Here is a 55050-nt window from a genome sequence, read left to right on the forward strand (position 1 = left end):
CACATCTGGGTCACCCTGCTGCCGGCGGCCTGGCTGCTGATCTGCACCACCACCGCGGGCCTGATCAAGCTGTTCGACGCCAACCCGGCGATCGGCTTCCTGGCCCTGGCCAAGAAATACAGCGATGCCCTGGCCGCCGGCCAGGTACTGGCCCCGGCCAAGAGCATCGAGCAGATGCAGCACGTGATCTTCAACGCCTACACCAACGCCACGTTGACCGCGCTGTTCCTGCTGGTGGTGTTCAGCATCCTGTTCTACGCGCTCAAGGTCGGCATCGCCGCCTGGGGCAACAAGGAACGCACGGATAAAGAAGCGCCATTCCATGCCCTGCCGGATGCGTAAGCGAGGATTGCAACCATGTTCAATGACCTGAGTCGCCTCGGTAAATACCTCGGTCAGGCCGCGCGCCTGATGGTCGGCATGCCCGACTACGACACTTACGTCGAGCATATGCAGGCCAAGCACCCGGACCAGCCGGTGATGAGCTACGAGGCGTTCTTTCGGGAGCGCCAGGAGGCTCGGTACGGCGGCAAGGCGGGACCGAAGTGTTGTTGAGCGAATGAAAAAAACCGGCTGGGAGGCCGGTTTTTTTATGGGGGCAGGGGGCGGTTACCAGCTGCCGTAGGGGATGCCGTATTGCTGGATGTAGCGTTTGGCGTTTTCGGACAGGGGGTAATAGTGGCCGTTGGATTTGCCCAGGTGTGGGCCTAGCGGCTCTATCTCAGCTTGGGCGCGGGCGACTTTGATTGTGTTACGGCATTCATCTCGAACCCAAATTTGCACAATGCCGCCTGGAGCCAGTCCCATATAAACTGATGCCATATAGCGGGCATTCTGATTTGGAGTTTCCGGGCAGCGTCGGTTAGTAGAGGTGGTCATGATTTTCCGGGCTTCTTCCGGGATATCCACCCATGCCCAATAAGTTTTTGGTTCCACGACCGATTGCCAGCGCACGTAGATGCGCTTAGGAAGATCTGCCCCAATCACTGACCATCCACCGCCTCCAACGCCATTCCAGCCCCTGGCCCATTCCTTCTTTAAACCGGGGTCACCATCGGCAGCGGAGCCGCGGCCGGTATGTTTGAAGAGTTGGCCGTTGATGTCTTCAACAGCAGTGTCCTCGACCCAGACTTTCATGTAGTACGGCTGGGTGAAGCCAAGCTGCCACCAAGGTGCCTTTGGATCATTTTTTCCAGAAAGCGGATCAGCGTGACAGCCACTTAACAGCAGTGCGCCCAGCAGGGCGATGAATACTCTCATTACCAAAGCGTCCAGTCAGGTACGTGAGGATGTTGCACACGCACGGCATCCACCGTGGGGGCGTTGATATAGACGACTTTAAGACTGCCGCCGTCCCGTTTACCCAGCGGGTGATTCCAGTGAGCCGAGAGATGGATATAGCGCAACTTGAGCAGGGTCTCCTCGGCTGGCGTCGTACTGTAGTCACCGGCGACAAACCTGTCACACAGGGTTTGAAGCTCTTGCGCAAGGGCGTAGTCCGGATCCTCTTCGTCAATTGCGTTGAAGCGCACACCGTTCTGCTTCGCCAGTTCATACATGACGCGCAGAGATACTCCCGCCAGCTTGTTGCTCATTGGCCTTTTGAGTTGCAGGCCGGCATACACCCGTTTTCTTCGGGGGGCAAGGCGGTCCTGTGGATCCTGGGGTAGCAACAGCGGCTCCGGTGTGACGATTTCCAGCCATTGTGCGGGCCAACCCTGCGCCAACCAGCGGGTTCTTGCCTGGGCCGCATCCCGGTAAATCGAGGTGTGGGTCACGTCAGTATTGATCGAGACTTCCAGCGCTTGCATCGGGCTGACCAGCACACACTCCTGTACCTTATCCAGATAACCGCCGCCGATATCCGAATGCGCGCCGGGTAGGGTGATTTCGCGATGGTCAGGCTTGACCCGACTCAGGGCAAAGTTGGCACGGTACTCGTTGCGGGCGACCAGTTGCACCACCGAGCGAAAGTAGCGGCGGCCGACAAGCAGTTCTATTTCAGTGTGCATGCCGTGCGCAATGCCGGGGAGGACACGGGGCGGGTGGACACTGTCCGGGTGCTGAGCCGGGCCACCGGCGAGGTGGTGTAGGAGGTTGGGGGCAGTGGTGCCTGTCGCCGACCGGAACCCGTACCCTGACCTTCGAGCATTTCGATGCCGATTCCACCCTCGATTTCCAGGTGCAGAGTTATAGCTTGAACGGCCCGTACGGCAGTGTGCTGCGCGCGCCGACCCAGTATTACCTGTACCACCCACAGACTCAGGCGTATCTGCGCCATCCGCAGCTGGAGCAGTTCGCCGTGGACGGCACTCTACGTTTTTCGCCCAGTGGGCAGATGGAGTTCAGCTAGCAGGAATAAGCGGCCCCAGCGTTGGGATTATTACCGTGTGATCAGCCCTGACCGGCTGGAATTCATTCAGTCTCTCGAGGGGAGTTTCTGATGCGGCTGATCGATCTTTTTCGCGGGCTGGCGGCGTTGTTGCTGGTGTCGCTGGTACTGTCGGCGCAAGGTAAGCGGCTGGCCAAGTCAGCTACCTGAACAGCACGCTACAAGCGATCTGGCGTTATTGGCCGCCACCCCATACCTCATCTTGCACCAACTCGAGCAGGGCCGTTCGGATCAGCATCACGCTCGGCGAAGCCGTCATGTCCTCACGGGTGATAAACACAGCACGGCCCGCTGGGAATGAAAGATCGTGACGAACCGAGCGCACCATTCCTAGCCCCTCGTAGTGCCGCACTGCGCTTTTCGGGGCCGCCGTGAGCAGTCGACTTTTGGCGACCATGCAAAGATTGGTATGGAACGAAAAGGATTCGATGCTGGGAAGGGGCGGCACAATGCCGGCTGCCAGGAACGGCTCCTCAAAAGCCTGGCGAATGTAGGCGCCGCGAGGCGCGACTATCCATTCCAGTTCGCGAAGTTCGGCCAGCCCGACCGTACGCCGTTGCCCCACCGGATGATCCAGTGCGCAGGCAATGGTAAGGCGCTCTTCCCACAGCGGCGTCACCAGCACGTTGCTTGTTGCGGTCGCTTCCTGCCTGGATCCTATACGGCCGATCACACAGTCAAGTTCTCCAGTGCCAAGCATCGCGAACAGTCCATCCACCGTGGATTCCTGAACGATCAGCCTCGGGCAGTCAGACCTCGCCGTAATAGCCGCAAGTAGCCTCGGTAGGGCAGCCACGCCAACGAGCGGCAGCACACCGAGTCTTACCACCGGCACCAGCGGCGCTTCTTCTATCGCCACTGCCGCCGCGCCAAGTGCGTTGAGGGCGATACGTAGCCTCTCCAGTGCCACCAGCCCCGTCGGTGTAAGCACCGCGCCTCGCGTGGTGCGAGTGACCAGTTCAACCCTGAAGGCGCCTTCCAGTTCATGCAGCATCTGTGTCGCTGCCGGCTGACTGAGCGCCAATTGTTGTGCCGCCGCCGAGAGGGAACCGTGCTCTGCAATCAGTTCCAGGAGGCGCAGGTGCCTGATGCGTAGTCGGTCAAGCCAGGGTGCACGCACAGCATTCAGATGTGTCGACTTGCCACTCGAAGGGAGACTCTTGGTCATAACAAAACCTGATGGCCTGATCATGAACCCATAATTTACAGAAAAATATCGGCCCACCACAATGCCGCCACGAGGGTCCATTCCGACCTATCAGAATTAAGGAGATTCCATGAAGAGAATTGCTGCTGTCTTTGGTTGCTATGCCTTGATGCTGCTCTGCATCGGTTCGGCGCGAGCTGAGGATGTGGGGCCGGCCAAATATTTTGACATGCAGGAGATTCGGGATGAGACCACCCTCAACCCGGTCGTCAGCAGCGACCGGGTCGTAGCGAGTACTGCGCGGCCGGGCAAGCGCGTGCGCATCATCGAGCTGAACTTCACCAGCCAGAACTGGAAAGATCTGGTTTGGAAGCATCCCGCACGAATCTATGTGCCTGCCGACTACCAGGGCGGCGGCAACGCGGGGATCATCGGAACCGAGCGGCAGTTCTTCGACCTTCCGGACTGGAAGCGTCGCACGATTCCTGTCACGAACCAGAACACCGAAGCGGAATATGCCGAAGGGACAGCGATCGACCTGGGCATGCCCATCATGCTCTTCGCCAACCCGGCGCAAGACTATTGGGGAATGAGCGAATCCGATTTCGTGGGCTACGCCTTCAAAAAGACATTGGAGACTCGTGATCTCACCTGGAATGGCTATTACCCCATCACGAAGTCCTATCTGCGTGCGATAACGTTGCTGCATTCCCTTCCTGGAATTGGCACTGAGCGTGCCGTGCTTATGGGCTGCTCCAAGCGGGGCTATGGGGTAACCATTGCGACCGGAGTCGACCCCGACCGCGTAGCGGGCATCATGTCTACCTGCTTTTACGGCGGCAATACACTCTACTTTGTCGCCAAGAAATTCGCCGAGTTCGGCCCCGGGGTAGGGGGGCCAGCCGAAGCTCGCGAGGGGCCGGGCTACCAGCCCGCTGAGGATGTCTTGCGGGCGATCAACAACCCTGTCGGTCTCCAGATGCTGACACATTTCGACCCCTACTTCTGGCGTAACAAGATCCGCTCCAACTACCTGGTTACGCTCGGGACCAACGATGAATTCTTCGCGCTCGGTTCACCCAACAGCATGCTGCGGGACATGAGTGGGGACAAGGCCTTCCTGGCAGTGGACAACACCACGCACACCTGGGTTTCTGCCAAGCACCTGGCTGCCTGGCGGATGTGGTTGGCCCACACATTCCTCGGACGCGAGCTTCCCAGTATCCAGGCTCATGGGGTTGTCGAGGGGGGCAAGCTGATGGTGACGGCCAGAGTGAAGTCCCCAGCGTCGCCTCTTGGGGTCAGGCTGTTCTACTCGTACAACCCGACGTCCGTCGACTGGCGTGGTGCCAAATGGGACTCCATCGTGCTGACCAAGGAACAGGACGCATACACCGCACGCCTGCCGCTGAAGGAGGGTCACAAGTTGGCCTACTACGTCGAAGTCGAAGATGAGGGCAAGGGCGGCCCAGGGTATGTCAGCTCGTTGATCGAGAGCGTGAACTAGCGCGATGGCGTTGAACCTTCATTGAGGAAAATAAGAATAATGAATCAGAAAAAACTCATGGCAGCCCGCCAGCTTGCTGGCGTACTGATGCTGCTTTCCGGCGGGACGCACCTCTCGCAACTCTGGGTGTATGGCATGGCCTTGAACGTTATCGGGGCTGCGAGCTTCGGGGCTATCTATGTGGTCGTCGGCTGGCTACTGCTGCGCCCGGGAACTCTGGGCCTGTGGCTGGGCGCGTACCTCCCCACGGTAGGAGGAATCTGCGGTGCTGCGCGCTTCATGCTCGTTCATCCCAACCCGTTCAGCCTGTTCCATATTGGTATCGACCTGATCGTGGTGCCCATCTGCCTCTACTCGCTGGTGTTGGAATATCGCCGCCTCAAGCGATTGGCAGAACCTCAGGCCTTCTGACGCCAGTGCTTGATTGCCTTTGATCAGGAGGGCAACCAGCACAAATCTCGCAATCCCCTGGCACTCCTCCTTCGGAGCCTTACGCAAACAGGCTGCCGAAGGATGGCGGCTGGGCAATGAGCCGCGCCTATAACAATTAGAGAAAAGACTCATGGTTCATAAACAAACAAGACGGTACCTGCACCGCGCCTGGTTCACCAAGACGCTGGTTGCCCTTTCACCTTTGGCCTGGGCCGTGTCCCTGCAAGCAACCGCCGGGGAATTCCAATGGGGCGAAATCAGCGGACGGACCAATGGCAGCCTCAGCCTTGGCGGCATCTGGAACGCCGCGAAGCCGGACAGCAATCTGATTTTCCAGGGCAACGCCAACAGTGTCGGCTACGGTTCGCCCGGCCAGTTCAACCCCAATGGCGCCCGTAACGCTGACGATGGCCGTCTGAATTTCCGCAAGCGCAATCTGGTGTCTTCGCCAGTCACCCTGCTTGGCGAACTCGAAGTGAACTGGCGCAATTACGGCGCCTTCCTTCGCGGCAAAGCCTGGTACGATTACACCCTGAACAACCGCGAAGTGGACTTTGGCCACTCGGCCAACGGCTACAAACCCGACAGCAAGCTCAATGACAGCCATTTCGACGACCTGGCCAAGTTCCAGGGCGTGGACCTGCTCGACGCCTATGTGTTCGGTGATTTCGAACTGGCAGAACACTCCCTGAACCTGAGGGCCGGCAACCAGGTAGTCAACTGGGGGGAGGGGCTCTACCTGCAAAACGGCATCAACGCGGTGAACCCTGTGGACCTCGCGGCCCTGCGGCGCCCCGGTTCGCAGCTCAAGGAGGCATTGCTGCCGGTGCCCATGCTGTATGGCAACCTTGGCCTGACCGACAGCCTGAGTCTGGAAGCGTTCTATCAGTTGCAGTGGCGCCAATCCGTGCTCGAAGGCTGCGGGACCTACTTTGCCAGCAACGATTTCCTGCCTGAAGGTTGCTTCGGGATTCCGCGGTTGGGGGCGGTTGCTAACCCGAACGACCAGTTCGCCTACGCGAACGACCTCATAATCCATCGGGCCGAGGACCGCGAGCCGAGCAATGCCGGCCAGTTCGGTATCGCTCTGCGCTACTTCGCCGACGCCATCAGTACCGAATTCGGCGCTTATGCAATGAACATCCATTCGCGTACGCCCTACACCAGCATCATCACGACCAAAAGGCCGGCAGGAGGTACGGGATGGCTGCCCGGGCAGCAAAATACCAACGCCCGGTATTTCGCCGACTTTCCCGAGGACATCCGCGTCTTCGGCCTGAGTTTCTCAACCAGCCTGGGAGGAACCTCGGTTTTCGGCGAGTACAGCTATCGACCCAATCAGCCGGTGCAACTGGCCAGTGGCGACTTGATCCCAGCGTTCGCCGGCAACGCTGCGGTGACGGGCGCGGCGATCGGACAGCCAATTACCCTTGGTGAAGACGCGCTCAACGCACCCCCCGGTTCCGTCTACAACGGCTATGACCGCCGCGAGATATCGCAGCTCTCGCTCGGTGTCGCCAATTCCATCTCGCAGGTGCTGGGAGCCGATAGTCTCAACCTGGTCGGTGAGGTGGGCATGAAGTACATGCATGACCTGCCGAGCCTCGCAGACCGCCGTTACAGCAAAGGGGACCAGTTGGGTTCCGATCTGGCCCAAGGCAGTGCCGCCGGTTGTGTGCTGGGCGCTCCAGTGGAGAAGTACAAGAAGCTGGCGTGTTCCGCAGACGGCTACGCCACGAAGTTTTCCTGGGGCTACCGGATGCGCGCGCAGCTGACTTACTCGGGGCTGTTGGCCGGCGTCAACGTCTCGCCTTACATCGCTTTCGGTCAAGACGTTAAGGGCTGGTCTTACGACGGCAACTTTGTTGAAGACCGCCTGCTGGGCACTGTCGGTGTGAAGGCCGACTACCTGCAGAACTACTCCGCCGACCTGTCCTGGTCCGGTAGCGGCAATACCCCATTAGCGGCCACCGACCGAGACTTCATCGCCCTCAGCCTGCGCATGGGCTTCTGACCCCGAGGTAACTTCCATGAATAAAAACAAGATCCCGGCCGTCGTACTCAGTGGGCTCATCGGCCTCGCCAGCAATGTTGCCCTAGCCCAGATCGACGCTACAGAAACCGCTCTCCTGGGTCAGTCTCTGACCCCGATCGGCGCGCAAAAGGTCGGCAATGCCAGTGGCAGCATTCCGGCTTGGACCGGTGGCCTGACGAAGCCACCGCCGGGGTTCGATGCCAGCAAGGGCTACCTCGATCCGTTCGCAGGCGAACAACCGACGTACACCATCACGGCCGCCAATATGGCGCAGTATGCCGAACTGCTCAGCCCCGGCTACAAAGCCATGCTGCAGAAGTACCCCAGCTACAAGATGAATATCTATCCGAGCCATCGCACCGCTGCATTGCCCCAGACCGAGTATGCCCACATCGCTCAGGAAGCGATCGGCATCACCCTGGCCAACAATGGCAATGGAATGGTCGGGTATCAGAGCACCAGTGTCCCTTTCCCGATTCCTCATTCGGCCTTGGAGGTCCTCTACAACCATTTGGTGCGCTACCGCGCCGGTGGCTACCAGTACTACCCCACGGAAATGGTTGTCCAGGCCAATGGCAGCTTCTCGCCTGTGCGCCGAGAGGTAAAACTGGTGATGGCCTCGGCCATGGGCAACCCGGAGCCGAATCGGCTGTACTACTACCTGGGTAAGGTCACTTCGCCGGAAAGTGTCGCGGGCGGCCAGACCCTGGTCCACGAACCCATCGACCAGACGCAGGAAACTCGCCTGGCCTGGGTCTACAACCCGGGGCAACGCCGCGTCCTGCGCGCCCCGGAGATTTCTTACGATTCTCCGGTGAGCACTTCCGATGGCCTGCGTACCAACGACATGATCGACATGTTCAGCGGCGCACCGGACAAGTACGACTGGAAGCTGGTGGGCAAACGGGAAATGCTGGTGCCGTACAACACCTACAAGCTGGCCGACCGCTCGCTCAAATACGGGCAGATCATTCAGCCCAATCACCTCAACCAGGACCTGATCCGTTACGAACCTCACCGCGTCTGGGTGGTGGAGGCCACGCTTAAGCCCGGCCAACGGCACATCTATGCCAAACGGGTCTTCTACATCGACGAAGACAGCTGGGGGATCCTCGCCTCCGATCTATACGACGGTCGCGGCGAATTGTGGCGGGTTCAGGAAGCTCACAGTCTGCAGCGCTACGACGTGCTTTCGGCGATTCATGTCAGCGAAGTCGCCTACGACCTGCAGGCCCGTCGCTACGTAGTCTACGGCCTGGAGAACGAGGAGAAGATCACCCAGTTCGGCGTCCAGGCTGCGCTCAAGGACTTCAGCGCAGCGGCGTTGCGCCGTTCCGGTCGCTGAAGTCCATTTTTCCGCGCGGGGTGGTTGCGCAGCAGCCGCCCCCTTCCACAGAGAGAAGCCATGAAGACTTCCATTCGCCCTGGTCTTGGCCTGGCACTCGGCCTGAGCACGAGTGTCATCGCTGGCTCGGCCTTTGCTGCACCGCTTGCCGACCGTCTCGAGCGGCCCGCGCAAACCTCCCCTCTGACAGGGCAGACGCTGCTGACGGACGTACATCGCCTGGGCGAGCGCCTGGTCCTGGTCGGTGAGGGTGGCCGAATCCTGATTCGCGATGCCGACGGGCATCTGCAACAGAGCAGCGTACCGGTGGACCTATTGCTGACCGCCGTGCATTTCGTCGACGACCATAACGGCTGGGCGGTTGGCCATGACGGCGTGATTCTGCACAGCGTTGATGGTGGTCGGACCTGGCTCAAGCAAAGCGATGGCCGCACAATCAGCAACCTGATGCTGCAATGGACCGAGGCTGAAGTCGCCCGGCTGGAAGCCACCAAGGCCGCAGCGCCAGACGACAAGACACTCGATGGTGTTCTCGAAGATGCCTATTTCGCACTCGACGATGTCAAGGCCGGGATCGAGTCAGGGCCCTCGCGTCCCTTGCTCGGCGTGTGGTTCCGCAATCCCAGTGAAGGTTGGGTGGTGGGCGCCTACGGCATGATTCTGCAAACGCAGGATGGCGGCAAACACTGGCGCTTTCTTTCTGGCCTGCACAACCCCGAACGCCTGCACCTCAACAGCGTACTCGGGCTGCCGGATGGCGGCCTGCTGGTGGCGGGAGAGGGTGGCCGTCTGTATCGGCTCGCAGAGGGAAAATGGCAGGCGCCGCAGCAACTGACCAAGGCGTCGTTGTACAAGCTCCTGTCACTGCGCGACGGGACCCTGTTGGCCATGGGCTTTGGCGGAACATTACTGCGCAGCGCGGATTTGGGGCGCAGTTGGCAGGCCATCGAGCTGCCCGGCAAGTTCAGCCTGTACGGCGGCGAGCAACTGGCTGATGGCAGCCTGGTGCTCACCGGCCAGGCCGGCGTCATTCTGCATAGCCAGGATCTGAAGCATTTCAAGACCTGGCGCTCCCCCGGGCAGACCGCGTGGCTTAGCGCCAGTGTCCTGCCCACCGATGAGATCGCCCTCGTTGGCGGGCAGGGTCTGCGCACGCTGCCCCTCTCGCAATTGACCGCGCAGGAACAGCCATGAACGCCTCCCTCCCTCTCGACATGCCTGCCAAACCGTTAAAAGCAATGCCTGCTCTAGTGGCGAGAGCCGAACGTGTCCTGTTTCATCACCGTGTGATGGTATTGGTGTTCTTCGCGATCATGTCGCTGCTGCTGGGTTACAAAGCCCTGCAGTGGCGCCCGGACGTCAGCTTCAACCGCATGATCCCGACCGGTCATCCATTCATCCAGAACTACCTGAAGTTCGAGGATGTGCTGCGCCCGCAAAGCAACGTGCTGCGCGTCATTGTGGAGAGCGACAAGGACAGCATCCTGACGCGCGAATACTTGGAAACGCTGCGCGAGGTCAACGACAGGCTCTTTTATGTTCCCGGTGTCGACCGCGGCAACTTGAAGTCGCTGTGGACCCCAAATGCGACCTGGAGCGAGGTCACTACCGAAGGAGTTCGTTCGGGCAGGATCATTCCCGATGGCTATGATGGCAGCCAGGCGTCGCTCGCCCAAGTGCGCCAAAACATCCTTCGCGCGAATATGGTGGGCAGCTTTGTCGCCAACGACCTGCGCTCGACGCTCATCCGCGTGCCGTTGCTAGAGAACGACCCGGAAACCGGCCAGCCGCTGGACTATGGCGCCTTCAGCCAGCGACTGGAGGAGGTGCGCGAGCATTACGCCGCCCAGGGCGTACATATCCGCGTGATCGGTTTCGCCCAGATCATTGGCGACCTGCTGGCCGCCGTTAGCGATATCGCGTTGTTTTTCGCCATTACCGTCGTGTTGATCAGCATTCTGCTGTACGGCTATTGCCGCTGCTGGCGAAGCACTGCGGTCACCGTGCTGACGTGCCTGCTCACGGTCATCGGTCAGATCGGCCTGCTCAGCCTGCTGGGCTACGGCATGGATCCATACTCGGTGCTTGTGCCGTTCCTGGTCTTCGCCATCGGCATTAGCCACGCCGTGCAAAATATCAACCTGATGATGAGCGAAATGGGGAGTGGCGCCACGCCAATCGAAGCCTCTCGGCGGACCTTTCGCGCACTGTTCATTCCCGGCACGACCGCCTTGCTTGCTGACGGGATCGGTTTCATTACCCTGCTGGTTATCGACATCGGTGTGATCAGGCAGCTGGCGATAACGGCGAGCATCGGCGTATTCGTCGCCATATTCACCAAGATGTTCCTATTGCCCGTTCTGATGTCCTACGTCGGCGTCAGCCCTCGCGGTATCAGGCAACAACACAAGCGTGCCGAATCCTCCTGGCCAGTGTTCCGCCGTCTTAGCGCGGTGGTAGAACCTCGTATTGCCTTGCTGCTCGTCCTGGTTGGCCTGGTCCTTCTCGGCCTAGGCTATCAGGCACGCCAGGACCTGAAGATTGGCGACCTGGAAGCCGGGGCGCCTGAATTTCGCCCTAATGCTCGCTACAACCAAGATAATGCCTACCTACTCGAGCACTACACCACTAGCACCGACGTCTATGTCGTGATGTTCAAAACACCACGCGAGCAATGTGCGCGCTTTGCCGCCGCCGACCTGGCCAACCAGCTGGAGCGACATTTGCTGCAAGTCGAAGGTGTCGAGTCGATAAGCTCGCTGTACCGCACCATGCGCTTTGGCCTGCTGGCGCGCAATGAGGGCAATCCAAAGTGGGCGGAATTTTCCCGCGATCAGTTCGTGATGAACAGTGCCCGAGCCGGTGCCCCGGCGGAGCTGGTCGATCGCGACTGCAGTGTGGCGCCGATCAGCCTCTTCCTCAGCGACCACAAAGCCGAAACCCTCGCTCGCGTAGCCAGTGCCGTTGAGACATTCACCAGGAAATACGACGCTGGCGAATTCGAGATCCTCCAAGCGGCAGGTAACGCCGGTATTGAGGCGGCTACCAACATGGTCATCAAGACGTCCGAGAAACGGATGCTGGTGCTGGTGTTCGTGATCATCTCGCTGGTGGTGTTCTGGGAGTTCCGTTCCCTCAAGGTGACCTTCGCCTTGATGGCGCCGCTGTACCTTTCCACCGTGCTCTGCGAGGCGGTGATGGCACAAATGGACCTAGGGGTGAAAATCGCCACCCTGCCGGTGATCGCTTTAGGTGTTGGCATCGGTGTCGACTACGGGATTTATCTCTATAGCCGCATAGAGGGCTTTCTGCTCCAGGGCATGAATTATCGCCAGGCCTACTTTGAAGCGCTGAAGACCACAGGCACCTCGGTAGCCTTCACCGGCATCACTTTGGCCTTGGGCGTGGCCACCTGGGTGTTTTCCAGCCTGAAATTCCAGGCCGACATGGGGCTGCTGCTAATGCTGTTGTTCACCTGGAACATGATTGGAGCGCTGATCCTGATGCCAGCCATTGCGTCTCGGTTACTCGCCACGCGCTACTAGATCAGACGCTACGATTTAGGATCAGGCTGTGAAAACGACGCCGGGCAAGCGAAACTGTTGGCGCTGATGCGATTTTGACCCAAGCCGCTCATTTTAGCCGCCACATGTGCAGTCTCTAAAATGACGCGCAAGGCCATCGATTAAATGAGTAACGGCGGCGGCCAGGGCGCTTCATGTCGGCGAAGCGCTCAGCGTCTCCGGCGACGCCATCGACGATGAAAACGCGGGCTGATCTACAGCAGCCGCGTTCGCCTGAAGTCCGATCACCTGATGGCCAATGGGCAGAGCGTGGTCCTGTCGCCGGGGATGTCGGTCACCGCAGAACTGAAGAGCGGCCAGCGCCGGGTGATCGACTATTTCCTCAGCCCTTTGCAACAGCATGATCATCCGAGGGAAAGTGCCCCCGAGTCTTAATGATCTTTCGCAGTTGAGCGTTGATGCTCTCGATGGCGTTCGTTGTGTAAACCACCTTGCGAATGCCTGCCGGGAAAACAAAAAACGGAATGATCCTATCCCAGGCCCGGCGCCAAGCAGCAACGACGGTTGGATACTGCTTTCCCCATGATCCTGTTTCGAAGGCGTTCAGGGCTTGTTCGGCAGTCTCGGCATTGACCGCCTGGTAAATGGGTTTGAGAACGCTCGACGTTTATCCCAACCTGCGTAGTCCAGGCTGTTACGGATCAGATGCACGATACAGGTTTGCGGCGTCGTGTCAGGGAAAACCGCTGCCAAGGCTTCGGGTATCCCTTTCAAACCGTGCCCACCGCGACCTGGAGATTCCGAGTCGTCCGCGGCTCAAGTTCGACGATCTCCCTGACGTTGCCGATACCTCGGACTTCTCCTATGCGTCGATGCGTGACAGATTCAGATCGCGCCAGAGACCCACCGCCGTGGATCCGGAGACCACACCGTCGCGCGACCCCGCGCCTGCGGTCAGCGATCCCGACATTCCCATAACTACTCTCCGGATCCTTCATATACGGCTTGCAGTTGCCATCGAGGTCCTGGGGCTCGATAGGGTGTTGAGCCCCACACAGTTGCCCCATGGCCGAGTTGCTGGCGTTATTGCCGGTGCCGTCGAAAAACACCCCGATGCGCAGCGCCACCTGAACCTTTTCGGGCGGTGGTGTGGGCTCTTTGGCGTACTTCTCATACTGCGCCCAGAGCTGTTCGCCATAGCTGGGCTGCTCGGTTTCGGCGCTGCGTTCAGCGGGGGTGTTCGTTGGGGGGGCGGGCCGTAGAGGGTTGGGCATCGGCCCGGGTCCGTTGTTGGCCATGGGTGGTCCTGGTGCGGTTGAAGAGGAGGCAGACAACCGTACCGGGAAGGGTGGGGAGAGGGTTTAGGAGGAATCTGTAAGAGGCAGAGCCGGGGCTGATTTGGTTGTAGGAACGGTCTATTGCCGGGAGGTTTTTGTCGTCTGGTCGGGCGTTGTCGCGAGCAAGCTTCGCTCCTACGAAGGCACTAGGAGCGGACTCGGGTTCAGTGCCAGGCGCCTAGCGCGCCGAGGCTGAGCATGACGGCTGCCAGCATCCCCACCAGCGCAAACAATTGCTGCAAGCGCGGCCCCGCCAGGTAGCGGGCGACTTGCCGGCCGGCGATCAGCCCCAGCACCGCGCCCAGGGCGAAGGGCGCGCCCACGGCCCAGTGCATCACGCCGCTCAGGCTCGCCGTCACCACGCTCCCCGCGGACACCAGGGCGATCACCGCCAGGGAGGTGGCGACGATGCTTTTGCTGTCCAGGTTGGTGTAGCGGGTCAGCGCTGGGATGATCACGAAGCCACCGCCGACGCCCAGCAGCCCGGACAGCAGGCCCGAGAGCATGCCGGTGAGGGTCAGGGCGCGGGCGCAGGGCAGGGTCCAGCGCAGCCTTCCCTGCAACGGGTTGAGCACGCAGGGCTGGAACGCCACCCGGGGCGCCGGCTGGCCGTGGCGCAGTTCGCGGGTGGCCTTGAGCAGGATGCGCCCGCAGGCGTACAGCAGCACCGCGGAGAACAGCAGGGCCAGGGGCAGGTTCGGCAAGCGATGGGCCAGCCACAGGCCGACCGGCGCCATCAGGATGCCGATGGCGGCGACAAAGCCGGCGGCGCGGTAACGCACGATGCCTTCGCGCAAGCCCAGCACCGCGCCGACGCTGGCCGCCAGGCCCACCGCGAGCAGGCCGATGGGCGCCGCCTCGACCATGCTCAGGCCCAGGCCGAACACCAGCAGCGGCACCGCGAGAATCCCACCGCCGGCCCCGGTCAGGGCCAGGATCAGGCCGATCAGGGCACCGAGTCCGGCGCCCAGCAGGTTGTACTCAGTCATGGTTTCGGCAGGTCCGCCACCAGCTCCGGCTTGGCCAGCCATTCATGGCCCTTGAGCATGCCGCGCCAGTACAGCGGCGGCAGGATGCGTTCCTTCAACCACCAGGCGCGGCGGGTCGGCTGGCGACCGTCGAGCAGCCACGCGGGGAAGCTCGGCGCGACCTTGCCGCCGTAGGTGAATTCGGCGAGGACGATCTTGCCCCGTTCCACGGTCAGTGGGCAGGAGCCGTAGCCGTCGTACTGCGCCCGCGTCGCCAGGCGCTTGAGGTTCACCAGTACGTTGGTGGCCACCACCGGCGCCTGCTTGCGCGCCGCCGCGGCGGTTTTCGCGTTGCTGGTATTGGTGCCGTCGCCGAGGCCGTGGATATTGCTGTAGCGCTTGTGCTGCAGGCTGTTGGGGTCGACATCGATCCAGCCGGCGGCGTCGGCCAGGGGGCTGTTGCGAATGAAGTCCGGGGCGGTCTGCGGCGGCACCACGTGCAGCATGTCGAAGGGCAACTCGATGCGTTCCTGTTGGCCGTCGACTTTGTTGCGGATGAAGGTCGCGCGTTTATTCGGGCCATCCACCGCCACCAGGTTGTGGCCGAAGTCCAGGGCGATCTTGTATTTCTTCACGTATTCCATCAGCGCCGGTACATAGTCCGGCACGCCGAACAGCACGCCGCCGGCATTCAGGAAGCGGGTGTCGATCTGCCCCAGCCGGCCGTTGCGCAGCCAGTGATCGCAGGACAGGTACATGGCCTTCTGCGGCGCGCCGGCGCATTTGATCGGCATCGGCGGCTGGCTGAACAGCGCCTGGCCCTGCTTGAGGTTCTGCGCCAGTTGCCAGGTGTAGGGCGCCAGGTCGTAGCGGTAGTTGGAGGTCACGCCGTTTTTGCCCAGGGTTTCGCTCAGGCCCTCGATGGCATTCCAGTCGAGCTTGAGGCCCGGGCAGACGATCAACTGGTCGTAACCCAGCACGCGGCCGTCGTTGAGCAGCAGGGCGTTGTGTTCCGGCTCGAAGCTGTTCACCGCGGCCTGGATCCAGGTCACGCCCTTGGGGATCAGCGAGGCCATGGAGCGAGCGGTGTCTTCGGCACGGAACACCCCGGCGCCGACCAGGGTCCAGCCGGGCTGGTAATAGTGGGTGTCGGCCGGGTCGATGATGGCGACATCCAGCTGCGGATCGCGGCTGAGCAGGCTGGACGCGGTGGCAATGCCGGCGGCACCGCCGCCGACGATCAGGACCTGGTGGCTGCCGTTGACGGCACGAGGGTTGGGAGTAATGGGGCGCATGGCATCGTCTCCTGGTGGAGTGGCGTTATAGTTTTTTACAGGGCGTTCAGCGGGATCTTCAGGTAGCTCACGCCGTTGTCGTCAGGTTCGGGGAACTGGCCGCTGCGCATGTTGATCTGCACCGAGGGCAGGATCAGCATCGGCATTTCCAGGGTCGCATCGCGGGCTTCGCGCATCGCCACGAAACTGTCTTCGTCGATGCCTTCGTGAATATGGATGTTGTGCGCGCGCTGCTCGGCGACTGTGGTCATGTATTGCAGCTCGCGGCCGTTGGGCAGGTAGTCGTGGCACATGAACAGCCGGGTCTGCGGCGCCAAGGCGAGGATCTTGCCGATGGAGCGGTACAGGGTGCGCGCGTCGGCGCCGGGAAAGTCGCAGCGGGCGGTGCCATAGTCGGGCATGAACAGGGTGTCGCCGACGAAGGCCACGGTCTCCTCGCCGACCTGTACCAGGTAGGTCATGCACGCCGGGGTATGGCCGGGGGTGTGCAGGGCGCGGGCCTGGAGGTTGCCGATGGCGAAGGGGCTGTCGTCGTCCAGCAGCACGTCGAACTGGCTGCCGTCGCGGGCGAAGCGCGCATCTTCGTTGAACAGCTGGCCGAACACCTGCTGCACCACGGTGATCTTGTGCCCGATCGCCACCCGGGCGCCGAGCTGCGCCTTGAGGTAGGCCGCGGCGGACAGGTGGTCGGCGTGCACATGGGTTTCGAGGATCCAGTCCACCTGGGCGTCGAGTTCGCGGACCCGGGCGATCAACTGGTCGGCGGACGCGGTGCAGGTGCGGCCGGACTTGGGGTCGTAGTCCAGCACGCTGTCGATCAATGCGCAGCGCCGGGTTTCCAGGTCCATCACCAGATAACTGATGGTCCACGTCTGGTGGTCGAAAAAGGCTTCTACGCACAGCGATGTGCCGATGATCATTGGGCTCTCCGAACAATGGGGTGACGCGAGCAGTCGTCACTTGGACTGTCAATAAACGTGCCAACCCTGGCACGCCCTCGTTAACGCCAATTCATTGAATTCAAAGGCCTGGAGTCGGCGTTCTGGCGATCGCTGCCATTTTTTCGTGGCAGTCATCTGGCAGTTCGTGGCAGGAAATGGCAGAAGCCGCACCCTTGGTTTAAGCTGCCGCGCAATGCCTTGGAGTTGCCATGTCCCAGCCCACGAATGCCCTTGCCAGTCCTGAAATGTTAGCCCTGGTTTCCTATCTGGAGCATGACGCCCAGCCGACGATTCTGTTAGACACCGACTACAACATCCTCGCCGCCAATACCGCCTACCAGCGCCAGTTCGGCGTCGAGGGCAAGCCCCATATCGGCGCCAAGTGCTACCGGGTCTCCCACCAGTTCGCCGTGCCCTGCGACCAGGCCGGCGAACATTGCCCGATGCGCAAGGCCTTCGAGACCCGCCTGCCGGAGCGCCTGCTGCATGTCCACCACACCCCGCGCGGGCCGGAGCATGTGGATGTGGAGTTGCGGCCGATCCTCGGCGACGCGGGGCAGGTGGTGGCCTATGTCGAGCGCTTGAGTTCGGTGGCGGTGGCCTCGGTGCAGCCGCAGCAGAAGGGCCTGGTGGGGCGTTCGCCGGCGTTCAATCAAGCCCTGAGCGCCCTGCAGCGGGCGGCGCCGTCGCCGATTCCGGTGCTGTTGCAGGGCGAGTCCGGGACCGGCAAGGAGCTGTTCGCCCGCGCCCTGCACGACGGCAGCCCGCGGGCCAATGGGCCGCTGGTGGTGGTGGATTGCACCGGTCTCACCGAAACCCTGCTGGAGAGCGAGCTGTTCGGTTATGAGAAGGGCGCTTTTACCGGCGCCCTGCAACGCAAGATCGGCCTGGCCGAGGCGGCCCATGGCGGCACCTTGTTTCTTGACGAGATCGGCGAGGTGCCGCTGGCGATGCAGGTCAAGCTGCTGCGGCTGATCGAGTCCGGCAGCTTCCGCCCGGTGGGCAGCCTGCGCACCGTGCATTCGGATTTCCGCCTGGTCTCGGCGACCCACAAGCCGCTCAAGGAAATGGTCGCCGCCGGCACCTTCCGCCAGGACCTGTACTACCGCATCAGCGCCTTCCCGATCCGCCTGCCGGCCCTGCGCGAGCGTAGCGACGACCTGCCGCTGCTGATCGACAGCCTGCTGCAACGCCTGGCGCCCGGCGCCGTGCCGCGGGTCGCGCCCGAGGCCCTGGCGCGCCTGGGCCTGTATGCCTACCCGGGCAATATCCGCGAGCTGCGCAATATCCTCGAACGGGCGCGGCTGTTCAGCGACGACGGGGTGATCCGGGTCCAGGACCTGCCCGAGGAACTGCGCGCGGACCAGGCCACCGTAGCGCCGCCGGCTCGCCGACGCAGCGGCAAGGACCTGGAACAACTGGCCCACGCCCTGGAGGTGTTCGACGGCTCGCGCAGCGAACTGGCCAAGGCCCTGGGCCTGAGCGAACGCACCCTGTACCGACGGCTGAAGGCCCTGGGTATTTCCAGCCACTGAGCTGCGTCGTGCCCTTGAGAGAGCTGCGCCCTTGAGCACGCCGCGCCCGTTCCGGGCGATCGCAGCCTCGCTGCGCTCGGCAGCGGCTACAGGATGCGGCGACACTCTTGGATCTGCTCCCGTCATGCTTTGTGTAGCCGCTGCCGCAGGCTGCGATCGAGCGGCACGCTCGCGGGGATCTTGCGGGCGCTGGAGATGCTGCGGGTTGGTTGAAGTTGCGGGGGCGCTGTTCGTAGGAGCATGCGTCACCCTGTAGCGACAAGAGCCGCTCAGGTCTTGGCGATCAGGCTCGGCCGGCAGTCGAGGCTCAGGCGGGCGCCGCCGCTGGGGCTGCTGCCGACGTCGAGCTTGAAGCCGTGCAGGCTGACGATGGCGGCGACTATGGACAGGCCGAGGCCGAAGCCGCCGTGGGAGTTGCTGTCGTCGACCCGGTAGAAGCGCTGGAAGACCGCCTGGCGTTCGGCCTCGGGAATGCCGGGACCGGAGTCCAGGACTTCCAGGCGCGTGCTGCCGCCATCCTCGACCCCGCGCAAAATCACCTCGCCACCGGTCGGGGTGAACTTGATCGAGTTGCTCAACAGATTGGCCAGGGCCTCGAACAGCAGGGCGCGGTCGCCGGTCAGGCTCGGCAGCGTCGCGGGCATTTCCAGGGTCAGAGTCAGTTGGCCTTCCTCGGCCAGGGGCAGGTAAAAGTCATGCAGCTCCTGCAGCAAGGGCAGTGGATCGAGTTCGACGAAGCCCGAGCGCCGCTGGTGATCCTCGATTTCGGAAATCCGCAACAGGCCGCGAAAGCGCGCCATCAGCCGGTCGGCCTCGCCCAGCACCTGGTCCAATTGCAGCGCCTCGGGGGTGCCTTCGGCGGCTTGCTGCTGCATGCGATACAGCTGGGCGCGCAGGCGGGTCAGCGGGGTGCGCAGGTCATGGGCGATGTTGTCGCACACGCCCTTGACCTCGTTCATCAGCCGCTCGATACGGTCGAGCATGGCGTTGACGATGGCCGCCAGCATGTCCAGTTCGTCGCGGCGGTTGGACAGCGGCAGGCGGTGGGTCAGGTCGCCGGCGACTATGGCCTCGGCGCTGGCCTGGATCTTGCGGATCCGCCGCAGCGGCCGGCGCCGCAGCAGGTGCCAGCCGGCGGCCCCGGGAATGATGGTCAGCGACACCCCCCACAGCAGCGCATGGAGAATGATCCGCGTCACCGCGAACAGCGAGCCGTTGTCGCGCACCAGGATCAGCCAGCGGCCGTCGCGGGTGTAGGTGGCCACCGCATCGCAGCTGTCGCGGGGCAGGTCGGGGTCGTCGGAGTCGATGCAGCCCTGGAGCTCGTGGATCTGCCCGTCCAGGGGCAGGTCGTCGGGGATCTCGCGGATCGGTCCGCTGAGGTAGCGCAGCCGCTCGTCGAACAGGCCGTAGGCGTCGATGGCGCGCATGTCGAAGGTCATGCTGGTGGTCAGGGCTTCTTCCAGTTGTTCGCCCTGGAAGCGCGCAAACAGGTGTTGGCGTTGCATCAGCGAGTGCTTGGCCAGGCTCTCCAGATAGCTGGACACCTCGTAGTACATGACGCCCATGAGGATGCCGCTCCAGGCCACGAACAGCGAACTGTAGAGCGCCAGCAGACGGCTGCTGGAGGAGCGCCAGCCCTTAGAGGGGTTCAGCAATGACATAACCCGAGCCTCGCACGGTGCGGATCAGCGGGGTCATGCCGGGCGGGTCGATCTTCTTGCGCAGGCGGCCGATATGCACGTCGATCAGGTTGGTGCCCGGGTCGAAGTGATAACCCCAGACCTCCTCGAAAATCATCATCCGCGAGAGGATCTGCCCGGTGTTGCGCATCAGGAATTCCAGCAGCTTGTACTCGGTGGGCAACAGGCTCAGCAACTGCTCGGCGCGGGTCGCCTCGCGGCTGATCAGGTTCAGTTCCAGGTCGGCCACCCGCAGGCTGGTCTCGAGTTCCTGCACCGTGCTTTTGCGCCGTAGCAGCACCTCGACCCGGGCCGCCATCTCGTCGGAGGCGAAAGGCTTGGTCAGGTAGTCGTCGCCGCCGGCGCGCAGGCCGCGCACCCGTTCGTCGACGTCGGACAGGGCGCTGATCATCAGGATCGGCGTCGACACGCCGATGGTGCGCAGGGTGGTGACGATCGCCAGGCCGTCCAGCTCCGGCAGCATGCGGTCCAGGGTGATCAGGTCGTAGTCGCCGCTGACGGCGCGCACCAGGCCTTCGCGACCGTTGTCGACCCAGTCCACGTCCAGCCCGTGGCTGCTCAGTTCGGCCACGATTTCGCGGGCGGTTACGGCATCGTCTTCGATGGTCAGAATGCGGGTCATAAGGGCTTACCTGATTGGGATTGCATGACACAGGCCCATATTTTGCCAAGAAAACGCCGCGGGCTTTCTAAATTATCTTTCATCTTGGGCATGGTGGGCGAAAGGTAGCAGGCGGGGCGCGCAATCGCTGATATCATCCGGCCACACTCCCGGCATGGATGCTGCGCGATGCACCTGACTCGATCCCTCGGCTGGAAAACCCTCGGCACCTGCTGGCTGGCGCTGACGTTTTCCCTGGCTTTGTCCCCGGCGTTCGCCGCCAACCAACCCTGTTCCGGCAAGAAGGGCGGGATCGCCGGCTGCGATGGCGAACTGTTCCTGTGCAACGACGGCTCCATCAGCGGCTCGAAAAAAAGCTGCAGCGCCCACTTTGGCAGCTCGAGCCAGACCGCTCGTCCACAAACGCTGATCCGCAGCGACGAAGGCTGCTCCTGCGGCAGCGGCAGCTTCTGCACCGGGCCCCGGGGCGGGGTCTATTGCCTGACGCCCAGCGGCAACAAGAGCTACAAGCGCAAGTAGGCGCTAGGCAGATTCCAGGGCTTGGCGCTTTGCTTGGCCCAGGTCAATGTTCTTGTCCGACAAAACCACTAGATTGGTCCGCAGTTCAGCCCCGAGGAGCTGGCGCCGCGCAACCGTTGGCCGGGTCCACAGACCCGAGGCCCGCGGCGATGCACAGCAGGACGCTGGCATTCCTCTTCACTCTGTTCAAGGACGAATTTCCTGATGCGCCATACCCAACGATCCTTCGATATCCAGCCGCTGCAACAGGCGGATATGACCATCAGCCTCAATGGCCAGCCGGTGACGGCGGCGATTGGCGAAACCGTGCTCAGCGTCATCCAGTCCCTGGGGCTGCGCCAGGTGGCACGCAACGACCATGGCCAACTGGCCGGTGCCTATTGCGGCATGGGCGTGTGCCACTGCTGCCTGGTGCAGATCGACGGCCGGCACAAGCGCCGGGCCTGCCAGACCCAGGTGCGGCCGGGCATGCAGGTGCAGACCGAAGCCAACCGCATTACTGAGGTGGAGGAGGTGCAATGAGCCTGAACCCACTGATCGTCGGCGGCGGTCCCGCCGGCATGGCGGCCGCCATCGAGCTGGCCGAGCACGGCGTGCGCAGCACCCTGGTCGACGAGGCCTCGCGCCTGGGCGGGGTGGTCTATCGCGGACCGCTGCGCGACGGCGTGCAACTGGACTACCTGGGGCCGCGTTATTGCGAAGCCCTGGCGAAACTGCACGGCGCCTTCTCCGACTGCGAACAGATGATCGATGTGCGCCTCAACCACCGGGTGGTGGGGGCAGAAGGCAAGGACAGCCTGGTTCTGCTGGACGCCGACGAGCGCCTGGCGGAAGTGCAATACCCGCAATTGCTGCTGGCCGCCGGCTGCCACGAGCGCAGCGTGCCGTTCCCCGGCTGGACCCTGCCCGGGGTGATGCTGCTGGGCGGTTTGCAGTTGCAGATCAAGAGCGGCGTGGTCAAGCCGCGCGGGCCGGTGGTGATCGCCGGCACCGGGCCGCTGCTGCCCCTGGTGGCCTGCCAGCTACACGCCAGCGGCGCCAACGTGGCGGCGGTCTACGAGGCCTGCGGCTTCGGCCGGATCGCCAAGGAAAGCCTGGCGCTGCTGAACAAGCCGCAGCTGTTCCTCGACGGCCTGAGCATGCTCGCCTACCTCAAGCTGCACCGCATTCCCATGCATTACGGCTGGGGCGTGGTCGAGGCCCAGGGCACGGACGGCGTGGAAAGCGTCAGCGTGGCGCCGTACTCGGCGCGCTGGGAGCCGGACCTCTCGCGTCGGCAGCAGATCGCCGCGCAGACCCTGGCGGTGGGCTACGGCTTTATCCCGCGCACCCAGCTCAGCCAGCAGATGGGCCTCAACCACGGTTTCAGTCATGACGGCTACCTGCGGGCCACGGCCAACGTCTGGCAGCAGAGCAGCGAGCCGCACATTCACCTGGCGGGGGACATGGGCGGCATTCGCGGCGGCGAGGCGGCGATGCTCACCGGGCGCATCGCCGCGCTGTCGATCCTGATGCAGCGCGATGTGCTGAGCAACGAGGCGGCCCTGGAGCGGCGCCAGAAGTACCAGAACAAACTGGCCTCCATCAGCCGCTTCCGCGCGGCGGTGGACCGCTACACCGAGCGCGGCACCGGGCAGATCGACCTGCCGGCCGCCGACACCCTGATCTGCCGTTGCGAACACGCGACCCGCGGCGATATCGACCGCGCCCTGGAGCAGGGCGTGCAAGACATGGCCAGCCTGAAGATGCGCACCCGGGTGAGCATGGGCGACTGCCAGGGGCGGATGTGCGTGGGCTATTGCAGCGACCGCCTGCGCCAGGCCACCGGGCGCCAGGATGTGGGCTGGCTGCGCCCGCGCTTCCCCCTGGACCCGATTCCGTTTTCCGCTTTCCCTCAACCGAGCAAGGATGCTTTGAATCATGAGTAAGTTCTACGACGTGGTCATCGCTGGCGGCGGTGTGATTGGCGCCTCCTGTGCCTACCAGTTGTCCAAGCGCAAGAACCTGCGGGTGGCACTGATCGACGCCAAGCGTCCGGGCAACGCGACCCGTGCCTCGGCCGGCGGCCTGTGGGCCATCGGCGAGTCGGTGGGGCTGGGCTGCGGGGTGATCTTCTTTCGCATGATGTCGGCCCGCAACAAGCGCCAGGCCAATGGCGCGGCGGTGCTGGTGGACTCCAGCACGCCGCATATCCTGCCGCAGTCGTTCTTCGACTTCGCCCTGCAATCCAACGCCCTGTACCCGCAGTTGCACCAGGAACTGCGCGAGCGCCACGGCATGGATTTCAAGTTCGAACGCACCGGGCTGAAGTTCGTGATCTACGACGCCGAGGACCGGCTCTACGCTGAGCACATCGTGTCGTGCATTCCGCACCTGGCGGACCAGGTGCGCTGGCTCGACCAGGCAGCGCTGCGCGAGTCGGAGCCAAACGTCAGCCATGAGGCCCAGGGCGCCCTGGAATTCCTCTGCGACCATCAGGTCAACCCGTTCCGCCTGGCCGACGCCTACACCGAAGGCGCGCGGCAGAACGGCGTGGACATGTACTTCAACACCAACGTCACCGGCGTGCTGCACCAGGGCAGCCGGATCAGCGGGGTGCAGACGGCGGAGGCGGGGACTTTCCATTGCGACACCCTGATCAACGCCGCCGGCGCCTGGGCCGCCGAACTGAGCCTGCAGGCCACCGGCGCGAGCATTCCGGTGAAGCCGGTCAAGGGCCAGATCCTGCTCACCGAGCGCATGCCCAAGCTGCTCAACGGTTGCCTGACCACCAGCGACTGCTACATGGCGCAGAAGGACAACGGTGAGATCCTGATCGGCAGCACCACCGAGGACAAAGGCTTCGACGTCAGCACCACCTACCGGGAAATCCAGGGCCTGGTGCAGGGCGCGGTGCGCTGCGTCCCTGAGTTGGAACAGGTCAACCTCAAGCGCTGCTGGGCCGGCCTGCGCCCGGGCTCGCCGGACGAGCTGCCGATCCTTGGGTCGATGTGCGGGGTGGAAGGCTACCTCAACGCCTGCGGGCATTTCCGCACCGGCATCCTGACCTCGGCGATCACCGGGGTGCTGCTGGACCGGCTGGTGAACGAAGAGGCCTTGCCGCTGGACATCAGCCCGTTCCTGGCCGAGCGTTTCGGCCTGAAAGCGGAAGCGCCGTTGCAGGTGGCGCTGGCCTGAGCCTGGCGCGGTGCTGTAGCGGCACCGCGCCGTCCTTGAGTTTCGCCGCCCGCTCGCTACTACAGAAGAGGTTTTGTGTCGGAGCGAGCGGGCGGCGCTCCGACTGGCCCGCGATAAACGATAACCTGGACCGCCGGCTTCACATCAACGGTGTGCTGACAAACAAGTCGAGTCGCTCGGCATACTCGGCAAACGCCTTGACCCGCGGGAACTGTGTGGCATCCAGGTGCTCGGACACCACCAGTTGGGTAAAGCTCCAGGCCACGGCCAGGCTGATGCCGGCCTGGTCGATGCTGCCGTCGGTGGCCAGCGGGCGTTTCTCCAGCTCGCTTTCCAAAGCCTCGTAGGCCGCCACCAACTGCCCGCTGATCCGCTCCAGCCACGGCTCGTGGCGTTTTTCCGCGGGGCGCAGCTGGTATTCGTAGTAGATCTGCACCGACTTCTCGCAGGCCGCCAGGGCCAGGCCGATCAGCCGCAGGTCGTGGGCCCGGGCCTGGGGTGCCGTCGGCAACAGGCTACGGCCGGCCACGGCCTCCAGGTAGTCGATGATCAGGCTCGAATCCATCAGCACCGTGCCGTCGTCGCAGACCAGGGTCGGCGCCTTGACCACCGGGTTGATCCGCTGGAACTGCTCGAAGGTGCGAAACACCGACAACGACTCATGCTCGAACGGGAGATCCAGGCGCTTGAGGGTGATGGCGACACGGCGTACGTAGGGCGAATCGAGCATACCGATGAGTTTCATTGAGCATTTCCTTGTGCGAAACAACGAGACAGGAGGGGGGGAGCAGCGGCTAATTTAGCGGCTTTGGCGGCAAATGTCCGGGGGTAACGGCTGGAAACCCGCAGCCCGATATTGCGCTGCGGGTCCAGGCGGCAAAAGCGGTTTGAAAGGCGCGATATGAGGCTGTGCCTCTCAAGCCGCGGGGTTATTTCTCACTCCATGCGATGGCCCGATTGAAGGCCTCATAGGTTTCGGACTCGGCGAACTCCGCCGTCGGCACAATCTTGAGCGAGCGCAGCAGGTCTTCGATATCGTCCTGCTGTCCGACCTGGACAAAGAACTGCTGGATACTGCTCATCTCGCTGTTGGTCAGGCTGCCGAGGAAGTTCGTTCCCTGGTAGTTTTCCGCGACATAGAAGCTGTAGTTGTTGTTGCCAACCTTGGACTTGTACACCGACGTCAGCCCGCCGGGCCCCAAGGTGATTTTGCCGTCGCTTTCCTCCTTCATTTCCCTGGCGATGGTGTCGTGATCGGTCTCTCCTGCATTCTTGGTGCCGCCGAAGAACTGCGGCATGCCGCCATAAACGAGGTTGCTCCGTTTGATGGGGAAATACAGGTAGCCGTTATCCTCGTCTTCGGAATGAAGAAGAATGGCATAAGCTTTATCGACCATGATGCGCTCCTTGCATGAGTGTGAACCTGAGCCGCGAAGTTCCCTGGCACTACGAGGGGGGGCATTCCGATGTTCGTCGCCGGCAACCCGTTCTGCCGTGGAACATCCGTTACCCAGCGTAGGTGCCGGACTTGCCCGGTGTCGGCTTTTCAGATGAAACGCATGCCCTGGCGAGAGGGCCTTCGTGGCAGGAGGGAGGACAGGGCTATCGTGTAGAAAGCAACGCCTAAGCCTTCGCAGGAGAATCGCTATGCATCCCACTAAAACCGCCCTTGTCCTCGCCGGGGGCGGCAGCCTCGGGGCTGTCCAGGTGGGGATGCTGCGGGCGCTGCTGGAAAAGCAGGTGGCGTTCGACCTGGTGGTCGGCGCGTCGGTCGGCGCCCTCAACGGTGCCTACTTCGCCGCCCGGCCCACTGCCCGGGGCGTTGCCGAGCTGGCCGATTTTTGGCGTGGCTTGCACAAGGCCGACGTGTTTCCGTTTTCTTTCATCGATGCGCTGTCGTCCTTGCTCAAGCGCCGCGGCTGCCTGCTGCCCTCGTCGGCGCTGGCGAACCTGGTGCGCCGGGCGCTGCCGGTGACCCGCATCGAAGACACCGAACTGCCCCTGCATATCGTCACCACCAACCTGCTCACCGGGGCCGAGGAGCTGCTGTCCAGCGGCAGCGTCGAGCAGGCGCTGCTGGCCAGCGCGGCGATTCCGCTGGTATTTCCCTGGGTGCAGATCGGCGACAAGCTGCTGGTGGACGGTGGCGTCGCCAGTAACACCCCGATCGCCGCGGCGGTATCCCTGGGGGCGACCCGGGTCATAGTGGTACCGACGGGATTCGGCTGCGCCTGCCCACGCCCGCCCACCGGGTTGATCGCCCTGGCCTTGCACACCCTGAACCTGATGAGCATGCGCCAGCTGGTGCGGGACATCGAACTCTATTCGCCCCAGGCGGCGATCCATGTGGTCACGCCCTTGTGCCCGCTGGGCATCTCGGTGTTCGACTTCAGCCAGACCGATCAGCTGTTGCACCGGGCCCACCAACAGACCCTGGCCTGGGTCGAGGAGGGCGGCCTGCGGCGTACCGGCGTGCCGGGGGCGTTGCAGGCCCATACCCACGCAGCGAGCTGAGGATCAGTCCTCGAACCCCGCCTGTTCGTGCATCTCGTCGACCTTCAGTTCCAGGCGGTAAGCCACGGCGATGAACAGCGCCTGGCACAGGCACAGGGTGGCGCTCAGGGAGCGGAAGGCAAAGGAGCTGCCCTCGTTGACCAGCAGCACGCTGTTGGCGCGCTTGGCCAGGGGCGACAGGTTGCTGTCGGTGATGATCAGGGTCTTGGCCTGGTTGTGCTGGGCGATGCGCAGGCAGTGCTGGGTTTCCTTGGCGTAGGGGGTGAAGCTGATGGCGATCACCAGGTCGTTGGGCCGGATGCTGCGCATCTGTTCGCGGTAGCTGCCGCCCAGGCCCGACACCAGGTGGATGCGCTTGTTGGTGTGCTGCAGGTTGTACACCAGGTAATCGGCCACGGCGAAGGAGCGGCGCACCCCGACCACGTAGATGTTGTCGGCGTTGACCACCAGGTCCACGGCCTTGTCGAAGGCTGCGTCGTCCAGCTCCAGGCCCAGGCGCTCGATGCCCGACAGGGTGGCGTTGACGCACTCGCGCGCCAGGTCGCCGCCGCTGGCCTTCTGCGACTTGTTGGCGATCATGCTGCGGATGCGCTGCTGGTAGTTCTGCACCGGGGTGGTCTTGTGGGTGTAGGCCTCGCGGAACAGCGCCTGCATTTCGCTGAAGCCGCTGAAGCCGAAGCGCTGGGAGAAACGCACGATGGCCGAGGGATGCACCTCGCATTCGCGGGCGATGTCGCTGATGCGGTCGACCATGATCCGGTCGCTCTGCTGGCTCATGTAGCTGGCGATACGCTTGAGCTGGCGCGGCAGGCTTTCGTATTCCTGGGTGATCAGCTGCAGCAGGCGCTCGGCGTTGATCGGTGGGCTGGCGAGGTCGCTGTCTGGCAGGTTCTCGTTCATGGCCGGCTGATCGGTGCGGGACATAGGCAATCCTTCTGGCATGTGCTGTCTGGCTGTTACTTGACGGGAACGGGCCTGTTCTTCCGTTCCCTGACAATAGGTGGGCTGTGCGCAGTCTACAGGGTCGGCGCGGGGAAAATCTTGAGGCGCCGGGCCAGCGGCGCCTGCTGAAACGATGCACGCTGCCTGGACTGGCCTTGAAAAAGTTTATTGGAAAAAATATTCCACGTAAAAATTTTATAGAAAAAATATTGATTGGCACCGGCGAACGTTTTAGTCTGCACCCACCAAGAGCGTTCGGCGCCTCCCTCGGTGCCACGCGCAGGCTGATAAAAATAACAGGAGCCAGCATGGGCCAGACTCGTTTTGCCAGTGGGCGTCAATTGGATCTGATTTGCCTCGGACGCCTGGGCGTCGACCTTTATGCGCAGCAGGTCGGGGCCCGGCTGGAAGATGTTTCGAGCTTCGCCAAGTACCTGGGCGGCTCGTCCGCCAACATCGCCTTCGGCACCGCGCGCCTGGGCCTGCGCTCGGCGATGCTGAGCCGGGTTGGCGACGATCACATGGGGCGCTTTTTGGTGGAGTCCCTGGCCCGTGAAGGCTGCGATGTCAGCGCGATCAAGGTCGACCCCGAGCGTTTGACCGCCATGGTCCTGCTCGGTCTCAAGGACCGCGAAACCTTCCCCCTGGTGTTCTACCGCGAAAACTGCGCCGACATGGCCCTGCGCGCCGAAGACATCAGTGAGACCTTTATCGCCTCGAGCAAGGCGCTGCTGATCACCGGCACCCATTTTTCCACCGACGGCGTGTACCAGGCCAGCCTCCAGGCCCTGGACTATGCCGAGCGGCATAACGTCCGGCGCGTGCTCGACATCGACTACCGCCCGGTGCTCTGGGGCCTGGCGGGCAAGGCCGACGGCGAGACCCGGTTCGTCGCCGACCGCAACGTCAGCCAGCACGTGCAGAAGATCCTGCCGCGCTTCGACCTGATCGTCGGCACCGAAGAAGAATTCCTTATCGCCGGCGGCGGCACCGATCTGCTCGAGGCCTTGCGCACCGTGCGCTCGCGGACCGCCGCGACCCTGGTGGTCAAACTCGGCCCCCAGGGCTGCACGGTGATTCACGGGGCGATCCCCGCGCGCCTGGAAGACGGCGCCATTTATCCGGGGGTGCGGGTCGAAGTGCTCAACGTGCTGGGGGCGGGGGATGCGTTCATGTCCGGTTTCCTCAGCGGTTGGCTGGAGGACGCCAGCGACCAGCGCTGCTGCCAGCTGGCCAATGCCTGCGGCGGTCTGGTGGTGTCGCGCCATGCCTGCGCCCCGGCGATGCCGACCCGCGCCGAGCTGGATTACCTGTTCAGCAGCCCGGTGCCCATCACCCGGCCGGACCAGGATGCGACCCTGCAGCGCCTGCATCAGGTCAGCGTGCCGCGCAAGGCCTGGAAGCAGCTGTTCGTCTTCGCCTTCGACCATCGCGGGCAGTTGGTGGAGCTGGCGCAGAAGGGCGGGCGCGAACTCAAGGCCATTGGTGAACTCAAGCAGCTGTTTATCCAGGCGGTGGAACGGGTCGAGGCCGACCTGGGCGAGCAGGGCATCGCTGCCGATGTCGGGCTGCTGGCCGACCAGCGTTTCGGTCAGGACGCGCTGAACGCTGCCACCGGCCGCGGCTGGTGGGTGGCGCGGCCGGTGGAGGTCCAGGGTTCGCGGCCGCTGGCCTTCGAGCACGGGCGTTCGATCGGCAGCAACCTGATCGCCTGGCCTCAGGAGCAGATCATCAAGTGCCTGGTGCAATACCACCCGGACGACGAGCCGCTGCTGCGCCTGGAGCAGGAGGCGCAGCTCAAGGGCCTGTACCAGGCGTCCCAGGTCAGCGGCCATGAGCTGCTGCTGGAAGTCATTCCGCCCAAGGACCACCCCGCGGCGCACCCGGACGTGCTCTATCGCGCCCTCAAGCGCCTGTACAACCTGGGCATCTATCCGGCCTGGTGGAAGATCGAGGCGCAAAGCGCTGAAGACTGGACCCGCCTCGACGCGTTGATCGAAGAGCGCGACCCCTATTGCCGCGGCGTGGTGCTGCTGGGCCTCAACGCCCCGGCGGCGGCCCTGGCCGAAGGCTTTCGCCAGGCCGCTGCCAGCCGCACCTGCCGAGGCTTCGCCGTGGGCCGCACGATCTTCCACGAACCGAGCCGCGCCTGGCTGGCGGGGGAGATCGACGACGAGACCCTGATCCGCCGGGTACAGGCGACCTTCGTCGAACTGATCGACGCCTGGCGCGCGGCACGCGGCTGAACACAAAACCCTGACACACAACGCGAACCTAAACCTGGCACAAATCCCTGTAGCCGCTGCCGAGCGTTAGCGAGGCTGCGATAAGGTCCGCAGGACCTTCCGGCGATTTCAAGAGCGCGTCTGCTACGCAGCCGATCGCAGCCTCGCTAACGCTCGGCAGCGGCTACAGAGGCGGCGGTTACGGCGGGATTTTTCAGAACTGGTTTGGAAAACAATAAAAGGTGCAGCCATGCCCGCAATCCGAATTGGCATCAACCCGATTTCCTGGAGCAACGACGACCTGCCATCCCTGGGCGGCGAAACGCCTTTGAGCACGGCGCTGAGCGAAGGCAAGGAGATCGGCTACGAAGGCTTCGAGCTCAACGGCAAGTTCCCCAAGGATGCCCAGGGCGTCGGCGATGTGCTGCGGCCCTACGGCCTGGCGCTGGTCTCGGGCTGGTACTCCAGCCAACTGGCCCGGCGCTCGGTGGCCGAGGAGATCGACGCCATCGCCAGCCATGTGCAGTTGCTGGCGCAGAACGGCGCCAAGGTCCTGGTCTACGGCGAAGTGGCCGACTCGATCCAGGGCCAGCGCATCCCCCTAGTGGAGCGCCCGCGCTTTCACAGCCAGCAGGCTTGGCAGGACTACGCCGACAAGCTCACGGAGCTGGCGCGTTTCACCCTGTCCCAGGGCGTGCGCCTGGCCTATCACCACCATATGGGCGCCTACGTCGAATCGCCGGCGGACATCGACCAACTGATGAGCCGCACCGGCAGCGAAGTCGGCCTGCTGTTCGATTCCGGCCACTGCTACATGGGCGGCGGCGAACCCCTGGAAGTGCTGCGCAAACACGTCGATCGTATCTGCCACGTGCACTTCAAGGACGTGCGCAAGCCGGTGGTGCAGCTGGCGCGCAACCACCTCTGGAGTTTCCCCGACTGCATCGTCAACGGCACCTTCACCGTGCCGGGGGACGGCGATATCGATTTCGCCGCGCTGCTGGACGAACTGCTGGCCGCCGATTACCAGGGCTGGCTGGTGGTGGAGGCCGAACAGGACCCGGCGGTGGCCCCCAGCTATGTCTACGCCAAGAAGGGTTACGAGACCTTGCGCGGTCTGCTCGATGATGCACTGCTCAAAAGGAGCACCGGACAATGAGCTTGCTGGTAAAAAGCGCGGCCAAGGGCCGGACCATGGTCCAGTTGCCTGAAGGGGCTTTGCAATACGTCGGCTTTGCCGCCTACCGCCTGAGCCTCGGCGAAAGCCTGCCAATCAATGCCGGCGACCGGGAACTGTGCCTGGTCCTGCTCAGCGGCCGCATCGGCATCCAGGGCGAAGCGCCGGGGCAGGGCGCCTTTGCCTGGGACAACCTCGGCGACCGGCAATCGGTGTTCGAGGACAAGTCGCCCTTCGCCGTCTACCTGCCGCCCGGCAGCCAGGCCCGGGTCACGGCTTTGAGCGATGTGCAGCTCGCCGTCTGCGCCGCGCCCGGCCCTATTACAAACAGCTCCGCCGCCAAAGGCCTCGGCCCACGGCTGATCCGCCCCGAAAGCATGAAGCGCAGCGTACGTGGCAAGGGCGCCAACACCCGTTATGTCTGCGACATCCTGCCGGACAGCGAGCCGGCCCACTCGCTGCTGGTGGTGGAGGTGCGCACGCCGTCCGGGCACTCCTCCAGCTACCCGCCGCACAAGCACGACACCGACGACCTGCCGCACCAGAGCTTTCTCGAAGAGGCCTACTACCACCAGGTCAACCCGCCCCAGGGCTTCGTGTTCCAGCGGGTCTATACCGACGACCGCAGCATCGACCAGGCCATGGCCGTGGAGCAGCACGACCTGGTGGTGGTGCCCAAGGGGTATCACCCGGTCAGCGTGCCCTACGGCTACGAGTCCTATTACCTGAACGTCATGGCCGGGCCCAAGCGGGTCTGGCAGTTCCATAACGATCCGCAGCACAGCTGGCTGCTGGATCTCTGATGTCCGACATTTGAATGGAGAACAAGAGTGATGAGTGACGCCCCGGTAATCGGCCATTACATCGACGGTCAGGTGCAGGACAGCGGCGAGCGCTTCAGTAATGTGTTCAACCCGGCCACCGGCCGCGTGCAGGCCCGGGTCGCCCTGGCCAGCCCGCAGACCGTGGACGCCGCCGTGGCCTCGGCGCTCAAGGCCTTTCCGGCCTGGTCCGAGCAGTCGGCGTTGCGTCGGGCGCGGGTGATGTTCAGGTTCAAGGAACTGCTGGAGCGGCACCACAACGAGCTGGCGGAGATCATCACCCGCGAGCACGGCAAGGTGCTGTCCGACGCCCATGGCGAAGTGACCCGCGGCCTCGAGATCGTCGAGTTCGCCTGCGGCGCGCCGAGCCTGATGAAGACCGACTTCAGCGACAACATCGGTGGCGGTATCGACAACTGGAATCTGCGCCAGCCCCTGGGCGTGTGCGCCGGGGTCACACCGTTCAACTTCCCGGTGATGGTGCCACTGTGGATGATCCCGCTGGCCCTGGTGGCCGGTAACTGCTTCATCCTCAAGCCGTCCGAGCGCGACCCGTCCGCCAGCCTGCTGCTGGCCCGTCTGCTCAGCGAAGCCGGGCTGCCGGATGGGGTGTTCAACGTGGTCCAGGGCGACAAGGCGGCGGTGGACGGCCTGTTGCAGCACCCGGACATCGAAGCGATTTCCTTTGTCGGCTCGACTCCGATCGCCGAGTACATCCACCAGCAGGCCACGGCCCGCGGCAAGCGCGTGCAGGCCCTGGGCGGGGCCAAGAACCACATGATCGTGATGCCCGACGCCGACCTCGACCAGGCCGCCGATGCCCTGATCGGTGCGGCCTACGGCTCGGCCGGCGAGCGCTGCATGGCGATCTCCGTCGCCGTGGCGGTGGGCGCGGTGGGCGACCGATTGATCGAGAAGCTGCGTCCGCGCATCGACCGCTTGAAGATCGGCAACGGCATGCAGGGCGACAGCGACATGGGGCCGCTGATTACCGCCGAGCACAAGGCCAAGGTGGAAGGTTTCATCGACCAGGGCGTGGCCCAGGGCGCGCAGCTGCTGGTAGACGGTCGTGGCTTCAAGGTGCCGGGGGCGGAGCAGGGCTTCTTTGTCGGCGCCACCTTGTTCGATGGGGTGACGCCCGAGATGAGCATCTACCAGGAAGAAATCTTCGGCCCGGTGCTGGGCATCGTGCGGGTGCCGGACTTCGCCAGCGCGGTGGCGCTGATCAACGCCCATGAGTTCGGCAACGGCGTGTCCTGCTTCACCCGCGACGGCGGCGTGGCCCGGGCTTTCGCCCGCACCATCAAGGTCGGCATGGTCGGCATCAATGTGCCGATTCCGGTGCCCATGGCCTGGCATTCCTTCGGCGGCTGGAAGCGTTCGCTGTTCGGCGACCACCATGCCTATGGCGAGGAAGGCCTGCGGTTCTACAGCCGCTACAAGAGCGTGATGCAGCGCTGGCCGGACAGCATCGCCAAGGGCCCCGAGTTCAGCATGCCCACCGCCCAGTAACGCCCTTCGACTCGTTGCCCAGGAGAACAAGAATAATGAGCCAGCCCCTGCGTTTCGCCCTCAATCGGATGGTTGCCCCGGGTTTGCCCCTGCCCGAGTTCCTCGAGCTGGCGGTGGCCCTGAAGGCCGATGCCATCGAGCTTCGCAACGACCTCAAAGGCGTGGAGATCGAAGACGGCACGCCGCCGCAACAGGTGCGCCAGATGTGCGCGGCCCGCGGCATCCAGGTGTTGTCGATCAATGCGCTGTATCCCTTCGATATCTGGAACGACGAGCGACGTGCCCAGGCCCTGAAGCTGGCCGCCTATGCCCGCGACTGCGGCGCCCGGGGCCTGGTGATGTGCCCGCTCAACGACCGCGCCGATAACCGCGATGCCGCCGAGCGCAACGCCGGCCTGCGCACGGCCTTGAGCGAACTGGCGCCGATCCTGCGCGAGCATGGGATTCTCGGTTTCATCGAGCCCCTGGGGTTCGAGGAATGCTCCCTGCGGCGCAAGCGCAAGGCGCTGGAGGCGATCCGCTCCTGCGGTGGGCTGGATGTGTTCCGCCTGGTGCATGACACCTTTCACCATCACCTGGCCGGGGAGCAGGAATTCTTCCCCGAGCTGACCGCGCTGGTGCATATCTCCGGGGTCGAGGAGCGCGAGGTGCCGCTGGCGAGCATCCGCGACGGCCACCGGGTGCTGGTGGGCAAGGGCGACATCCTCGGCAACCGGACGCAGATCGAGACCCTGCTCGCGCGGGGCTACAGCGGCTACCTGTCGTTCGAGCCGTTCGCCGCCAGTGTCCACGGCCTCGCGGACATCCGCCAGGCCCTCGGCGCCAGCATCGACCACCTCAAACACGCCCTGGCATAAACGGCACGGCAATAACCTTCAGCGTCTTCAGCAAGGTGCAAGCATGACTACGACACGACTGACCATGGCCCAGGCCCTGGTGAAATTCCTCGACAACCAGTACGTCGAGGTCGATGGGGTAGAGAGCAAGTTCGTCGCCGGGGTCTTCACCATTTTCGGCCACGGCAACGTGCTCGGCCTGGGCCAGGCCCTGGAGCAGGACAGCGGCGGGCTGCTGGTGCACCAGGGGCGCAACGAGCAGGGCATGGCCCACGCCGCCATCGGCTTCGCCAAGCAGCACCTGCGGCGCAAGATCTACGCCTGCACCGCGTCGGTGGGGCCGGGCGCGGCGAACATGCTGACCGCCGCGGCGACCGCCAGCGCCAACCGCATCCCTCTGTTGCTGCTGCCGGGCGACGTCTACGCCAGCCGCCAGCCGGACCCGGTGCTGCAGCAGATCGAGCAGTTCCACGACCTGAGCATCAGCACCAACGATGCCTTCAAGGCGGTGAGCCAATACTGGGACCGGATCAACCGCCCCGAACAACTGATGAGCGCGGCAATCCACGCCATGCGCGTGCTCACCGACCCGGCGCAAACCGGCGCGGTGACCCTGGCACTGCCCCAGGACGTGCAGGCCGAAGCCTACGATTACCCGGACTATTTCCTGCAAAAACGCGTGCACCGCATCGAACGCCGGCCGGCCAGTGCGGCCATGCTGGCCGATGCCGTGGCGGCCTTTGCCGGCAAACGCAAGCCGCTGCTGATTTGCGGTGGTGGGGTCCGATACTCCGGGGCTAATACGGTATTGCAGGCCTTCGCCGAACGCTTTGGCATTCCCTTCGCCGAAACCCAGGCCGGCAAGAGCGCGGTGGTCTCCGGCCATCCGCTGAACGTCGGCGGCATCGGCGAGACCGGCTGCCTGGCGGCCAACCTGCTGGCCAAGGACGCGGACCTGATCATCGGCGTCGGCACCCGCTACAGCGATTTCACCACCGCCTCCAAGTCGCTGTTCCGCGCCGACGCGCAGTTTCTCAACCTCAATATCAACCCCTGCGATGCCCTGAAACTCGATGGCGTGCAGCTGCTGGCGGATGCCCGGGACGGCCTGGATGCCCTGGCCGAGGCCCTGGCGCCCACGGATTACCAGGCGGCCTGGGGCGAGCAGGTCGCCGAGGCTCGGACACAACTGGACGCAGAAGTGGACCGGCTCCATCAGGTCGAATACCACGCCGACGGCTTCGTCCCGGAGGTCGCCGACCACCTGGACCCGGCAGTGCTGCGCGAGTTCATCGAGCTGACCGGCTCCTGCCTGACCCAGAGTCGGGTGCTGGGCGTGCTCAACCAGACCCTGGCCGACGATGCGGTGATAGTCGCCGCCGCCGGCAGCCTGCCCGGCGACCTGCAACGCAGCTGGCGCAGCAAGGGGGTAGGCACCTACCACGTGGAGTACGGCTATTCCTGCATGGGCTACGAGGTCAACGCGGCCCTGGGGGTCAAGCTCGCCGAGCCGGCGCGGGAGGTCTATGCCCTGGTGGGCGACGGCTCCTACCTGATGCTGCACTCGGAGCTCGCCACCTCGATCCAGGAGCGGCGCAAGATCAACGTGGTGCTGCTGGACAACATGGCTTTCGGCTGCATCAACAACCTGCAGATGGGCAACGGCATGGACAGCTTCGGCACCGAGTTCCGCTTTCGCAACCCGCAGACCAACAAGCTCGACGGCGGCCTGGTGCCGGTGGATTTCGCCATGAGCGCGGCGGCCTACGGCTGCAAGACCTACAAGGTGAGGACCGTGGAGGAGCTGCGGGCGGCCCTGGCCGATGCGCGGACCCAGACGGTCTCGACCCTGATCGATATCAAGGTTTTGCCCAAGACCATGATCCACAACTACCTGTCCTGGTGGCGGGTCGGGGTGGCGCAGGTGTCCACCAGCGCCCGCACCGACGCGGCGGCCAGGCAACTCAACGAACGCCTGGCCAAGGTCCGGCAGTACTGATTGTTCGAACAACAATAAGGAGTGCATCCATGTCTTTGAAGCTAGGCGTCATCGGTACCGGGGCCATCGGCCAGGACCATATCCGTCGTTGCAGCCAGACCCTGCTGGGCAGCCGGGTGGTGGCGGTCACCGATATCAACCTGCAGCAGGCGGCCAAGGTGGTGGCCGAGTTGCAGATCGCCGCCGAGGTGTATGCCGACGGCCACGCGCTGATCCAGGCGCCGGAAGTGCAGGCGGTGCTGGTCACTTCCTGGGGGCCGAGCCATGAAGAGTTCGTGCTGGCCGCCATCGCCGCGGGCAAGCCGGTGTTCTGCGAGAAGCCCCTGGCGGTGACCGCCGCCGGCTGCCGCAAGATCGTCGAGGCCGAGATGGCCCATGGCAAGCGCCTGGTGCAGGTGGGCTTCATGCGGCCCTACGACGCCGGCTACCGCGCCCTGAAGGCGGTGATCGACAGTGGCCGGATCGGCGAGCCGTTGATGCTGCACTGCGCCCACCGCAACCCGCGGGTCGGCGAGCACTACAAGACCGACATGGCGATCACCGACACCCTGATCCACGAACTGGACGTGCTGCGCTGGCTGCTGGCCGACGACTACGTGTCGGTGCAGGTAGTGTTCCCGCGCCAGTCGAGCAAGGCCCTGGCCCACCTGCGCGACCCGCAGGTGGTGCTGCTGGAAACCGCCAAGGGCACGCGGATCGACGTCGAGGTGTTCGTCAACTGCCAGTACGGCTACGACATCCAGTGCGAAGTGGTGGGGGAGACCGGCATCGCCAAATTACCGGAACCGTCCCAGGTGCAACTGCGCAGCGAGGCCAAGCTGTCCAACGCGATCCTGATGGACTGGAAGGACCGTTTTATCGCCGCCTACGATGTCGAGTTGCAGGCCTTTATCGACGGCGTGCGCGCCGGGCAGGTGGGCGGCCCGTCGGCCTGGGACGGCTACGCCGCGGCAGTGGCGGCCGATGCCTGCATCGAAGCGCAGCACAGCGGGCAGATCGTCAAGGTCGTACAGCCACCGCGCCCGGCCTTCTACAACTGAACGACCGCTGTACCTGTAGGCGGGTTCTATATAAGGAGGCTTTCTGATGAGAATCGGACTGGTGGGTTACGGCCATGGCGGCCGGCATTTTCACGCGCCGCTGATCGCCAGCCTGCCCGGCGCGACCCTGGCCGGGGTGGTGACCCTGTCGGCCGAGCGCCGGCGCTTGCTGGCGGTGGAGCACCCCGGGGTGCCGGCCTTCGACAGCCTCGCGCAGCTGCTGGCGGCCGGGGTCGACGCGCTGGTGATTTCCACTCCGCTGGAGGGGCGCGCGGCGCTGGTGCATGAGGCCATCGAAGGGGGCGTTGCGGTGGTCAGCGACAAGCCGTTCGCCAGCGACGCCGGGCAGGCGCAGGCGCTGATCGAGGCCGCCGCCCGCCGCCAGGTGCCGCTGAGCGTCTACATGAACCGACGCTGGGACTCGGACTTCCTCACCCTGCGCAAGCTGCTCGACGCCGGCGTCCTGGGGCGCATCAGCCGCTTCGAATCGCGGGTCGAACGCTACGTACCCGAGGCCGTGGGCAATGCCAGTGGTGGCGGTTTCCTGCGCGACCTCGGCAGCCACCTGGTGGACCAGGCCTTGCTGCTGTTCGGCCCGGTGCGCCGGGTCTACGCCGAATTGCAGTACGCCGCCCAGGCGCCCGGTTGCGACTACGGGTTCTTTCTCGCCCTGAGCCACGCAGGCGGCGTGGTTTCACATTTGTCTGGTAGTTGTCTGCAGAACTGCCCGGGGCCGCGGTTTCGGGTCAGCGGTTCGGCGGGCTGTTATACGGTCGAGGGCCTGGACGGCCAGGAGGCGGCGCTGGTCGCCGGCCTGTCGCCCCGGAACGAGGGTGAGCGCTGGGGTGTCGAGGAACATCGGCGCTGGGGTTGGTTCGAGCAGGGCGAAGTCCGCGAGCGAGTGGCCTCCGAGCGCGGCGACTGGCTGCAGTTCTATAAACAGTGGCAGGCGGCGTTGCAAGGGCAGGGGCGGCTACCCGTGGACCCGGCCGAGGCGCTGGCCACCACCCGGGTTCTGGACGCCGCGCGCTTGAGCGCGGAGCACTCTCGGGTGGTGGAAATGGCCACGCTGCCGGGCGCGGAATGAGTTTGGAACAAAATTCTAAAATGAGTTGATATAGAAATTATTTTCCAATAAAGTCGTTTCCAGGTTGCCGACTAGCAGGTTTCCTCCGCGCTCAAGCCCGCCTTGAACCGAGGGAACCGGCCCACAAAAACAAAACAGGTACCGTCGATGAAAACCTCCAGCTCCATCCTGCACCTGCCGCGCCGCGCGCTGATGCGTAGCCCCGCGCTGTCCCGCCAAACACCTTGGCTTGCCCCTGTTCTGCAGTCCCTGGTCCGCCTGCTGTGCGTCGAACGCCGGGGCGCGCTGGTGTGCTGCGTGCCCGGCGCGCCGATCGTGCGTCTGCCTCACTGAGTGGTTTCTGCGCCTTATCCATAAAACCTACAAGAATGTGGAGAAAGACCTTTCATGAAGACCAAGACCCGTTTCGCCACGCTCGCCCTGTCCCTGCTGCTGGCCAGCGGCACGGCGCTCGCCGACCTGAAGATCGGCGTGAGCATGTCGCAGTTCGACGACACCTGGCTGACCTACCTGCGCGAATCCATGGACCGCAAGGCCAAGTCCCTGCCGGACGGCGTCACCCTGCAGTTCGAGGACGCCCGGGCCGACGTGGTCAAGCAGTTGAGCCAGGTGGAAAGTTTCATCAGCCAGAAGGTCGACGCCATTGTGGTCAACCCGGTGGACACCGCGGCCACCCGCAAGATCACCGAGGCCGCGGTCAAGGCCGGGATTCCGCTGGTCTACGTCAACCGCCGCCCGGACGACCTGAACCTGCCCAAGGGCGTGGTCACCGTGGCCTCCAACGACCTGGAGGCCGGGCAGATGCAGATGCAGTACCTGGCCGACAAGCTGGGCGGCAAGGGTGAAATCGTCATCCTCCTGGGCGACCTGGCGAACAACTCCACCACCAACCGCACCAAGGGCGTCAAGGAGGTGCTGGCCAAGTACCCGGGGATCAAGGTCGAACAGGAGCAGACCGGGATCTGGCTGCGGGACAAGGCCATGACCCTGGTCAACGACTGGCTGACCCAGGGCCGGCAGTTCAACGCGGTGGTGGCCAACAACGACGAGATGGCCATCGGTGCCGCCATGGCGCTGAAGCAGGCCGGGGTGGGCCAGGGCAGCGTGCTGATCGCCGGGGTCGACGGCACCCCCGACGGCCTGCGCGCGGTGCAGAAGGGCGACCTGGCGGTCTCGGTGTTCCAGGACGCCAAGGGCCAGGCCGACGGCTCGATCGAGACTGCGGTGAAGATGGCCCGCAACGAGCCGGTGGAGCAGGCGGTGTGGGTGCCGTACCGCTTGATCACCCCGGAAAACGTCGGCCAATTCAAATAGCTCGCCATTCCCCCCAATAAGCCGCCAGGGTGGCCCGGCCGCCCGGCGGATGGAGTACCTGACCATGTTCGCTTCAGCGACTGCTTCGAGCATCCCGATGGCGGCTGTGCAGCCCGCCGTCCCGTCCGCCCAGCCTGTGTCTGAGCAGCAGCCTTATCTGCTGGAAGTCATCAATGTCAGCAAGGGCTTCCCCGGTGTCGTCGCCCTGTCCGATGTGCAGTTGCGGGTGCGCCCCGGCACGGTGCTGGCGTTGATGGGGGAGAACGGCGCGGGCAAGTCGACCCTGATGAAAATCATCGCCGGGATCTACCAGCCGGACGCTGGCGAGCTGCGCCTCAAGGGCCGGCGGGTGAGTTTCGAGACGCCGCTGGCGGCGCTGCAGGCGGGGATCGCCATGATCCACCAGGAACTCAACCTGATGCCGCACATGAGCATCGCCGAGAACATCTGGATCGGCCGCGAGCAGCTCAACGGCCTGCGCATGATCGATCACCGCGAGATGCACCGCTGCACCGCGCAGTTGCTGGCGCGCCTGCGCATCGACCTGGACCCCGAGGAACAGGTGGGCAACCTGAGCATCGCCGAGCGGCAGATGGTCGAGATCGCCAAGGCGGTGTCCTACGACTCCGACATCCTGATCATGGACGAACCGACCTCGGCCATTACCGACAAGGAGGTGGCGCACCTGTTCTCGATCATCGCCGACCTCAAGGCCCAGGGTAAGGGCATCATCTATATCACCCACAAGATGAACGAAGTGTTCGCCATCGCCGACGAGGTCGCGGTGTTCCGCGACGGCGCCTACATCGGCCTGCAACGGGCCGAGAGCATGGACGGCGACAGCCTGATCTCGATGATGGTCGGCCGCGAGCTGAGCCAGCTGTTCCCGGTGCGCGAGAAGCCCATCGGCAATCTGCTGCTGTCGGTGCGCGACCTGCGCCTGGACGGGGTGTTTTCCGGGGTGTCCTTCGACCTGCACGCCGGGGAGATCCTCGGCATCGCCGGGCTGATGGGCTCGGGGCGGACCAACGTGGCCGAGACGATTTTCGGCATCACCCCCAGCGACGGCGGCGAGATCCGCCTCGACGGCCAGCCGCTGCGCATCGGCGATCCGCACATGGCCATCGACAAGGGCTTCGCCCTGTTGACCGAGGACCGCAAGCTCAGTGGCCTGTTCCCTTGCCTGTCGGTCCTGGAAAACATGGAGATGGCGGTGCTGCCGCACTACGCCGGCAACGGTTTCATCCAGCAGAAGGCCCTGCGCGCCCTGTGCGAGGACATGTGCAAGAAGCTGCGGGTCAAGACCCCGTCCCTGGAGCAGTGCATCGACACCCTGTCCGGCGGCAACCAGCAAAAGGCGCTGCTCGCCCGCTGGCTGATGACCAACCCGCGGGTGCTGATCCTCGACGAGCCGACCCGGGGCATCGACGTCGGCGCCAAGGCCGAGATCTACCGGCTGATCGCCTACCTGGCCGGCGAGGGCATGGCGGTGATCATGATTTCCTCGGAGCTGCCGGAGGTGCTGGGCATGAGCGACCGGGTGATGGTGATGCACGAAGGCGAGCTGATGGGCACCCTCGACCGTAGCGAGGCGACCCAGGAGCGGGTGATGCAACTGGCTTCCGGGATGGCGCTGGTTCACTAAACGAATCAAGGCCGGCGCCGGGAGTTGTCCGCCGCCGGCCATACAAGAAGAAGGTGAAGGGCTATGAACGCGATACTGGAAAACAAACCCGCGACGGCGCCGGCCAGAACGCGCCGGCGCCTGCCCACCGAACTGAGCATCTTCCTGGTGCTGATCGGCATCGGCCTGGTGTTCGAACTGTTCGGCTGGATCGTGCGCGACCAGAGTTTCCTGCTGAACTCCCAGCGCCTGGTGCTGATGATCCTGCAGGTGTCGATCATCGGCCTGCTGGCCATCGGCGTGACCCAGGTGATCATCACCACCGGCATCGACCTGTCGTCCGGCTCGGTGCTGGCGCTGTCGGCGATGATCGCTGCCAGCCTGGCGCAGACCTCGGACTTCACCCGCGCGGTGTTCCCGTCGCTGACCGACCTGCCGGTGTGGATACCGGTGGTGGCCGGCCTGGGGGTCGGGCTGCTGGCGGGGGCGATCAACGGCAGCATCATCGCCATCACCGGCATCCCGCCCTTTATCGCCACCCTCGGCATGATGGTCTCAGCCCGCGGCCTGGCGCGTTACTACACCGAAGGCCAGCCGATCAGCATGCTGTCGGATTCCTACACCGCCATCGGCCACGGTGCGATGCCGGTGATCATCTTCCTGGTGGTGGCGATGATCTTCCATGTGGCCCTGCGCTACACCAAGTACGGCAAGTACACCTACGCCATCGGCGGCAACATGCAGGCGGCGCGCACTTCGGGGATCAACGTCAAGCGCCACCTGGTGATCGTCTACAGCATCGCCGGGCTGCTGGCGGGCCTGGCCGGGGTGGTGGCCTCGGCGCGGGCGGCTACCGGGCAGGCGGGCATGGGCATGTCCTACGAGCTGGACGCCATCGCCGCGGCGGTGATCGGCGGCACCAGCCTGGCCGGCGGGGTGGGACGCATCACCGGCACCGTGATCGGCGCGCTGATCCTCGGGGTGATGGCCAGCGGCTTTACCTTCGTCGGCGTCGATGCCTATATCCAGGACATCATCAAGGGCCTGATCATCGTGGTGGCGGTGGTCATCGACCAGTACCGCAACAAGCGCAAGGCCAAGCGCTGATCCCACTGTTTTTCTGTAGGAGCGAAGATGCACGACGGCAGCGGCAGGCCTTTTTCGGGCCTGCCGCTGCCGTTTGTCTTCTAAAAGACCCCGGTCGATTGAATTTCTTGTTATAAACGCACTCCGATAACCGCCGCCAAAGTCCCGCCCTGTCGGGCTTTCAGGGCTTGTCGGACAAATTCGATGTCATTTCAGTTGCTGAGGCCTCAAACGGGCCTTAGACTGCCGCCCCTTCGTAAATTGAGTGCCGGGTGGCGCTTGGAATGTACGGCGCCTTTCCATGCCCCGAAAGGGGGCACGGGAATCAGTTTCAATTCGCCTTAATGCACGTATTTTTTATAGAGAAATCAATGACAAAGGAAAAGTTGCTGGCCATGCCGGCGGATGACTACATGAACGCCGAGCAGCTGGCTTTTTTCACTGAGCTGTTGCAGGCCATGAAGGTCGAAACCCACGAGCGCATCGAACAGAACCGAATCGCCATTGAGAGCCTGGACACCCCGGCCGACCCTGCCGACGCCGCTTCCGTGGAAGAAGAGCGCACCTGGCTGGTCAACGCCATCGACCGCGACCAGCGCATGCTGCCGCAGCTGGAGCAGGCCCTGGGCCGGATCGGCGACGACAGCTTCGGCTGGTGCGACGACAGCGGCGAGCCGATCGGCCTCAAGCGCCTGCTGATCAGCCCGACCACCAAGTACTGCATCGAAGCTCAGGAACGTCACGAGCAGATCGACAAGCACCAGCGTCAGGCCTGATCGCCAAGACTTCTCTGCCTCGCGGGCAAGCCCCGCCCCAGGTCGCCAATGCGTCCGGGGCCGTGGGCTTGCCCGCGAGTCGTTTGTGGCTGCCCTGTCGGCGCCAGACCCGTCCCGCGTATTTCCATTGATCTGCTGCAAAACTCCGACTAATGGACCATGGATAATGGCCTTTTGCCGGCGTTTAATGCAGGCCAAATAATTAGAAATGCGTGGGGTAATGATGATGCAAGACGGATCCTTGCCGGCTGTCCTGGCGCAACCGCTGCCCACAGCCCGAACCACCTGGCGCTGGCTGCTTCCAGCCCTGCAGAGCGGAGCCTTGCTCCTGCTGTTGTCGGCCTTGGCCCTGGGGCCGCTGTCCCTCTATATCGCCGTGCCGCTGACGCTGCTGATCGTCTGGCTGCCACGGCTGCTCGTGCGCGAAGCGCCGCCGTCGGCGAGCCCGGTGGATAACGGCGAGATGGCCACCCTGACCCGCGACCTGTCCCACAGCACCAGCCACAATGCCCTGGCGGCCGCCGGCGTGGCCTATTCGGTGCGGCAACTGGCGGGGCGGGTGCAGTCGCAACTGGATTCGGCGGCGCGCATCGTCAGCAGCGCCGAAGCGATGATCCACACCGAACAACTGGCCGCCCAGCTCAGCCAGCAGGCCCTGGGCGCCGCCAGCGAGGCCCACCGCAGCAGCGCCGAGGGCAGCGCGGTGCTGGGCGAGTCCATCAGTCGCATGCACCGCCTCAGCCAGAGCGCGAACGACAGCCGCGAACTGATCGAGGCCCTGAGCCAGCGCAGCGAAGACATCCAGCGGGTGGCGCTGGTGATCCAGTCGATCGCCAGCCAGACCAACCTGCTGGCGCTGAATGCCGCCATCGAGGCGGCGCGGGCCGGCGAGCACGGTCGCGGCTTTGCCGTGGTGGCCGACGAGGTGCGCGGGCTGGCCGGGCGTACGGCCACCGCCACCGATGAAGTGGGGGTGATGGTCAGCGATATCCAGCAGCGCACGGCGCAGGTGGTGGAGCAGATCCGTCAGCTGTCCGACGACTTGGGCACCGGGGTGGAGCAGGTCGAACACGCCGGCCAGCACCTGCAGAACATCGCCCGGCTGGCGGCCGGCGTGGAAAGCCAGGTCGGCGAGATCGCCCGCGGCGCCGAGACCAACCGCCAGCAGCTGGACAGCCTGTTCCATGCCGTGGAGCAGGTGCGCGGCGACCTGGCGGTCAGCGACCAGCAGACCCGGCGTCTGGCCGAGGCGGCGGTGCAGATGGAAGGGCAGGCGGAAGTCATCAGCGAGCGCCTGGCGGTGGTCGGCCTGGACGACTACCACCAGCGCATCTATGACCTGGCCCAGGAAGGCGCGCGGCGCATCGCCGAGCAGTTCGAGGCGGACCTGGACGCCAGGCGTATCGCCCTCGACGACCTGTTCGACCGCAGCTACCAGCCGATCGCCAATACCCAGCCGGTGAAATACCAGACCCGCTTCGACCGCTACGCCGATCAGGTCCTGCCGGCGATCCAGGAGCCCTTGCTGCCGCGTCACGAAGGCCTGGTGTTCGCCATCGCCTGCACGCCCCAGGGCTATGTGCCGACCCACAACCAGGTGTTTTCCCGGCCGCTGACCGGCGACCCGCAGGTGGACACCGTGCACAACCGCACCAAGCGCAAGTTCGAGGACCGCACCGGCATCCGCTGCGGCAGCCACCAGCAGGCGTTGTTGCTGCAGACCTACACCCGGGATACCGGGGAGCTGATGCACGACCTGTCGGTGCCGATCATGGTCAAGGGGCGGCATTGGGGCGGGTTGCGCTTGGGCTACAAGCCGCAGCAGGCTTCTTGATAATCCGCGGTTAACCTGAGGGGCGGTAAGGTGTGGCCGGTGGCCATTGTTACCGCCCCTGCAATTGAGCTGTGCAAGGGAAGGCTTTCTCCCAACGGGGAAACTCATTAATATGGCCAACATTGTTAGCTAGCTAACTAGTTGTCTGGAGAAGTCCTCATGCAAAGCAAAGTCGATGTCGCAGTGATGATTGGCAGCGGTGTTCCGGCCACCTTTCGCGCGGTCGGGCTGAATGTGTGCTGGGTGGTGCTGATCAACGGCGAGCGCCGTGGCGCGCCGTTCGCCAGCCGGGACGAAGCCCTGGAGTGCCAGGCGTCCTGGCTGGCCCAACTGGCGCGGGACCGGGTCGGGCACCCGCTGTTCAGTCGCTCGGCCTGAGGTTTCCCCGCGCAGCACCGCCGGGGGGATCAGACTTCGCTGCCGATCAGCGCGCTTTCCGCCTGGAACAGGGCCACCTGGGCCATCGACAAGGCGCTGCTGGCCGCCTGGGCCTGGGCCCTGGCGGCAGACAACAGCTGCGTATGGGCATCGGTTGAGCGATGCCTGGCCGCGCCCTGGACCATCGCCAGGCGGTCGTTGGCCTTGCGCGCGCGCTGCTGCAATTGCTCGATCTGTTTGCGCAGCATCTTGACGCGCTTCTTTTGCGCTTCGAGCACGCCGTCGGGAACGGCGCGGGTCGCCCGGGCGATCGCCGTGCGCAGACCGAAAGGGTCGTTGGTCGGGCTGTCGCTCTGCGCCGCTTCCGGCAGGGCGAATTCGGCCAGGGAAGAGAGGCGGGGAGCAGGGTTGAGGTCGATCATCGTCGCGCTCTTTAAAGGAAGGCTCGCCCCTGTATCGACCGGACGGGGCGATCCTTGATCCGCGGTTCAGGGCTCCAGCAGGGCGCCCTGGTCGACGGCCTGCTTGAGGGCACGGGCGGCTTCCCGGGCGGCGATTTCGGCCTGTTCGGCGGTCTTGAACCAGCGGTCCTTCGCCACCTGGTGGCAGCGCACGGTGCGCAGCGGCGGCTTGGCGCGCAGCACGATCACGGCCTGGAACTCACCGGCGACGTCCCGGGCCTCGCCATGGATGAAAAACTCGCCGATATCGAATTCGCTCATGTCCCGGTTTCCCCTGGCAGGTGCGGGTGGGTGAAGCCAGCTGGTGGCGGGGGCTTCGAGGGTCCGGGCAGCATGCCGGTTATTGCCGCTTCAGGGACTGAGCCAGGTCATGCCAGCGCCGGACTCACGGGGCGGAACAGTTTTTTTCGGAAATTTGCGGGTGCATGGGTTGGTCTGGATACACAAAGTTGCTCTAGAATTGCCGTCGGCAGTCAGAGATCGATCTTTACCTGCAGCACTCCCGTCCCCGGTAAGGGTGACGAAAGGATCGCCAAACCTTGCCGATCGACAGTGAGTGCGCAGCTTTCTCGGTGCTCCGGAACCACTTTCTTCTGCGCTTGATGCGGGCCAAACGGTTCGGTAGTCCTTGGCGGACGCACCGGTGTTTGCGCCTACGTGTTGGCGGGTGGGGTCTTGCGGATTGTTTTCATGTGAAGTCACGGCGCCGGTTCGGCTGCCTTTTTTTGCTGTCCGCCGTTCAGGCGGGCAGAGTCATTTTTTCAGCTTCGGGGAGCTTTTCCTTGGCAGTAAGTAATCTTGATATGCATGCCTTGTTCGTACTGGGCGATCTGCGGGCAAAGCTGGTCAAACAGTTCCAGTCACGTTTCGTCTACATCACCGAGCAGACGCCCGAAGGCATTTACATCGCCGAAATCGATACCGAGACGGCGATGGTGGTGGACGACAAGCCGCGCCTGGAACTCAAGGTCGGCGATCACTTTCGCGCGGCGGTCCTGCCCAGCCGTGAAGGCGGCAAGTTCGAAATCCGCTTTCGCGAGATCAAGCTGACCGTCTACGGCCTGGGCGAATACGCCTTTGTCAGCACCGCCGACGGCCACGCCATCCTGTTCAAGGAAGGCCACAGCGTGGTGACGGTGTTCGCCGCCCACCAGCAGTTGCAGGAAGGCCTGACCAAGACCCTCAAGGCCGTGACCGCCAAGGCCGCCAAATGGCGCAAGGGTGAGTTGGTGAGCTTCAAGGCCAGCGAGTGAGTCGCGCCGAATTCCACCAGCAGCACCTCGAGCGCGCCCGCGCCGAGGCCCAGCGCCTGTTCGCGCAAAAGGCCGTGCTGCAGGGGGCCTGGCTGGCCTGGGTGGCCTCGCAGCTGTATGTCCTGAAGCCGGCGGAGTACGCCAGCATGGTGCGCCGCGAGTTGCAGCACCTGCAGGAGGGCGACGCAACCTGAGACGCCTGTCTCGAAAGCGCGAACCTCTACTACAGTCAGATGACCTGAATCGTCAGGGGGGCTTGCGGCCCAGGCTCGCAAGATCATCCGGCAACGCCGTGAACGGCATAAGGAGCATGGGCATGAAAGGACTGCGGACACTGCTGGGTGCAACCCTGCTCAGCTTCGGTTTACTGCTGGCGCCAACCGGCACCTCGGCGGCACAGGCGCCGATTCATTTCGCCGACCTGAACTGGGAAAGCGGCAGCCTGATCACCGAGATCCTGCGCACCATCGTCGAGAAGGGGTACGACCTGCCGACCGACACGCTGCCCGGCACCACCATCACCCTGGAAGCCGCGCTGGCCAGCAACGATATCCAGGTCATCGGTGAAGAGTGGGCGGGGCGCAGCCCGGTGTGGGTCAAGGCCGAAGCCGAGGGCAAGGTGCTGGCCCTGGGCAATACGGTGAAGGGCGCCACCGAAGGCTGGTGGGTGCCGGAATACGTGGTCAAGGGCGACCCGGCCAAAGGCATCGAGCCGATGGCGCCGGGCCTGCGCAGCGTGACGGACCTGGCGCGCTACCAGCACGTGTTCAAGGACCCGGAAAGCCCGGGCAAGGGGCGCTTTCTCAACAGCCCCATCGGCTGGACCTCGGAAGTGGTGAACAAGCAGAAGCTCAAGGCCTATGGCCTGAGCGACAGCTACGTGAACTTTCGCAGCGGTTCCGGCGCGGCGCTGGACGCCGAGATTACTTCATCGATCCGCCGGGGCCAGCCGATCCTGTTCTACTACTGGTCGCCGACACCCTTGCTCGGCCGCTTCAAGCTGATCCAGCTGGAAGAGCCGCCGTTCGATGCCGAGGCCTGGAAGACCCTGACCGACGCCGACAACCCCAACCCCCGTCCCACCCGCTCGTTGGCCTCGAAGCTGTCCATCGGCGTGTCCGCGCCGTTCCACAAGCAGTACCCGCAGATCATCGCGTTCTTCAGCAAGGTCGATCTGCCGATCGGTCCGCTGAACGAGGCGCTGGCCGAGATGAGCGAGAAACACACGCCGCCTCGGGAGGCGGCGCGGGCGTTTCTGCGGGAATATCCGCAGGTGTGGCAGGCGTGGTTGCCCAAGGATGTGGCGGACAGGGTCAGGGGGCGTCTGGAGTGAAGACGTTGCGGTGACGTTGAGATCGCTATCGCGGGCAAGCCTCGCTCCTACAGACGCACGCGCAAACGTGTAGGAGCGAGGCTTGCCCGCGATGCTTTTTAGAACCGGCTCTGCACCGCCAGCTCGAAGGTCCGCGGCGTGCCCAGGTAGTAGGCTGGCGACACATGGGCGAACTCGGCGTAGACCTCGTTGGTCAGGTTGCGCACCCGCCCGGTGATTGAGGTGTGGCTGTCGAGCTTGTAGGTCAGGAAGCTGCCGTACAGGGTGTAGGAGGGCACGGTCAGGGTGTTGGCCGTGTCGGCGTACACCGACGCCACATAACGCGCATCGACCCCGGCCTGCCATTGCGGCGCCAGGTCATAGGTCAGCCACAGGTTGCCGACCCGGTCCGGCACGTTGGTCGGGGTGTTGCCCTTGCGTGATACCACCACGCCCGCCGCGTTCTTCTCGGTGAACTCGTCGTACTGCGCATCGACCCAGGCGAAGTTGCCTTCAAGCAGCAGCTTGGGCGTGACCCGCAAGGAGCTCGCCACCTCGATGCCCTTGGAGGTCTGCTGGCCCACCGGGATGCTCAGGGTCGGGTCCAGCGGGTCGGTCACCGCGAAGTCCTTGCGCTCGATGCGGTAGGCCGCCAGGGTCGCCGAGCCGCGGCCGTCCAGGTAGTCGAACTTGCTGCCCACTTCCCATTGCTTGCCCGTGGAGACGTCGAAGTCCTGGGTGCCGTTGGGCTGCTCGGCGGCAGTGCTGTACTGCACATAGACATTGGCGCTGGGCAGGATCTGGTAGGTCAGGCCGAGTCGCCCGGTGACCGGTTCCCAGCGGCGCTCGAGGTGCCGCGGGTTGCTCGCCGTCACCAGGCGGTGGTTGGTCACGTCCAGTTCGATATGGTCGTAGCGCAGGCCGCTGAGCAGGGTCAGGCGGTCGGTCAGGGCCAGGCGGTTCTCGACGAACAGGGCCTGGGTGGTGACCTCGTTGGTCTTGTCGGCGACGAACCCCTGGCGCGTGCCCGGCAGGTCGTAGAAGTGCCCCGGCCGGTAGTCGTTCGGGTCGACGCTGTTGGCCGCCTTGACGTTCAGCGGCGAGTTGGTGGTGCGGTTGACCTTGTACTCGAAGCCGCCGGCCCAGGTGCTGTCCAGGCCGAAGAAACTGGTGTCGTGGCTGAGCTCGAACTGGTTGCCGTTCTGCTCGCCCTGGTGTCGCACCTGGTAGGCCGTGGAGCGGTTCACCGCGCTGTTGTCGGCGTTGTACTGGTAGGTTTCCAGGTTGCGGTAATCGCGCTGGCTGTCCAGGTGATAGAGGGTGTTGCGCAGGCGGGTGCTGTCGTTGATCCGGTAGTCGACGATCGAGCGGACCCAGATTGTGCGCTGCTCGTAGCGGCCGTCCTCGACGTTGTAGTTGTTGAAGCGGTTGTGCTTGTCGATCTTCAGTTCGCCGGCCTTGGGGTTGAGCACCGGGGTGCCCCAGTAGGGGCTGTCCTCATGTTCGTCCTGGTACTCCAGGGCCAGGGTGTGGGACAGGTCTGGCGTCAGGTCGCTGAGCAGGGAGAACGCCAGGCTCCAGGCGTCGCGCTCCTGACGGTCGATGTAGCCGTTGCCGGTGTTGTGGCTGACGTCGAGGCGGGCGTAGTGCTGCACGTTGTCGCCGGCCTCGCTGAGGGCGTGGTTGAGGCCGAAGGCGGTTTGCGTGGTGTCGTAGGTGCCGTAGCTGACTCGGCCCTCGAGCGCCTGTTCCTGGCGGTCGGCCAGCTTGGTCACGTAGTTCAGCGAGCCGCCCACGGAGCCGGCGCCATTGACCAGCGAGGAGGGGCCGCCAAGCAGTTCGACCCGGTCGTAGATCCACGCGTCCACCGGCCGCGCCAGACCGCCGGAAACGTTGACGCCGTTGAACATCTGGGTGATCTGGCTGCTGGTGAAACCCCGGTAGGAGACGAAGCCGCCGAACCCCGGCGGGGCGCTGGCGTTGACCCCGGGCAAGGTGTTGGCGGCGTCCTGGAAGTTCTGCGCGCCGCGGCGCTCGATGTCGTTGCGATTGGCCACGGCCACCGAGGCCGGGGTTTCCCGGACGCTCAGGCCCAGGCGCGAGGCCATGCCGCTGGACTGGTCGAGGGCCAGGCCGGGTTCGGCTGGCTGATCGCCGTCGATGGTGATCGGCGCCAGGTCGACACTGGATTGCGCCCAGGCGTTGACGGACAGGCAGCCGCACAGGCTGGCCAGCAGGGGAATGTGTTTCATCGGTACATCCTGAATTCTTGGCTAGGAAGCAGCCCACGCGCTCATGCCGTGCAGGGCACGGGGTGGGCTGATAGAGAAAGCGAAAGGCTCAGGCGTAAGCGGGCGGCGCGCGCGGGTGGGCCGCGGGCCAGATGAAGCGGGCGGGAATGTCGGCATTGGACAGCGGCGCCAGTGGCGGGCTGTGGTGTTGCGGCAGGATCGCCAGGGTCAGGCTGGAGTTGAACGCCGGGCCCATGCCGCCGGTGGAGCACAGCGGGCAACCGAAGGCCTTGGACAGGGTCGGCAGCGATTCGTCGCCAGGGTTGGAGGAGACCGGCGCCTGGGTGCGCGGGTCCACCGTACAGAACTGGCCGCCGATGCCGTTGAGCTGCTGGCCGACCATCTGCCCGTGGCCGATGCTGCAGGCGAACACGTTGAACAGGACGCAGCAATAGAGCATCCAGGCAACGAGGGAGCGATCGGTTCGGGCGAATTTCATGGGGCGGCACTTTAACATTGCAACTGACGAACGTACTTACAAAAACGCACGATCGGGTCCATTCTTCAGCGACATTTTTGCCATGGACGTTTGCCTATGAATGTTTTGATCGCGCAGGGGATGGCAGGAGCCTTCCTGCTGATCAGCCTGATCCACCTGTACTGGGCCGCCGGCGGCAAGCGTGGCAGCACGGCGGTGATCCCCCAGGTGCCCGGCAGCACGCCAGGCGAGCTGGAGCCGGCGTTCAAGCCTTCGGGGTTCGTCACTTTGCTGGTGGCGGTGGGCCTGTTGTTGATCGCGATGCTGGTGTGCCTGCGGGTGGGGCTCTACCTGCCGACGGTAAGCCACCCCTCGCTGCAATGGGTGATCAGTGCGATAGCCTTGTTGATGTTCGCCCGGGCCATCGGCGATTCGAACCTGGTGGGGTTCTTCAAGGAGACCAGCGGATCGCAGTTCGCCCGCCTGGACACGGTGTTCTATTCACCGCTGTGCGTGGTGCTGGGGGCGGGGTTGCTGGTGGTGGCCTGGAACTGAGTTGCTAGCTAAAAGCTGAAAAGCATCGCGGGCAAGCCTCGCTCCTACAGTAGGAGCGAAGCTTGCTCGCGATGACGCGTGGCCAGACGCTGAAGAACTCAGCTGCCGTTTTCGCTGCGCCGGCTGCTGACTTCCGCCGGCACATCGTGGCCGGCCATGCGCTTGCGGAACAGCGCCGCCCGCGCCAGCAGCAGGGTGGTCACCGGCACGGTGATCGACAGCAGGATCGGTATCAGCCAGGCGTGCACCACCGGTGCCGAGTTCATTCCCGAGAAATACAGGATCGAGGCCAGGGCCACGCACCAGGCGCCCAGGGTCGAGGCCAGGGCCGGCGCGTGCATGCGCTGGAAGTAATCCTTCAGGCGCACGACGCCCAGGGCGCCGGTCAGGGCGAACAGGCTGCCGAGCACCAGCAGGATCGCCACCGGAATCTGCAGCCACAACGACAGTTCACCGACGCTATTCATTCGATCACCTCGCCACGCAGGAGGAATTTGGCCAGGGCGAAGGAGCCGACGAAACCGAACAGGGCGATCAGCAGCGCCGCCTCGAAGTAGGTATCGCTGGCATAGCGGATGCCCAGCACCAGCATCATCAGCATCGCCAGGATGTACAGGTAGTCCAGGGCCAGGACCCGGTCCTGGGCCGAGGGGCCCTTGAACAGCCGGACCAGGGTCAGGACCATGGCCACGGAAAACAGGAACAGGCTGAACAGGATCGCTTGCTCGAGCAGGGCACTCATTCGAAGATCTCCATCAACGGACGCTCGTAGGTCGTCTTGAAGTGCTGGATGAACGCGGCTTCATCGTCCAGATCGAACACATGCAGCAGCAGGATGCTGCGGTCCAGGGACAGCTCGGACCACACCGTGCCCGGCACCACCGTGGTGATGGTCGAGAGCGCGGCCAGGCCATTGGCGTCGCGCAGTTCCAGGGGGATCTTGACGAAGCGTGAGCGCGGCGGGCGCCGCCCGGCGTTGAGGATGCCCCAGGCCACGGCCAGGTTCGACAGCACCACATCGCGGCCGACCACCAGCAACAGGCGCAGGAGGGTCGCGGGGCGGCGGATGCGGATCGGCAGCGGGCGCAGCGGCCGCATCATCAAGGGCGCGCAGAACCCCAGGAGGGCGCCGAGCAACAGGTTGCCGGAGCTCATGGACTGGTTCAGCACCAGCCACAGCAGCCACAGCGCAAGGGACAGCCAGGGGGCGGGAAACAGGCGCTTCATGGCTGCACCTCCGGCAAGGCCGCCTGGGCTTCGGGGTTCGGTATCGCCCGGGTGCCGAGCACGGCCATCACATATTGCTGCGGTTGGTTGAGGTCGTCGGCGGCAGCCTGGGTAAAGCGCAGCAGCGGCTCGGCCTTGACGGTCAGCAGCAGGCACAGGCCGAGCAGGGCGATGATCGGTACGCACTCGTAGCGCCGCAGCAGCGGCGACGGTCGTTCTTCCGGGGTCCAGAAGCGCTGGATGCCCAGGCGTGAAAAGGCGATCAGCGACGCCAGGCCGGAGAGGATCAGCAACACCAGCAGGCCCCAGGCGGCGGACAGCGGCGCGTCGCCTGCCTGGCCCAGCCCCGTGGGGTTGAGCAGGGCGCCGATCAGGCTCAGCTTGCCGATAAAGCCCGACAGCGGCGGCATGCCGACGATCAGCAGGGCGCAAGCGATAAAGCTCAGGCCGAGGAAGGCCATGGTCCAGGGGATCACCTGGCCGACCACGACGTTTTGCTCGTCATCGAGGTTGGTGCCCGGTGGTGGTTGCAGCGCCTCCTGGGGCCGGGGCAGGGTGTCGCCCTCGTCGTCCAGGGGCGCTTCGATGGCCGAGCGCGAGCGTTCGATCAGTTCCGCCAGCAGGAACAGCGCGCTCATCGCCAGGGTCGAGCTGACCAGGTAGAACAGGGCGCCGGCCACCAGGCTGGGCTGGGCGAAGCCGGTGGCGGCCAGCAGGATCCCGGCCGAGACCAGGATGCTCAGGCTGGCCATGCGCTCCAGGCGCTGGGCCGCGAGGATCGCCAGGGCGGCGCAGACGATGGTCGCCATGCCGCCGTAGATCAGCCAGTCGCCGCCGAAGTAGGCCGAGGCCCCGGCTTGCCCGGAGAACAGCAGGGTCCACAGGCGCAGTAGGGTGTAGACGCCGACCTTGGTCATGATCGCGAACATCGCCGCCACCGGGGCGCTGGCCGAAGAGTAGGCCGGCACCAGCCAGAAATTCAGCGGCCACATGCCGGCCTTGGCCAGAAACGCGGTGGCGAGGATCGCCGCGCCGGCGTGCAGCAGGCCGCGGTCGGCTTCCGGCACCAGCGGGATCTTCTGCGCCAGGTCGGCCATGTTCAGAGTGCCGGTGACGCCGTAGATCAGCGCCGCACCGATCAGGAACAGCGACGAGGCCAGCAGGTTGATCGCCACGTAGTGCAGGCCGGCGGACACCCGTGCCCGTCCCGAGCCGTGGAGCATCAGGCCGTAGGAGGCGGCCAGCAGCACTTCGAAGAACACGAACAGGTTGAACAGGTCGGCGGTCAGGAAGGCGCCGTACAGGCCCATCAGCTGGATCTGGAACAACGCGTGGAAGCTGGCCCCGGCGCGCTCCCAGCGGGCCATGGCGAACAGCAGGGCGCTGACGCCGATGATCCCGGTCAGCACCAGCATCAGCGCCGACAGGCGATCGACCACCAGTACGATGCCGAACGGCACCTGCCAGTTGCCCGGCAGGTACACGCCGACGGAGCCGGGCACGCCCGTCTGCTGGGTCCAGTACAGCAACAGTACGGAGATGCCCAGGCCGAGGAGGCTGGAGCACAGGTTGATCCGGGCCTTGAGCGGGCGATGTTTCTCGCCGAGCATCAGCATCACCGCGGCGGTCAGCAGCGGCAGCAGGATGGGCGCGACGATCAGGTGCGGCATCAGGCTCATTCCCTAGGCTCCCGGCCATCCACGTGGTCGGTGCCGGTCAGGCCCCTGGAGGCCAGCAGCACCACCAGGAACAGCGCGGTCATGGCGAAGCTGATGACGATCGCCGTGAGCACCAGCGCCTGGGGCAGCGGGTCGGTGTAGTGCAGCAGGTCCTGGGGCACGCCGTCCTTGATGATCGGTTCCTTGCCGATGAACAGGCTGCCCATGCTG

52 protein-coding genes and 5 pseudogenes (1 of these 57 only partly in view) are annotated in these 55050 nt (G+C 64.3%); 35 read left to right on the forward strand and 22 right to left on the reverse strand.

The features are described 5' to 3' along the window. Positions 1-342, forward strand: a pseudogene (locus tag ACQKQA_RS12005) (carbon starvation protein A); the annotation flags it as partial. 15 nt (positions 343-357) lie between these two features. Beyond that, the gene (locus ACQKQA_RS12010; RefSeq protein WP_427557211.1) at positions 358-555 is read left to right on the forward strand and encodes a YbdD/YjiX family protein; all 198 of its coding nucleotides are present in this window, start codon (positions 358-360) and stop codon (positions 553-555) included. A gap of 54 nt (positions 556-609) precedes the next feature. Here the strand turns inward: ACQKQA_RS12010 and ACQKQA_RS12015 are convergent, their stop codons facing one another. Both ACQKQA_RS12015 and ACQKQA_RS12020 read right to left on the reverse strand, forming a co-directional pair. Beyond that, positions 610-1260 carry a DUF2931 family protein gene (locus tag ACQKQA_RS12015; protein WP_427557213.1) on the reverse strand — a complete coding sequence of 217 codons (651 nt, stop codon included), beginning with the start codon at positions 1258-1260 and terminating at the stop codon, positions 610-612. Then, positions 1260-2000 (reverse strand): annotated as a pseudogene (locus ACQKQA_RS12020) (DUF2235 domain-containing protein); the annotation flags it as partial. The gene ACQKQA_RS12015 and the pseudogene ACQKQA_RS12020, both read right to left, overlap by 1 nt. Positions 2001-2197: 197 nt before the next feature. Between ACQKQA_RS12020 and ACQKQA_RS12025 the strand changes: the two are divergent. Next, on the forward strand, positions 2198-2353 hold the full coding sequence (locus tag ACQKQA_RS12025; protein ID WP_427557216.1) for a hypothetical protein: 156 nt from the start codon (positions 2198-2200) through the stop codon (positions 2351-2353). Positions 2354-2567: 214 nt separating this feature from the next. Here the strand turns inward: ACQKQA_RS12025 and ACQKQA_RS12030 are convergent, their stop codons facing one another. After that, positions 2568-3560 (reverse strand): LysR family transcriptional regulator, encoded by a 993-nt coding sequence (locus ACQKQA_RS12030; RefSeq protein ID WP_427557219.1) that lies wholly within the window; start codon positions 3558-3560, stop codon positions 2568-2570. Between the two features lie 109 nt (positions 3561-3669). On the opposite strand from ACQKQA_RS12030, the gene ACQKQA_RS12035 reads away from it, so the two are divergent. The 7 genes and pseudogenes from ACQKQA_RS12035 to ACQKQA_RS12065 form a co-directional block, all read left to right on the forward strand. Next, complete coding sequence (locus ACQKQA_RS12035; protein ID WP_427557221.1) at positions 3670-5046, forward strand: PhoPQ-activated protein PqaA family protein; 1377 nt, start codon at positions 3670-3672, stop codon at positions 5044-5046. A gap of 39 nt (positions 5047-5085) precedes the next feature. Then, the gene (locus ACQKQA_RS12040) at positions 5086-5457 is read left to right on the forward strand and encodes a hypothetical protein (protein ID WP_427557224.1); all 372 of its coding nucleotides are present in this window, start codon (positions 5086-5088) and stop codon (positions 5455-5457) included. A 151-nt stretch (positions 5458-5608) separates the two neighbouring features. Further along, positions 5609-7492 (forward strand): DUF1302 domain-containing protein, encoded by a 1884-nt coding sequence (locus ACQKQA_RS12045; RefSeq protein WP_427557227.1) that lies wholly within the window; start codon positions 5609-5611, stop codon positions 7490-7492. A 16-nt stretch (positions 7493-7508) separates the two neighbouring features. Continuing rightward, the gene (locus tag ACQKQA_RS12050; RefSeq protein WP_427557230.1) at positions 7509-8858 is read left to right on the forward strand and encodes a DUF1329 domain-containing protein; all 1350 of its coding nucleotides are present in this window, start codon (positions 7509-7511) and stop codon (positions 8856-8858) included. Positions 8859-8918: 60 nt separating this feature from the next. Continuing rightward, the gene (locus ACQKQA_RS12055) at positions 8919-10052 is read left to right on the forward strand and encodes a WD40/YVTN/BNR-like repeat-containing protein (RefSeq protein WP_427557233.1); all 1134 of its coding nucleotides are present in this window, start codon (positions 8919-8921) and stop codon (positions 10050-10052) included. Further along, positions 10049-12403, forward strand: coding sequence for an efflux RND transporter permease subunit (locus ACQKQA_RS12060; RefSeq protein ID WP_427557236.1), 2355 nt, complete (start codon positions 10049-10051; stop codon positions 12401-12403). Before ACQKQA_RS12055 ends, ACQKQA_RS12060 begins: the two co-directional genes overlap by 4 nt. 178 nt (positions 12404-12581) lie before the next feature. Beyond that, positions 12582-12817 (forward strand): annotated as a pseudogene (locus ACQKQA_RS12065) (hypothetical protein); the annotation flags it as partial. On the opposite strand, the pseudogene ACQKQA_RS12070 reads toward ACQKQA_RS12065, so the two are convergent. From ACQKQA_RS12070 to ACQKQA_RS12090, 5 genes and pseudogenes are all read right to left on the reverse strand, one after another. Further along, a pseudogene (locus tag ACQKQA_RS12070) lies at positions 12780-13159 on the reverse strand (transposase); the annotation flags it as partial. The pseudogenes ACQKQA_RS12065 and ACQKQA_RS12070 sit on opposite strands and share 38 nt — an antisense overlap. A 191-nt stretch (positions 13160-13350) precedes the next feature. Beyond that, positions 13351-13680, reverse strand: a pseudogene (locus ACQKQA_RS12075) (DUF2235 domain-containing protein); the annotation flags it as partial. A 203-nt stretch (positions 13681-13883) separates the two neighbouring features. Further along, positions 13884-14708, reverse strand: a complete 825-nt coding sequence (locus ACQKQA_RS12080; RefSeq protein ID WP_427557239.1) for a sulfite exporter TauE/SafE family protein — start codon at positions 14706-14708, stop codon at positions 13884-13886. Continuing rightward, a complete protein-coding gene (locus tag ACQKQA_RS12085; RefSeq protein WP_427557241.1) occupies positions 14705-15982 on the reverse strand; it encodes an NAD(P)/FAD-dependent oxidoreductase in 1278 nt (425 codons plus the stop codon). The genes ACQKQA_RS12080 and ACQKQA_RS12085 overlap by 4 nt, the downstream gene beginning before the upstream one ends. 35 nt (positions 15983-16017) lie before the next feature. Next, complete coding sequence (locus ACQKQA_RS12090) at positions 16018-16902, reverse strand: MBL fold metallo-hydrolase (protein WP_427557244.1); 885 nt, start codon at positions 16900-16902, stop codon at positions 16018-16020. 230 nt (positions 16903-17132) lie between these two features. On the opposite strand from ACQKQA_RS12090, the gene ACQKQA_RS12095 reads away from it, so the two are divergent. Further along, entirely contained in the window at positions 17133-18458 is a 1326-nt protein-coding gene (locus ACQKQA_RS12095) for a sigma-54 interaction domain-containing protein (RefSeq protein ID WP_427557246.1), read from the forward strand. A gap of 269 nt (positions 18459-18727) precedes the next feature. Here the strand turns inward: ACQKQA_RS12095 and ACQKQA_RS12100 are convergent, their stop codons facing one another. Further along, positions 18728-20122, reverse strand: a complete 1395-nt coding sequence (locus tag ACQKQA_RS12100; protein WP_427557248.1) for a sensor histidine kinase — start codon at positions 20120-20122, stop codon at positions 18728-18730. Next, positions 20100-20783: a response regulator transcription factor gene (locus ACQKQA_RS12105; protein ID WP_427557250.1), complete on the reverse strand. Its 684-nt coding sequence runs from the start codon at positions 20781-20783 to the stop codon at positions 20100-20102. The genes ACQKQA_RS12100 and ACQKQA_RS12105 overlap by 23 nt, the downstream gene beginning before the upstream one ends. Before the next feature lie 168 nt (positions 20784-20951). Here ACQKQA_RS12105 and ACQKQA_RS12110 point away from each other — a divergent pair, with 168 nt between their 5' ends. From ACQKQA_RS12110 to hcnC, 4 genes are all read left to right on the forward strand, one after another. Next, positions 20952-21302, forward strand: coding sequence for a hypothetical protein (locus ACQKQA_RS12110; RefSeq protein ID WP_427557252.1), 351 nt, complete (start codon positions 20952-20954; stop codon positions 21300-21302). A 204-nt stretch (positions 21303-21506) separates the two neighbouring features. Then, complete coding sequence (gene hcnA, locus ACQKQA_RS12115) at positions 21507-21824, forward strand: cyanide-forming glycine dehydrogenase subunit HcnA (RefSeq protein ID WP_427557254.1); 318 nt, start codon at positions 21507-21509, stop codon at positions 21822-21824. Beyond that, positions 21821-23230 carry a cyanide-forming glycine dehydrogenase subunit HcnB gene (hcnB, locus tag ACQKQA_RS12120; protein WP_427557256.1) on the forward strand — a complete coding sequence of 470 codons (1410 nt, stop codon included), beginning with the start codon at positions 21821-21823 and terminating at the stop codon, positions 23228-23230. The genes hcnA and hcnB overlap by 4 nt, the downstream gene beginning before the upstream one ends. Further along, positions 23223-24479, forward strand: coding sequence for a cyanide-forming glycine dehydrogenase subunit HcnC (gene hcnC, locus ACQKQA_RS12125; protein ID WP_427557259.1), 1257 nt, complete (start codon positions 23223-23225; stop codon positions 24477-24479). Before hcnB ends, hcnC begins: the two co-directional genes overlap by 8 nt. 139 nt (positions 24480-24618) lie before the next feature. Here the strand turns inward: hcnC and ACQKQA_RS12130 are convergent, their stop codons facing one another. Both ACQKQA_RS12130 and ACQKQA_RS12135 read right to left on the reverse strand, forming a co-directional pair. Further along, positions 24619-25224, reverse strand: coding sequence for a glutathione S-transferase (locus tag ACQKQA_RS12130; RefSeq protein ID WP_427557262.1), 606 nt, complete (start codon positions 25222-25224; stop codon positions 24619-24621). A 184-nt stretch (positions 25225-25408) separates the two neighbouring features. Next, positions 25409-25876, reverse strand: a complete 468-nt coding sequence (locus tag ACQKQA_RS12135; RefSeq protein WP_427557264.1) for an NUDIX hydrolase — start codon at positions 25874-25876, stop codon at positions 25409-25411. 250 nt (positions 25877-26126) lie between these two features. Here ACQKQA_RS12135 and ACQKQA_RS12140 point away from each other — a divergent pair, with 250 nt between their 5' ends. Then, positions 26127-26993 carry a patatin-like phospholipase family protein gene (locus ACQKQA_RS12140; protein ID WP_427557267.1) on the forward strand — a complete coding sequence of 289 codons (867 nt, stop codon included), beginning with the start codon at positions 26127-26129 and terminating at the stop codon, positions 26991-26993. Between the two features lie 3 nt (positions 26994-26996). Here the strand turns inward: ACQKQA_RS12140 and ACQKQA_RS12145 are convergent, their stop codons facing one another. After that, positions 26997-27917: a MurR/RpiR family transcriptional regulator gene (locus tag ACQKQA_RS12145; protein ID WP_427557269.1), complete on the reverse strand. Its 921-nt coding sequence runs from the start codon at positions 27915-27917 to the stop codon at positions 26997-26999. Between the two features lie 326 nt (positions 27918-28243). Here ACQKQA_RS12145 and ACQKQA_RS12150 point away from each other — a divergent pair, with 326 nt between their 5' ends. The 15 genes from ACQKQA_RS12150 to ACQKQA_RS12220 all read left to right on the forward strand — a co-directional run bounded on the left by ACQKQA_RS12150 (position 28244) and on the right by ACQKQA_RS12220 (position 45644). Beyond that, on the forward strand, positions 28244-30181 hold the full coding sequence (locus ACQKQA_RS12150; protein WP_427557272.1) for a bifunctional 5-dehydro-2-deoxygluconokinase/5-dehydro-2-deoxyphosphogluconate aldolase: 1938 nt from the start codon (positions 28244-28246) through the stop codon (positions 30179-30181). Between the two features lie 229 nt (positions 30182-30410). Beyond that, complete coding sequence (gene iolE, locus ACQKQA_RS12155; protein WP_427557275.1) at positions 30411-31319, forward strand: myo-inosose-2 dehydratase; 909 nt, start codon at positions 30411-30413, stop codon at positions 31317-31319. Next, the gene (iolB, locus tag ACQKQA_RS12160; protein WP_427557277.1) at positions 31316-32140 is read left to right on the forward strand and encodes a 5-deoxy-glucuronate isomerase; all 825 of its coding nucleotides are present in this window, start codon (positions 31316-31318) and stop codon (positions 32138-32140) included. The genes iolE and iolB overlap by 4 nt, the downstream gene beginning before the upstream one ends. A 30-nt stretch (positions 32141-32170) precedes the next feature. Beyond that, positions 32171-33670 carry a CoA-acylating methylmalonate-semialdehyde dehydrogenase gene (locus ACQKQA_RS12165; protein ID WP_427557280.1) on the forward strand — a complete coding sequence of 500 codons (1500 nt, stop codon included), beginning with the start codon at positions 32171-32173 and terminating at the stop codon, positions 33668-33670. A gap of 35 nt (positions 33671-33705) precedes the next feature. Beyond that, complete coding sequence (locus ACQKQA_RS12170; protein WP_427557282.1) at positions 33706-34527, forward strand: TIM barrel protein; 822 nt, start codon at positions 33706-33708, stop codon at positions 34525-34527. 43 nt (positions 34528-34570) lie between these two features. Then, positions 34571-36505, forward strand: coding sequence for a 3D-(3,5/4)-trihydroxycyclohexane-1,2-dione acylhydrolase (decyclizing) (iolD, locus tag ACQKQA_RS12175; RefSeq protein WP_427557285.1), 1935 nt, complete (start codon positions 34571-34573; stop codon positions 36503-36505). A 29-nt stretch (positions 36506-36534) separates the two neighbouring features. Beyond that, a complete protein-coding gene (locus tag ACQKQA_RS12180; protein ID WP_427557288.1) occupies positions 36535-37545 on the forward strand; it encodes a Gfo/Idh/MocA family oxidoreductase in 1011 nt (336 codons plus the stop codon). A 46-nt stretch (positions 37546-37591) separates the two neighbouring features. Then, entirely contained in the window at positions 37592-38632 is a 1041-nt protein-coding gene (locus ACQKQA_RS12185; RefSeq protein WP_427557290.1) for a Gfo/Idh/MocA family protein, read from the forward strand. Positions 38633-38779: 147 nt separating this feature from the next. Beyond that, a complete protein-coding gene (locus ACQKQA_RS12190; RefSeq protein ID WP_427557293.1) occupies positions 38780-38965 on the forward strand; it encodes a hypothetical protein in 186 nt (61 codons plus the stop codon). Positions 38966-39019: 54 nt separating this feature from the next. Further along, the gene (locus ACQKQA_RS12195; protein WP_427557296.1) at positions 39020-39946 is read left to right on the forward strand and encodes a sugar ABC transporter substrate-binding protein; all 927 of its coding nucleotides are present in this window, start codon (positions 39020-39022) and stop codon (positions 39944-39946) included. 64 nt (positions 39947-40010) lie between these two features. After that, on the forward strand, positions 40011-41591 hold the full coding sequence (locus ACQKQA_RS12200) for a sugar ABC transporter ATP-binding protein (RefSeq protein ID WP_427557299.1): 1581 nt from the start codon (positions 40011-40013) through the stop codon (positions 41589-41591). Positions 41592-41654: 63 nt separating this feature from the next. Then, positions 41655-42677, forward strand: coding sequence for an ABC transporter permease (locus ACQKQA_RS12205; RefSeq protein WP_427557301.1), 1023 nt, complete (start codon positions 41655-41657; stop codon positions 42675-42677). Positions 42678-43027: 350 nt separating this feature from the next. Continuing rightward, positions 43028-43432 (forward strand): TraR/DksA family transcriptional regulator, encoded by a 405-nt coding sequence (locus tag ACQKQA_RS12210; protein WP_007923643.1) that lies wholly within the window; start codon positions 43028-43030, stop codon positions 43430-43432. 610 nt (positions 43433-44042) lie between these two features. Further along, entirely contained in the window at positions 44043-45266 is a 1224-nt protein-coding gene (locus ACQKQA_RS12215) for a methyl-accepting chemotaxis protein (RefSeq protein WP_427557364.1), read from the forward strand. Positions 45267-45425: 159 nt separating this feature from the next. Next, on the forward strand, positions 45426-45644 hold the full coding sequence (locus ACQKQA_RS12220; RefSeq protein ID WP_427557304.1) for a hypothetical protein: 219 nt from the start codon (positions 45426-45428) through the stop codon (positions 45642-45644). A gap of 29 nt (positions 45645-45673) precedes the next feature. Here the strand turns inward: ACQKQA_RS12220 and ACQKQA_RS12225 are convergent, their stop codons facing one another. Beyond that, a complete protein-coding gene (locus ACQKQA_RS12225) occupies positions 45674-46066 on the reverse strand; it encodes a hypothetical protein (RefSeq protein ID WP_427557307.1) in 393 nt (130 codons plus the stop codon). A gap of 66 nt (positions 46067-46132) precedes the next feature. Beyond that, complete coding sequence (locus tag ACQKQA_RS12230; RefSeq protein WP_427557309.1) at positions 46133-46366, reverse strand: hypothetical protein; 234 nt, start codon at positions 46364-46366, stop codon at positions 46133-46135. 542 nt (positions 46367-46908) lie between these two features. Between ACQKQA_RS12230 and ACQKQA_RS12235 the strand changes: the two genes are divergently transcribed. The 3 genes from ACQKQA_RS12235 (at position 46909) to ACQKQA_RS12245 (ending at position 48691) form a co-directional block, all read left to right on the forward strand. Next, the gene (locus ACQKQA_RS12235) at positions 46909-47358 is read left to right on the forward strand and encodes a hypothetical protein (RefSeq protein ID WP_427557312.1); all 450 of its coding nucleotides are present in this window, start codon (positions 46909-46911) and stop codon (positions 47356-47358) included. Further along, on the forward strand, positions 47355-47552 hold the full coding sequence (locus ACQKQA_RS12240; protein WP_427557314.1) for a hypothetical protein: 198 nt from the start codon (positions 47355-47357) through the stop codon (positions 47550-47552). The genes ACQKQA_RS12235 and ACQKQA_RS12240 overlap by 4 nt, the downstream gene beginning before the upstream one ends. 122 nt (positions 47553-47674) lie before the next feature. Then, entirely contained in the window at positions 47675-48691 is a 1017-nt protein-coding gene (locus ACQKQA_RS12245; RefSeq protein WP_427557316.1) for an ABC transporter substrate-binding protein, read from the forward strand. A gap of 98 nt (positions 48692-48789) precedes the next feature. Here ACQKQA_RS12245 and ACQKQA_RS12250 read toward each other — a convergent pair whose 3' ends face one another. Continuing rightward, positions 48790-50922 carry a TonB-dependent receptor gene (locus tag ACQKQA_RS12250; protein WP_427557319.1) on the reverse strand — a complete coding sequence of 711 codons (2133 nt, stop codon included), beginning with the start codon at positions 50920-50922 and terminating at the stop codon, positions 48790-48792. Between the two features lie 88 nt (positions 50923-51010). Then, positions 51011-51400 carry a DUF2946 domain-containing protein gene (locus tag ACQKQA_RS12255; RefSeq protein WP_427557322.1) on the reverse strand — a complete coding sequence of 130 codons (390 nt, stop codon included), beginning with the start codon at positions 51398-51400 and terminating at the stop codon, positions 51011-51013. 96 nt (positions 51401-51496) lie between these two features. On the opposite strand from ACQKQA_RS12255, the gene ACQKQA_RS12260 reads away from it, so the two are divergent. Then, a complete protein-coding gene (locus ACQKQA_RS12260; RefSeq protein ID WP_427557325.1) occupies positions 51497-51934 on the forward strand; it encodes a DUF3995 domain-containing protein in 438 nt (145 codons plus the stop codon). Between the two features lie 98 nt (positions 51935-52032). On the opposite strand, the gene ACQKQA_RS12265 is transcribed toward ACQKQA_RS12260, so the two are convergent. The 5 genes in view from ACQKQA_RS12265 to ACQKQA_RS12285 are tightly spaced (each overlapping or abutting the next) and all read right to left on the reverse strand, a layout consistent with a single transcriptional unit that may run on beyond the window. Then, positions 52033-52401 (reverse strand): Na+/H+ antiporter subunit G, encoded by a 369-nt coding sequence (locus ACQKQA_RS12265; RefSeq protein WP_427557328.1) that lies wholly within the window; start codon positions 52399-52401, stop codon positions 52033-52035. Continuing rightward, positions 52398-52676, reverse strand: coding sequence for a K+/H+ antiporter subunit F (locus ACQKQA_RS12270; protein ID WP_427557331.1), 279 nt, complete (start codon positions 52674-52676; stop codon positions 52398-52400). Before ACQKQA_RS12270 ends, ACQKQA_RS12265 begins: the two co-directional genes overlap by 4 nt. After that, positions 52673-53161, reverse strand: a complete 489-nt coding sequence (locus ACQKQA_RS12275) for a Na+/H+ antiporter subunit E (RefSeq protein ID WP_427557334.1) — start codon at positions 53159-53161, stop codon at positions 52673-52675. The genes ACQKQA_RS12270 and ACQKQA_RS12275 overlap by 4 nt, the downstream gene beginning before the upstream one ends. After that, positions 53158-54840 carry a monovalent cation/H+ antiporter subunit D gene (locus ACQKQA_RS12280; protein ID WP_427557337.1) on the reverse strand — a complete coding sequence of 561 codons (1683 nt, stop codon included), beginning with the start codon at positions 54838-54840 and terminating at the stop codon, positions 53158-53160. Before ACQKQA_RS12280 ends, ACQKQA_RS12275 begins: the two co-directional genes overlap by 4 nt. Continuing rightward, positions 54837-55050 carry the 3' portion of a Na+/H+ antiporter subunit C gene (locus tag ACQKQA_RS12285; protein WP_003180540.1) on the reverse strand. It continues 131 nt past the right edge of the window, so 214 of the gene's 345 nt are visible here — the last part of the coding sequence; its start codon lies beyond the right edge, outside the window; its stop codon occupies positions 54837-54839. Before ACQKQA_RS12285 ends, ACQKQA_RS12280 begins: the two co-directional genes overlap by 4 nt.

Source organism: Pseudomonas sp. NPDC089530 (assembly GCF_050280705.1).
Lineage (GTDB): Bacteria > Pseudomonadota > Gammaproteobacteria > Pseudomonadales > Pseudomonadaceae > Aquipseudomonas.

What these genes read in the sequence shown, in the direction of transcription:
- ACQKQA_RS12270 (WP_427557331.1), bottom strand. Translation starts at nt 52,676, where the DNA reads ATGAGTGCCCTGCTCGAGCAAGCGATCCTGTTCAGCCTGTTCCTGTTT.
- ACQKQA_RS12165 (WP_427557280.1), top strand. Translation starts at nt 32,171, where the DNA reads ATGAGTGACGCCCCGGTAATCGGCCATTACATCGACGGTCAGGTGCAG.
- ACQKQA_RS12190 (WP_427557293.1), top strand. Translation starts at nt 38,780, where the DNA reads ATGAAAACCTCCAGCTCCATCCTGCACCTGCCGCGCCGCGCGCTGATG.
- ACQKQA_RS12110 (WP_427557252.1), top strand. Translation starts at nt 20,952, where the DNA reads ATGCACCTGACTCGATCCCTCGGCTGGAAAACCCTCGGCACCTGCTGG.
- iolB (WP_427557277.1), top strand. Translation starts at nt 31,316, where the DNA reads ATGAGCTTGCTGGTAAAAAGCGCGGCCAAGGGCCGGACCATGGTCCAG.
- ACQKQA_RS12225 (WP_427557307.1), bottom strand. Translation starts at nt 46,066, where the DNA reads ATGATCGACCTCAACCCTGCTCCCCGCCTCTCTTCCCTGGCCGAATTC.
- ACQKQA_RS12050 (WP_427557230.1), top strand. Translation starts at nt 7,509, where the DNA reads ATGAATAAAAACAAGATCCCGGCCGTCGTACTCAGTGGGCTCATCGGC.
- ACQKQA_RS12220 (WP_427557304.1), top strand. Translation starts at nt 45,426, where the DNA reads ATGCAAAGCAAAGTCGATGTCGCAGTGATGATTGGCAGCGGTGTTCCG.
- ACQKQA_RS12090 (WP_427557244.1), bottom strand. Translation starts at nt 16,902, where the DNA reads ATGATCATCGGCACATCGCTGTGCGTAGAAGCCTTTTTCGACCACCAG.
- ACQKQA_RS12250 (WP_427557319.1), bottom strand. Translation starts at nt 50,922, where the DNA reads ATGAAACACATTCCCCTGCTGGCCAGCCTGTGCGGCTGCCTGTCCGTC.
- ACQKQA_RS12180 (WP_427557288.1), top strand. Translation starts at nt 36,535, where the DNA reads ATGTCTTTGAAGCTAGGCGTCATCGGTACCGGGGCCATCGGCCAGGAC.
- ACQKQA_RS12015 (WP_427557213.1), bottom strand. Translation starts at nt 1,260, where the DNA reads ATGAGAGTATTCATCGCCCTGCTGGGCGCACTGCTGTTAAGTGGCTGT.
- ACQKQA_RS12035 (WP_427557221.1), top strand. Translation starts at nt 3,670, where the DNA reads ATGAAGAGAATTGCTGCTGTCTTTGGTTGCTATGCCTTGATGCTGCTC.
- ACQKQA_RS12275 (WP_427557334.1), bottom strand. Translation starts at nt 53,161, where the DNA reads ATGAAGCGCCTGTTTCCCGCCCCCTGGCTGTCCCTTGCGCTGTGGCTG.
- iolD (WP_427557285.1), top strand. Translation starts at nt 34,571, where the DNA reads ATGACTACGACACGACTGACCATGGCCCAGGCCCTGGTGAAATTCCTC.
- ACQKQA_RS12010 (WP_427557211.1), top strand. Translation starts at nt 358, where the DNA reads ATGTTCAATGACCTGAGTCGCCTCGGTAAATACCTCGGTCAGGCCGCG.
- hcnC (WP_427557259.1), top strand. Translation starts at nt 23,223, where the DNA reads ATGAGTAAGTTCTACGACGTGGTCATCGCTGGCGGCGGTGTGATTGGC.
- ACQKQA_RS12195 (WP_427557296.1), top strand. Translation starts at nt 39,020, where the DNA reads ATGAAGACCAAGACCCGTTTCGCCACGCTCGCCCTGTCCCTGCTGCTG.
- ACQKQA_RS12280 (WP_427557337.1), bottom strand. Translation starts at nt 54,840, where the DNA reads ATGAGCCTGATGCCGCACCTGATCGTCGCGCCCATCCTGCTGCCGCTG.
- ACQKQA_RS12080 (WP_427557239.1), bottom strand. Translation starts at nt 14,708, where the DNA reads ATGACTGAGTACAACCTGCTGGGCGCCGGACTCGGTGCCCTGATCGGC.
- ACQKQA_RS12210 (WP_007923643.1), top strand. Translation starts at nt 43,028, where the DNA reads ATGACAAAGGAAAAGTTGCTGGCCATGCCGGCGGATGACTACATGAAC.
- ACQKQA_RS12145 (WP_427557269.1), bottom strand. Translation starts at nt 27,917, where the DNA reads ATGTCCCGCACCGATCAGCCGGCCATGAACGAGAACCTGCCAGACAGC.
- ACQKQA_RS12140 (WP_427557267.1), top strand. Translation starts at nt 26,127, where the DNA reads ATGCATCCCACTAAAACCGCCCTTGTCCTCGCCGGGGGCGGCAGCCTC.
- ACQKQA_RS12170 (WP_427557282.1), top strand. Translation starts at nt 33,706, where the DNA reads ATGAGCCAGCCCCTGCGTTTCGCCCTCAATCGGATGGTTGCCCCGGGT.
- hcnB (WP_427557256.1), top strand. Translation starts at nt 21,821, where the DNA reads ATGAGCCTGAACCCACTGATCGTCGGCGGCGGTCCCGCCGGCATGGCG.
- iolE (WP_427557275.1), top strand. Translation starts at nt 30,411, where the DNA reads ATGCCCGCAATCCGAATTGGCATCAACCCGATTTCCTGGAGCAACGAC.
- ACQKQA_RS12235 (WP_427557312.1), top strand. Translation starts at nt 46,909, where the DNA reads ATGCATGCCTTGTTCGTACTGGGCGATCTGCGGGCAAAGCTGGTCAAA.
- ACQKQA_RS12135 (WP_427557264.1), bottom strand. Translation starts at nt 25,876, where the DNA reads ATGGTCGATAAAGCTTATGCCATTCTTCTTCATTCCGAAGACGAGGAT.
- ACQKQA_RS12100 (WP_427557248.1), bottom strand. Translation starts at nt 20,122, where the DNA reads ATGTCATTGCTGAACCCCTCTAAGGGCTGGCGCTCCTCCAGCAGCCGT.
- ACQKQA_RS12150 (WP_427557272.1), top strand. Translation starts at nt 28,244, where the DNA reads ATGGGCCAGACTCGTTTTGCCAGTGGGCGTCAATTGGATCTGATTTGC.
- ACQKQA_RS12055 (WP_427557233.1), top strand. Translation starts at nt 8,919, where the DNA reads ATGAAGACTTCCATTCGCCCTGGTCTTGGCCTGGCACTCGGCCTGAGC.
- ACQKQA_RS12245 (WP_427557316.1), top strand. Translation starts at nt 47,675, where the DNA reads ATGAAAGGACTGCGGACACTGCTGGGTGCAACCCTGCTCAGCTTCGGT.
- ACQKQA_RS12060 (WP_427557236.1), top strand. Translation starts at nt 10,049, where the DNA reads ATGAACGCCTCCCTCCCTCTCGACATGCCTGCCAAACCGTTAAAAGCA.
- ACQKQA_RS12030 (WP_427557219.1), bottom strand. Translation starts at nt 3,560, where the DNA reads ATGACCAAGAGTCTCCCTTCGAGTGGCAAGTCGACACATCTGAATGCT.
- ACQKQA_RS12095 (WP_427557246.1), top strand. Translation starts at nt 17,133, where the DNA reads ATGTCCCAGCCCACGAATGCCCTTGCCAGTCCTGAAATGTTAGCCCTG.
- ACQKQA_RS12105 (WP_427557250.1), bottom strand. Translation starts at nt 20,783, where the DNA reads ATGACCCGCATTCTGACCATCGAAGACGATGCCGTAACCGCCCGCGAA.
- ACQKQA_RS12230 (WP_427557309.1), bottom strand. Translation starts at nt 46,366, where the DNA reads ATGAGCGAATTCGATATCGGCGAGTTTTTCATCCATGGCGAGGCCCGG.
- hcnA (WP_427557254.1), top strand. Translation starts at nt 21,507, where the DNA reads ATGCGCCATACCCAACGATCCTTCGATATCCAGCCGCTGCAACAGGCG.
- ACQKQA_RS12265 (WP_427557328.1), bottom strand. Translation starts at nt 52,401, where the DNA reads ATGAATAGCGTCGGTGAACTGTCGTTGTGGCTGCAGATTCCGGTGGCG.
- ACQKQA_RS12130 (WP_427557262.1), bottom strand. Translation starts at nt 25,224, where the DNA reads ATGAAACTCATCGGTATGCTCGATTCGCCCTACGTACGCCGTGTCGCC.
- ACQKQA_RS12200 (WP_427557299.1), top strand. Translation starts at nt 40,011, where the DNA reads ATGTTCGCTTCAGCGACTGCTTCGAGCATCCCGATGGCGGCTGTGCAG.
- ACQKQA_RS12045 (WP_427557227.1), top strand. Translation starts at nt 5,609, where the DNA reads ATGGTTCATAAACAAACAAGACGGTACCTGCACCGCGCCTGGTTCACC.
- ACQKQA_RS12085 (WP_427557241.1), bottom strand. Translation starts at nt 15,982, where the DNA reads ATGCGCCCCATTACTCCCAACCCTCGTGCCGTCAACGGCAGCCACCAG.
- ACQKQA_RS12255 (WP_427557322.1), bottom strand. Translation starts at nt 51,400, where the DNA reads ATGAAATTCGCCCGAACCGATCGCTCCCTCGTTGCCTGGATGCTCTAT.
- ACQKQA_RS12040 (WP_427557224.1), top strand. Translation starts at nt 5,086, where the DNA reads ATGAATCAGAAAAAACTCATGGCAGCCCGCCAGCTTGCTGGCGTACTG.
- ACQKQA_RS12185 (WP_427557290.1), top strand. Translation starts at nt 37,592, where the DNA reads ATGAGAATCGGACTGGTGGGTTACGGCCATGGCGGCCGGCATTTTCAC.
- ACQKQA_RS12215 (WP_427557364.1), top strand. Translation starts at nt 44,043, where the DNA reads ATGATCCACACCGAACAACTGGCCGCCCAGCTCAGCCAGCAGGCCCTG.
- ACQKQA_RS12260 (WP_427557325.1), top strand. Translation starts at nt 51,497, where the DNA reads ATGAATGTTTTGATCGCGCAGGGGATGGCAGGAGCCTTCCTGCTGATC.
- ACQKQA_RS12205 (WP_427557301.1), top strand. Translation starts at nt 41,655, where the DNA reads ATGAACGCGATACTGGAAAACAAACCCGCGACGGCGCCGGCCAGAACG.